Source organism: Ideonella sp. A 288, from assembly GCF_002198735.1.
In the GTDB taxonomy this organism is placed as follows: Bacteria; Pseudomonadota; Gammaproteobacteria; order Burkholderiales; family Burkholderiaceae_C; genus Pseudaquabacterium.
In genome coordinates, this window is sequence record NZ_MWLO01000145.1 from 1 (window position 1) to 56951 (window position 56951).

The window sequence follows — 56951 nt, forward strand, 5'->3', positions numbered from 1 at the left end:
CGTCGCCACCCGAGCCATCGCTGCCCGCCACGCCACCGCCCGCCGCGGCACGGTCCGAGCCGGTGCGGCCGGTCGCCACGCCACCCACAGGCCCCGTGGCCGCCACCGCCTCGGCCGCCGCCCCGCGCCCCATCGTGGCGCGCGAGGCCCTGCCCGACGACGTCCGCCGCCGGCTGCCCGAGCTGCGCATCGGCGGCTCGATGCACTCGCCGGTGCCGGCCAACCGGCTGCTCATCGTCGACGGGCAGGTCGTGCGCGAGGGCGACACCGTGGCGCCGGGCCTGGTGATAGAGCAGATCCGGCCGCGCTCGGCCGTCTTCCGTTTCGGCACGCACCGCTACGAGGTGCCGCTGTGAGGCGGCCCGAATCCATCCCCCGCCCAGGCCCGCCATGACCCATCCGCAGCAGCCCGCCCCGTCGCAAAGCGAGGGCGACGTGAACCACACGCCCCGGCGCACCGCCTGGCAGCGCGAACACCTCGACCCGCCGACGCGCGCGCTGCTGGCCCGCGATGCCGAGGCCTTCCTGCACCAGTCGGTGTCCACGCCGTGCCTGAACGGCATCCGCAAGGCCGAGGGCCTGTGGATCGAGGACATGGCGGGCCGGCGCTACATGGACTTCCACGGCAACAACGTGCACCACCTGGGCTATGCCCATCCGCATGTCATCGCGGCCATCAAGGCCCAGCTCGACGAGCTGAGCTTCGCGCCGCGTCGCTTCGCCTGCGACCGCGCGGTGGAACTGGCCGAGGCGCTGGGCGCGCAGTTCCGGCGCCTCACCGGCGCGGCCGGCCGCGTGCTCTTCACCACCGGCGGCAGCGATGCGGTGGAGGTGGCCATCAAGCTGGCCCGCACCGCCACCGGCCGATTCAAGACGCTGAGCTTCTGGGACGCCTTCCACGGCGCGGGCTTCGGTGCCTCCAGCGTCGGCGGCGAATCGCTGTTCCGATCCGGGCGCGTCGGGCCGCTGCTGCCTGGCACCGAGCACGTGGCGCCGTTCGGCTGCTACCGCTGCGCCTACGGGCACCCGGTCGACGCCCAGGGCCTGCCCCGGCTCGACCAGTGCCGGCTGGCCTGCGCCGGCATGGTGAAGTACGTGCTGGAGCGCGAGGGCGACGTGGCCGCGGTGATCGCCGAGCCGGCACGCGCCGTGCCCTACCTGCCGCCGCCAGGCTACTGGCAGGCGGTGCGCGAGGCCTGCAACGCCCACGGCGCGCTGCTGATCTTCGACGAGATCCCCACCGGCCTGGGCAAGACCGGCCGCTTCTTCGCCGCCGAGCACGACGGCGCCACGCCCGACATCGTGGTGCTGGGCAAGGCACTGGGGGGTGGCGTGCTGCCGATCGCGGCCTGCCTGGCGCGCGAGGACCTCAATCTCGCCGGGGCCTATGCCTACGGCCACTACACCCACGAGAAGAATCCGGTCACTGCACGGGCCGCGCTGGCCACGCTGGAGGTCATCGAACGCGAAGGCCTGGTCGAGCAGGCGGCGCGCGTCGGTGCCCACGCGCTGGACCGCCTGCAGGGCCTGAAGGACCGCCACCCGATCATCGGCGATGTGCGCGGCCGCGGCCTGCTGCTGGGCGTCGAACTGGTCACCGACCGGGCCGCCAAAACCCCGGCCGGCGACGCGGCCGAGCGCGTGCTCTACCGCGCGATGTCGCGTGGCCTGTCGTTCAAGACCACCATGGGCAACGTGCTGACGCTGACCCCACCGCTGATCACGACCGAACGGCAGATGGACGAGGCGCTGGACATCCTCGACGCCTGCCTGCAGGAGGAACGCACCGCGTGAGCGCGGCGGTGCCGGTCACAAGCAAATGTGGCTCCGCCACTTTGCTTGACCCCCACGGGGGGCGGGTTGGGCGCAGCCCGGCGCTGGGGGCGCTCACAAGCAAATGTGGCTCTGCCACTTTGCTTGACCCCCACGGGGGGCGGGCTGGGCGCAGCCCGGCCCTGGGGGCGCTCACACACCCATCAGGTCGGACGGCGCGAAATCGGAATCGCGCACCGCGACGCGATCGCGTTCTTCCAGCCAGTGCTCGTAGCGCGAACGCAGGCGGGTGATGATGCCGGCCTCTTCGGGCAGCGAGAACGCGAAGGGGTAGAGCGAACGCTCGGTGGCCGACAGCTCGGGTTGGCCACCGAACTTGCCGATCTGCGACATGATGTACGAGAACTCGACCGTCAGCAGCACGGCCGGTGCGTCCACCGACCGGTTGATGCGGGGTTCACCGAGCACGCTGCAACCCAGCATGCGCTCGTAGTAGCGCACATGGCGCGGGTTCACCTCGATCAGCAGCGTGTCGTGCCCGCGCATGCGGTGGGCCACGATGTAGGCCACGTGAAACAGCGCCGCCAGCACACGCTTGGTGCCGGTTGTCGGGTCGATGGCCAGCTTGGTGAACTCGCAGAGCTTCAGGCCCTTGTCGCGCAGGGACTGCACCTCGTGCGGAAAGGTCTGGTCGGCGGCGAGTCTGTCGGGGCCGTCGAAGGCCACCGTGATGGTGCCGATGGTCTGCTGGTCCTCGATGGCGGCCAGCGTGAAACGCTGCGTGGGGTGGTCGGACGGCAGGTCACCCACCCGATAGCCGCGCCACAGGTAGCGACCCTTCAAAAGCGACGCCACCAAGCCACGCCGCGACTCGGAATCGGCGGCCTTGATCTTGAAGCGGCGCGGGCCAGGGGCGCCGTCAGGCAGCATGCCGATCGGCGGGTCCAGCACCAGCATGCTGCCAGCCTTGCGGAACCACTCAACCGACGCGGCAAACAGGGTGCTCGATGTCATCGTCGCTACTCCTCGTAGATCTCAACGCTCAATCGGAGGCCTTTCCGACCATCTTATCGATTCCCTATCATCCATCAGATCACAACTGGCGTGGCGTGAGGAATGTGGCTTCGATGTCCACCGTGGTGCGCACCCCCAGATCCGAGCGGTGCGCCTGCAGCCAAGTCTGCATCGCCTGGCGGCCCAGCGCCCGAAGCTGGCGCAGAAATCGACCATCCGTGTTCATCTTGCTTGCCGCACCATACTCGGACAGGAGCGAATCGTCACCAACCATGTGCATGCGCAACGACTTGTATCGTCCGGCATCCAGACGCTGCTCGCGAAGCAGCCGCGTGACAAAGCCGATGGCCCGCATTTCGCCCACCAGGCCGGCATTGAAGGTGATTTCGTTGACCCGATCGAGGATGTCCATCGCCGAGGTCGGGACGCCGGCCCGCGACAGTGGGTTGATGCGCACCAGCAACAGGTCGAGCGCGTCGGTGTGGTAGATCAGTGGCCACAGCGCCGGGTTGCCGCTGTAGCCGCCGTCCCAGTAGGGCACGCCGTCGATCGTCACGGCCTGGAACAGCTGCGGCAGGCAGGCCGAGGCCAGCAGCGCGTCGATGGACAGGTCGTCACCGTTGAACAGGCGCGCCTGCCCGGTGGTGACCGACGTGGCATTGACGAACAACGAGAGCGGCCCGGTGCGCATGGCGGTCTCGTCGACATGGCGACGCAGCACGTCGCGCAGCGGGTTGATGCCCAACGGGTTGAACTGATAGGGGCTCACCGACCGCATCAAGGCGCCGAACCATTCGAAGGCCGGGTGGCTCTCGAGCCCACTCTGGTTGGCCGCCTCGAAGGGATCGAGGCCGAAGCAGGCGTTGGCCGACGACACGTCGCCCCAGAAGGCGTCGAGCGCCGCGCGGGCACCGGCGCGGCCATTGCGCGCCATGCCGGTGGCCATCACCGCGGCGTTGAGCGCGCCGGCACTGGTGCCGCTGACGCCGGAAAGCACGATGCGCTCGTCCTCGAGCAGGGCGTCCAGCACGCCCCAGGTGAAGGCGCCGTGCGAGCCTCCCCCCTGCAGGGCGATGTCGACGGGAACGGTCTTGCTTCGGCGTCGTGCGACGGTCATCGGGTGGAGGGCTCCAGCAGCTCGAGCAGGGTGGGCAACGCATCGGCCTCGTGCAGCGGCTTGTCGGTGCGCACGCGCAGCATACGCGGGAAGCGCACGGCCAACCCGCTCTTGTGGCGGCGGCTTGCCTGGATGCCCTCGAAACCCAGGGTGAACACCAAGGTGGGCCGCACGCTGCGCACGGGGCCGAACTTTTCCAGCGTGGTGGCGCGGATGCGGGCATCCACGTCACGGAACTCTGCGTCGGTGAGGCCGGAGTAGGCCTTGGCGAAGGCCACCAGTTGCAGCGCACCGGGCTGCGCGGGTTCGCGGCGGCCGATGGCCTCGACCACCGCCTGCGCCTCGGCGGCGTCGAGCGGCGGGCGGTTCCACACCGCGAAGGTGTAGTCGGTGTAGACGCCGGACCGGCGGCCATGTCCGGCCTGGGCGTAGATGAGCACGGCATCGACGGCCATCGGGTCGATTTTCCATTTCCACCACACGCCGTCGCTGCGCGTGCGCCCGGTGCCGTAGGCCGACTCGCGGTGCTTGAGCATCAGCCCCTCGACGCGCCGCACGCGGCTGTCCTCGCGCAGCGCGGCCAGCGCCGGCCAGTCGCCGCCCGCCAGCAGCGGCGACACGGCCACGGGGCCCTCGGCCAGCCGGGCCTCGAGCCGGCGTCGGCGCTCGTGCTGCGGCAACGCGCGCAGGTCGGCCCCGCCGTCTTCGAGCAGGTCGTAGGCGACGAAGCGCACCGGCGCGGCGGCCAGCACACGCGGCGTCAGTTGCTTGCGCTGGATGCGCTGTTGCAGCAGCTGGAAGGGCGCGGGCCCGTCGGCCGCCCAGGCCAGCAGTTCGCCATCGAGCACCGTGCCGTCGGGCAGCGCGCCAACCTGGGCGACGACCTCGGGAAAGCGCTCGGTGACCAGTTCCTCGCCACGCGACCAGATCCACACCTGACCTGCGCGGCGCACCACCTGGGCGCGGATGCCGTCGTACTTCCATTCGGCCATCCAGTCGCTGGCCGGGCCGAGCGACGCATCGGGCGCGACCAGCGGGTGCGCCAGGAAGAACGGATAGGGCTGGCCGGACGCCGCCTGCAGCGTGGAGGCGGGCGCCAGCAGCGCGGCCAGGCGGTCGGCGGTGGGCGGCTCGCGCGCGTCGGTCCAGCCCATCATGCGCTGGGCGACGAGCTTGGCATCGAGGCCGGCATGGCGGCCCAGCGCCCGCTGCACCAGCAGCCGGCTCACGCCGACGCGGAAGCCGCCACCGATGAACTTGACGAGCAGGAAGCGCCCGTCCACCGACAGTATGTGCAGCCAACGAGCCACCTGCGCGGCCTGCGCCTCGGCCGGCAGCGTGCGCAATGGCAGCAGGCGATCGTGCATCCACGCGTGCAGCCCCAACGGTGGCGCCTCCTCGGGCGGCGGCAGCAACTGCGCGATGGTCTCGGCCAGGTCACCCACCGCCTGGTAACTGGCTTCGAACAGCCAGTCGGGCAGGCCGGCCTGGGCCTGCGCCTGGGCGCGCAGCACGGCCATGGGCACGGTGCGGCGCGGCCGGCCGCCGGCCAGGAAGTACACGGCCCAGGCGGCGTCGGCCGCCGGCGCCTGGGCCAGGTAGCGCACCAGGGCGTCGACCTTGGCCTCGGTGGAGGTGGTCGCGTCCAGCTCGGCGTACAGGCAGGCGAAGCGCTGCATCGGCAGGGGCTGCGCCGCGTCAGGCGGCGGCCTCCTCGTCACCGTAGGCGGTGCGGAAGGATTCGGCGCGCAGGCCCTGCTCGGCGAGCCAGCGCACCATCACCGCCTCCTGCCCGTGGGTGACGATCACGCGCTCGGCCCCGGTGGCCGCGATGGCGCGCTGCAGCCCGGGCCAGTCGGCATGGTCCGACAAGGCGAAGCCCCGGTCCACACCCTGGCGGCGGCGCGCGCCGCGCAGCTGCATCCAGCCACTGGCGAAGGCGTCGCTGAAGTCACCCAGCCGACGCGCCCAGGCACTGGCGTGCACCGAGGGTGGCGCGATCACCAGCGCGCCGGCCAGCGCCTCGCGATCGGCCCGTTCGCCCAGCACCTGCGTCGGCGGCAAGGTCACGCCACTGGCGCGATAGGCGGCATTGAGCGGCTCCACCGCGCCGTGCACCAGGATCGGCCCGATGCCGGCGTCCACGCCGGCCAGCAGGCGCTGCGCCTTGCCGAAGCTGTAGGCCAGCAGCAGGCTGGGCCGGCCGGCGGCGGCATTGGCGCGCCACCAGTCGTCCACCTCGGCCAGCACCTCGGCCTGCGGGCGCCAGCGGTACACCGGCAGGCCGAAGGTGGATTCGGTGATGAAGCAGTCGCAGCGCACCGGCTCGAACGGCGCGCAGGTGGGGTTGCGCTCGTCGTGCGCGCTGGCGAAGTAGTCGCCCGACGCCACCCACACCTGGCCGCCATGCTCGAGCCGCACCTGCGCCGAGCCCAGCACATGGCCGGCCGGGTGCAGCGACAGGCGCACGCCGTGGTGGGTGACCGCCTCGCCGTAGTCCAGCGCCTGCAGTGGCAGCGCGGCGCCCAGCCGGGCCCGCAGCACGTGCTCGCCGGCGCGGCTGGCCAGCACGTGCCGGTGGCCCGCCCGGGCATGGTCGGCATGCGCATGGGTGATCACCGCCCGGTCCACCGGTCGCCAGGGGTCGATGAAGAAGTCGCCCGGCGGGCAGTACAGGCCCTCGGGGCGGGAGACGACGAGATCGGTCATGGCGCCCTCCGCGGCCGCGCTCCCGGCGGCGGGGCCGCCCTGGGCTTCACGGTTGGCCCGTGCCGGGTGCACCGCATGTGGGGGGCGGCGGTCAGTAGCGACCGCTGATGCCGGCCAGCCGCAGGAACCAGTAGGCTGTCGAGGCCACAAAGCCCCGGCGCAACACGGACCACCAGCCGCGACCCAGCGGCGGCCGCGTGATCGGCGTGGACACGGCCACCGCCGATTCGAAGCGCAGGGCCAGCGCCCCGGTGAAGCCGATGTCGTGCACGACCACGTTGGCCTCCAGGTTGAGCAGCAGCGACAGCGGGTCGATGTTGCTCGACCCGACGGTGGCCCAGTCGTCGTCGACCACCGCCACCTTGGCATGCAGGAAAGCCGGCGTGTACTCGAACACCTGCACGCCCACGGCCAGCAGTTCGTCGTACAGCACCTGCGCGGCCAGCGCCGCGAAACGGTAGTCGGCCTTGCCCTGCAGCAACAGCCGCACCCGCACCCCACGCTGCGCGGCGCTGCGCAGCGCACGTCGGAAGGCACGGCCCGGGTAGAAATAGGGGCAGATGATGCCCACGCGCTGGCGTGCCGACTGGATGGCATCGACGTAGGCACGCTCGATGGCGCGGCGCTGGCGCAGGTTGTCGCGCACGACGAAGGCCGCGCGCACCGGCGGCAGAGGCTCGTGACCTCCGGCGCCGGCGGCCGACGGCAGGATGCGCAGGCGCCCCAGCATGCGGCGAGCGCGGGCCAGCGGCTCGGCGCTGCGGGCCAGCGAGCCGATCTCCTCGCGCCAGTCGGCGCCGAGCGCCGCGCGCGTCCACATCGCCCGCGCGGTCTGCTCCACCGCCTCGACCACCGGACCACGCACTTCGACGGCGAAATCCAGCCGCGGGGCGTCTGACCAGCCGTGGTTGAGGTCGTTGCGGTCGTCGATGATGTTGATGCCGCCCACGAAGCCGACCTCGGCGTCCACGACGCACAGCTTCTGGTGCAGGCGCCGCAACTGGCCCGGGTGCAACAGGCGCCACCAGCGGTCGATCGGCCGGAACACGGCCAGTTGAACACCGGCGGGCTCGACCCAGCCGCGCAGCGTGGCCAACGTGGCCTTGGCGCCGAAGCCATCGACCACCAGGTGCACCGCCACGCCGCGCCGTGCGGCTTCGGCCAGCGCGTCGGCCACGGTGCGCGAAGTCTCGTCGTCGTGGAAGATGTAGGTGGCCATCCACACCTGGTCCCGCGCCGCCGTAATGGCGCGGCACATCGCCGGGAACAACTCGTCCCCACCGGCCAGCAGGCGCACGGTGTTGCCGCCCGACAGTTCGGGGCGCTGCGGGTGCGCGGCGCTGGCGAATGGGAACGGTGACGAGGACATCAGGCGCTGACGCGGTTGAACGCCGGGCTACTCGAGCGCCAGTTCCACCAGCAGCGGCAGATGGTCGGACATGCGCGCCCAGGCGGCCCCGCGCGGCACATGCGCCGACACGCACGACAGGCCCCGGGTGTAGACGCGGTCGAGCGCGAACACCGGCACGCGCGATGGGAAGGTGCGCTGGCCGATCGGCCCGCCGGCGCGGGCACGCGACAGGCCGATGCCGCGCATCGGCGCATCGAGGCGCTCGCCCCAGTCGTTGAAGTCGCCAGCCACCATCAGCGGCGCGCCCCGAGGCACCTCGACCGACAGGAACTCGGCCAGTCGCTCCACCTGTCGCACCCGGCTGGCATGGATGAGCCCGAAGTGCGCCACCACCACGTGCACCTCGATGCCCTGCCACTGCACCGGCACATGCAGCAGGCCGCGCTGCTCGAAGCGGTGGTCGCTGACGTCGTGGTGGCCCACCTCGCCGATGGGCCAGCGCGACAGCAGCGCGTTGCCGTGCTCGCCGTGCTTGGTCACCGCGTTCGTGCGATAGGCCACGGTGTAGCCCTCGGGCGCCAGGAAGTCGGCTTGGCCGCCCTCGGGCCAGCCCAGCAGCGTCTGGTCGAAGTGCAGCGCATCGCGCTTGTGGTACAGGCGCACCTCCTGCAGGCACACCAAGTCGGCGTCCAGCGCCTCGATGCCCAGGCCCAGGTTGTGGATCTCCAGGCGCTTTCCGGGCCCCATGCCGCGCACGCCCTTGTGGATGTTGTAGGTGGCGACGCGCAGGTGCTGGCTGCTGAACTGCGTGCTGGCGTGCTGGCGCGAGGGCGGGGCGAACTCGGAGTGGCGCATGGGTCGCTCGGTGGTCAGGCCGTGAAACGGGGCAGGTGCAGCACGGCTTCGGCGTTGCTGGGCGAGAAGCAGCGGTCGGCCGCCTCGCGCCAGGGCAGCCACAGGTGCTGAAGGTGCTCGCGCGGGTTCAGCGTCACCGGCGTGCCGGGCGGCACCACCAGGCCAAACACGTGCTCGGTGTTGTGGGTCACGCCGGGGGCATAGCGGTGGCGCCAGACGGGGTAGATCTCGTAGACATTGGACATTTGCCAGTCGCGCAGCGCCGTGGCCGGCACCTGCGCCGAGCCGATGGCGATGCCGGTCTCCTCGGCCACCTCGCGCACGCAGGTGTCGCGCAGCGGCTCGTCGGGCAGGTCTTTGGCGCCGGTGACGCTTTGCCAGAAACCAGGCTTGTCGGCGCGCTCGATCAGCAGCACCTCGAGCGCCGGGGTGTGGATGACCACCAGCACGCTCTCCGGGATCTTGAACGGGCGGCTCATCGTCCGGCCCGACGTTGCCGCACCGCACCGGCCAGTTGGCGCAGCAGCGGCGCCGTGTCGTCCCAGCCGATGCAGGCGTCGGTGACCGAGACGCCGGGCTTCAGGGCCTGGCCAGGCACCAGGTCCTGCCGGCCCTCGTGCAGGTGGCTCTCGACCATGACGCCGATGATGCGGCGCTCGCCGGCGGCCAGTTGCGCGGCGACGTCGGCAGCCACCTCGATCTGCCGGCGGTGCTGCTTGGCCGAGTTGGCGTGCGAGCAGTCGATCATCACCTGCTCGCGCAGGCCCCCCTTGCGCAGCACGGCGCAGGCCGCCTCCACGGCGGCGGCATCGTAGTTGGGCTGCCTGCCGCCGCGCAGGATGACGTGCCCGTCGTCGTTGCCACGGGTCTCGAAGATGGCGGCCACGCCCATCTTGGTCATGCCCATGAACGAGTGGGCGGCGGCGGCCGCCTGCAGCGCGTCGGCGGCCACCTGCACGCCGCCGTCGGTGCCGTTCTTGAAGCCCACCGGGCACGACAGGCCCGAGGCGAGCTGGCGGTGGCTCTGGCTCTCGGTGGTGCGGGCCCCGATGGCGCCCCAGGCGATCAGGTCGCTCACGTACTGCGGCGACAGCAGGTCGAGGAACTCGGTGCCGGCCGGCAGGCCCAGCGCGCTGATGTCGAGCAGCAGCTCGCGCGCGCGGCGCAGCCCTTCGTTGATGCGGAAGCTGCCGTCCAGCCGAGGGTCGTTGATGTAGCCCTTCCAGCCGACGGTGGTGCGCGGCTTCTCGAAATACACGCGCATCACGACGATCAGGTCGTCGGCCAGCTCGGTGGACAGGCCCTGCAGCAGGCGCGCGTAGTGCATGGCCTGGTCGTGGTCGTGGATCGAGCAGGGGCCGACGACGGCCACGAGGCGGTCGTCCTGGCCATGCAGCACGCGGCCGATGGCCTGGCGGGTGCGGTCGACCAGCGCCTCGACCTCGGGCGTGACGGGCAGCTCTTCCAGCAGCACCGCGGGCGACACCAGGGCGCGCACGGCGGCGATGCGGGTGTCGTCGATGCGGGTGGTGTCGAGCGTGGCGGCGCCGGCGGGTGGCTGTGCGCCGGCTTCGTGGTCGTGGCGGAGATTGTCTGGAAGGCTCATGGTGGGTTGCTTTGCTTGCTGTCGATCAGCGGCTCAGCGCGTGGCGACGCGATCGCGCAGCCACGCGGCGAAGGTGGGTTCGTCGATTTCGCCAGCGGCGAGGCCGAACACCGCCACGGTGGCCTCGGCCTGCGATGCAGTGAGGCGGTGGCCGTTGAGCCCGAGGAACAAGCCCACCGAGAGGAACGCCGCGCGCTTGTTGCCGTCGACGAACGGGTGGTTCTTGGCCAGTCCGAAGGCGTAGCTGGCGGCCAGCTCGGCCAGGTCCGGTTGGCCGTAGGCCGCCAGGTGCAAGGGGCGCGCCAACGCCGATTCGAGCAGACCCTCGTCGCGCAGGCCGGACGCACCGCCATGCATCGCCAGGCTCTCGTCGTGCAGCAGCGTGAGCAGCCGACGGTCGATCCACTTCCAGCCGGCATTGGCACCGCCGGCCGGCGGGCCCGATGCAGGCGCGCTCACTTGGCGAGCGCCCTGAAGGTGTCGCGGTATTCGCGCATGAACTCGCGTCCGATCTCGAGCTGCGCCTCGAAGCTGGGGTCGAGCGCGGTGAGCGCCACACCATCGGGGGTCTCGGTGACGTACAGCGTGTCACCCTTCTCCAGCTTCAGCTTGGCCAGCACTTCCTTGGGCAGGATGACGCCGACGGAATTGCCGATCTGGGTGAGCTTGAGGGCGTGCATGGCAGGAACTCCAGGTTGTTATAACAGATGTTATACCAACCCGGAGCGCCTTGCGCAATCCGTGGGGGGCAAGAGCCCAGGCGGCGATCCGGCCGCCGCCTGGGACGGCGGGATCAGCCCGCCGGCGTCGGGTTGCGCAGCCGGATGTGCAGTTCGCGCAACTGCTTCTCGTCGACCAGGCTCGGCGCACCGGTGAGCAGGCACTGCGCGCGCTGCGTCTTCGGGAAGGCGATGACGTCGCGGATCGACTCGGCCTTGGTCATCAGCGTGGCGATGCGGTCCAGGCCGAAGGCCAGGCCACCGTGCGGCGGCGCGCCATACTGCAGCGCGTCGAGCAGGAAGCCGAACTTCACCTGCTGCTCTTCCGGCGTGATATTGAGCGCCGAGAACACCTTGGCCTGCACGTCGGCGCGGTGGATCCGCACCGAGCCGCCGCCGATTTCCCAGCCGTTGAGCACCATGTCGTAGGCCTTGGCGATGCAGGCCCCGGGGTCGGTGTTCATCAGGTCTTCGTGGCCGTCCTTCGGCGCGGTGAACGGGTGGTGCACCGCATTCCAGCGGCCGGCCTCCTCGTCCTGCTCGAACATCGGGAAGTCGACCACCCACAGCGGCGCCCACTTGTCCTCGAACAGGCCGTGGTTGCGACCGAACTCGCTGTGGCCGATCTTCACGCGCAGCGCACCCAGCGCGTCGTTGACGACCTTGGCCTTGTCGGCGCCGAAGAAGATCAGGTCACCGTTGCAGGCGCCGGTGCGCGCCAGCACCTCGGCGATGGCCGCGTCGTTGAGGTTCTTGACCACCGGGCTCTGCAGGCCGTCGCGGCCCTTGCCGGCGTCGTTGACCTTGATCCAGGCCAGGCCCTTGGCGCCGTAGATCTTGACGAACTCGGTGTAGGCGTCGATCTCGCCCCGGCTCATCTCGGCCCCGCCCGGCACGCGCAGCGCGGCCACTCGGCCGCCCTTGGCCATCGCCGGCGTCGAGAAGACCTTGAAGTCCACCGTCTTCATCACGTCGGTGAGTTCGGTGAACTGCAGCTTGACGCGCAGGTCGGGCTTGTCCGAGCCGAACTTGTGCATCGCGTCGGCGTAGGTCATCTCGGCATACACCGGCAGTTCCACGCCCATGGTCTTGCGGAACACGGTGCGGATCATGGCCTCGGTGATGGCGCGGATTTCCTGCTCGTCGAGGAACGAGGTCTCGATGTCGATCTGGGTGAACTCGGGCTGCCGGTCGGCTCGCAGGTCTTCGTCGCGGAAGCACTTGGTGATCTGGTAGTAACGGTCGAAGCCCGCCACCATCAGCAACTGCTTGAACAGCTGCGGGCTCTGCGGCAGCGCGAAGAACGCGCCATCGTGCACGCGGCTGGGCACGAGGTAGTCGCGCGCGCCCTCGGGCGTGCTCTTGGTGAGCATCGGCGTCTCGATGTCGATGAAGCCCTGCTCGTCGAGGAACTTGCGCACCTCGATCGCCACGCGGTAGCGCAGCATCAGGTTCTTCTGCATCGCCGGGCGGCGCAGGTCGAGCACGCGGTGCGTCAGGCGCACGGTCTCGGACAGGTTCTCGTCGTCGAGCTGGAACGGCGGCGTGACGCTGGGGTTCAGCACGTCGAGTTCGAGCGCCAGCACCTCGATCTTGCCGCTGACGAGGTTGCTGTTCTCGGTGCCGCTGGGCCGCGCACGCACCTTGCCGACGACCTTCAGGCAGAACTCGTTGCGCACGCCCTCGGCGGTGGCAAACATCTCGGGGCGGTCGGGGTCGCAGACGATCTGCACCAGGCCTTCGCGGTCGCGCAGGTCGATGAAGATCACGCCGCCGTGGTCGCGGCGCCGATGGGCCCAGCCCATCAGGGTGACGGTCTGGCCCATCAGCGCTTCGCTGACCAGGCCGCAGTAGGTGGTTCTCATGGGGGCACTCCAGTACTGGATGTTCGGTGGACGTGCGGCTCGACGCCTGGGGCGGGCCGCGGGTTTCGTGTCGGCGGCTGGGGCCCCGGTCGGGAGCCCTCCGGGCCGAACGCCTGCCTGGCGCTCAGCCCACCGGATTGGGGTCGGCCCCCTCCGGCCGCGCGGAGGCGCTGGCCGGGGGCGCGACGACGCCCATCGAGATGATGTACTTCAGCGCCTCGTCGACGCTCATGGACAGCGGCCGCACCGACGTGCGCGGCATCATCAGGAAGAAACCCGAGGTCGGGTTCGGCGTGGTCGGCACGTACAGGCTCACATGCTCGCTCTGCAGGTGCCGCGCCACCTCGCCGCTGGGCTTTCCGGTGACGAAGGCGATGGTCCACGAGCCGGCATGCGGGTACTGCACCAGCACGGCCTCGCGGAAGGCGTTGCCGTTGCTGGAAAACAGCGTATCGGACACCTGCTTGACCGAGCTGTAGATCGACTTGACGATCGGGATGCGGCCCATCAGCGCGTCCCACTGGCGCACCCACCACTGGCCGAAGATGTTGGTGACGAACACGCCGGTGAGCAGCATCAGCACCAGCATCACCAGCACGCCCAGGCCAGGCACGTGGCGCAGTTGCTCGATCAGGCTGTCCAACCCGGCCGGGAGCACCGCCTGCGAGAGGGTGAGCAACCACATGAACACGCCGTCCATCAGACCGAGCAGCCACAGCAGCACCCAGATGGTGATGGCCAAAGGCATCCAGACCAGCAGGCCTGCGATCGCGTATTTCTTCACCGGGCGGCTTTCGGGCGGTCCGGCGAGCGGTCAGTGGCAGGCACAGGAGCCGCCACACGAGCCGGCCGAGGCGGACGGGCCGTCGGCCGACTTGCTGTCGGTCTTCGCCTCGGTCTTCACGTCGGTCTTGGTGTCGGTCTTCGGGTCGGCCTTGGCCAAACCGGCTTCGGCCGGGGTCGCCGCGCCAGCGGCGGGCGCTGCCGCGCCGCCCTTGAAATCGGTGGCGTACCAGCCCGAGCCCTTGAGCTGGAAGCCGGCGGCCGTCACCTGCTTCGAGAACGTCTCCGCGCCGCAGGCCGGACAGGTGCTGAGCATCGGGTCGGACAGCTTCTGCAGCACATCCTTGGCGTGGCCGCAGGCGGAGCAACGGTAAGCGTAGATCGGCATGACCAAGCCCTCGGGGCAAAACCCGAAATTATAGAGGCGCCCCTGGGCGCCATGCGGTAGCGCCCCGCACGCACGGTGTCGACACACTGCCCGCAAGGGGCCAAGCGATCAGTGGCGCGGGCCGGGCGCGCGGTGATGCGTCGCGTGGCTTCCCGCGTGATGCGGGTGATGCGCGGGGTGTTGGGCATGCCGCAGGGCCATCTCGATCGAGCTGCCCTGGTTGTGCAGCACCTGCGGCGCCAGCGAGCCCAGGAGCATGCCGATGGCCGAGGCGAAGAGGCCCACCAGGTTGGGCGGCACCAGGGCCTCCGGGGCCACCACGCTGGCGCCCAACCAGCAGCCGATGCCGAACACGATCGACAGCAGGGCCCCCTGGGTGGACGCGCGCTTCCAGTAGGCCCCGGCCAGCAACGGCACGAACGCGCCGGCCAGGGTGACGTTGTAGGCGTTCTGCACCATCTCGTACATGGTGCTCTTGCTGTTCAGCGCGAACAGCAGCGCCCCGGCGGTGAAGGTGACCAGGATGATGCGCAGCGTCAGCAGGAACTGCCGGTCGCCCATGTGCGGCACGAAGGGCCGCAACACGTTCTCGGTGAAGATGGCCGTCGGCGCCAGCAGCGCCCCGCTGGCGGTGGACAGGATGGCCGACAGCAGCGCGCCGAAGAACATGATCTGCGCCCACATCGGCATCTTGCCGAGCACCAGATCGGGCAGGATGCGCTGGATGACCCGGGCATCCTCGTCGGCAAACAGCGCCGCCAGTTCGGGGTAGGCCACCAGCGCCGCGTAGGCGATGAAGATTGGCACGAACGCGAAGCAGAAGTAGATCAGGCCGCCGAGGATGGTGCCCCGGACCGCCGTCTGCTCGTTCTTGGCGCTGGTCATGCGCTGGAACACGTCCTGTTGCGGGACGGACCCGAACGCAAAGGCGAAGAACGCGCCGGCCATGACCCACCAGCCCTTGGCATCCTCGGGGAAGAAATTGAACTTGCCTTCGGCGCTGGCCTGGGCGATGACCTTGGCAGGGCCCCCGGCCAGGTCACCCACCAGCACGGCGACGAGTGTCAGGCCGATGACGATGACCACCGTCTGAAACAGGTCGGTGAAGGCCACCGACCACATGCCGCCGAAGATGGTGTAGATCAGCACCACGCCGCCGCCCAAGACGATGGCATGGTTGAGTTCGATCGCGCCCCCCGACAGCACATGGATGACCAGGCCGAGCGCCGTCATCTGCGCCGAGGTCCAGCCCAGGTACGACAGCGTGATGGCCACGCTCGTCATCACCTCCACCAGCTTGCCGTAGCGCTGCTTGTAGAAGTCGCCGATGGTGAGCAGGTTCATGCGGTAGAACAGGCGCGCGAACAGCAGCGCCGCGATCACAAGGCACACCGCGGCGCCAAACGGATCGCCCGGGATGCCGCCAAGCCCGTCCTTGGCGAAGGTGGCCGACACCGACAGCACCGTCTCGGCACCGAACCAGGTGGCAAACACCGTCGCCACGTTCATATACAGCGGCAGGCTGCGGCCGGCGACCAGGAAGTCCTTGGAGTTGTGCACGCGGCGGGCGGCGATCAGGCCGATGCCGATGGTGACGACGAGGTACAAGGCGACAAACGTGATCAGCACGATCGACTCCGCAGGCGACGAGGACGGAAAACCGGGCGGGAGTTTAGTCGGCGATCGCCGCAGATGTGCGAATCACCACCCTCGCCACTGCATCAGCAGGCGGGTGGCGAGCGCCCCGACGATGAAGCCGACGGCGCCGAACAGCACCGCCTGCAGCAGGCGGTTGGTGCGCCGCTGCTCGGCCAGCAGGGCGAGCAGCGCCGGATCGGCCTCCCGACGCTGCTCCAGCGCCTGGTGCACCAGACGGGGCAGTTCGGGCAGCAGTTGCGCATAGCGCGGCGCCTCGTGCTTCAGCCGCTCGACGAAGCCCTTCCAACCCACCTGCCGGTGCATCCACTGCTCGAGGAAGGGCTTGGCGGTGTTCCACAGGTCGAGCTCCGGATCGAGCTGCCGGCCCAGGCCCTCGATGTTGAGCAGGGTCTTCTGCAGCAGCACCAGCTGGGGCTGGATCTCGACGTTGAAGCGGCGCGAGGTCTGGAACAGCCGCATCAGCACCTGGCCCAGCGAGATGTCCTTCAGGGGCCGGTCGAAGTGGGGCTCGCACACCGCGCGGATGGCCCCTTCGAGCGAATCGACCCGGGTGTTGGGTGGCACCCAGCCGCTCTCGACGTGCAGCTCGGCCACGCGCTTGTAGTCGCGCTGGAAGAAGGCCAGGAAGTTCTGCGCCAGGTATTCCTTGTCCCACTCGGTGAGCGTGCCGATGATGCCGAAGTCGAGCGCGATGTAGCGGCCAAAGGTGGCCGGCTCGATGCTCACCTGGATGTTGCCCGGGTGCATGTCGGCGTGGAAGAAGCCGTCGCGGAAGACCTGGGTGAAGAAGATCGTGACGCCATCGCGGGCCAGCTTGGGGATGTCGACGCCGGCCTCGCGCAGGCGGTCGATCTGGCTGATCGGCACGCCCTTCATGCGCTCCATCACCATCACGGTGGGGGTGCACAGCTCCCACACCATCTCGGGCACCATGACCAGCTTCAGGTCCTGCATGTTGCGGCGCAGCTGCGCGGCGTTGGCGGCCTCGCGCACCAGGTCGAGCTCGTCGTGCAGGTAGACGTCGAACTCGGCCACCACCTCGCGCGGCTTCAGCCGCTTGCCGTCGGTCCAGACGCGCTCGACCACGCCGGCCAGCGTGTACAAGAGCTTCAGGTCGTGGTCGATGATGCCCAGCATGCTGGGGCGCAGCACCTTGACGGCCACCTCCCGGCCATCCTTCAGCACGGCGAAGTGCACCTGCGCGATGGACGCGCTGGCCACCGGGTCGGTGTCGAACTGGCTGAACACCTCCTCGATGCGCCGGCCGAAGGCCTTCTCGACCAGCGCCCGCGACTGGTCGCTGGGGAACGGCGGCACCCGGTCCTGCAGCCGGGCGAGTTCGTCGGCCACGTCCAGCGGCAACAGGTCGCGACGCGTCGACAGCACCTGGCCGAACTTGACGAAGATGGGGCCGAGCCGTTCCAGCGCCATGCGCAGGCGCTCGCCACGCGGCGCCTGCAGCTGGCGCCCGAAGGTGGCCACGCGCACCAGCGCGCGCACCCACCGCTGCCGGAAGCCCGACATCGCCACCTCGTCCAGGCCGAAGCGCAGGACGGTGAAGGTGATGGTGAACAGCCGGAAGAAATGACCCATCGGTCAGCGCGGGCGCAGCCGCCCGGCCAGCTCGCCCGCGCCTTGCAGCGCCGAGCGCAGCCCCTTGGCCAGCGCCGAGCCCAGGCCATGCAGCTGGTGCGCGACGACCGGGCCGAAGACCCGTTCGAGGTCGGCTGCGATGTCCCAGCGCACGTTCCCGATCAGCCAGTTGACGTCGGCGGCCAGTTGCGCGTCGCCGTCGATCTCGAGCGGCGGCAGCTCGCCCGACAGTGCGCCCAGCGCCACGCTGGCCGGGTTGTCGGCCGGCAGGCGGACGTTCAGGTCGGGGGCGCCGGGTTCGGCCTGCCACTCCAGCAACCCGGCCGGCGTGATGGCAAAGGCCAGCACTGGCAGGGGCGGCAACAGGAGCGGCCAGCCGGTCACCTCGAGCCGCACCACCCGGCCCTTGTGGACCTGCAGGCGCTGCGTGGCAGCCGGCTCGGAGCCGAGCACGTGGTTGATCATCAGGGTCAACCGCTCCATGAGAGCGGGCGCCAGCAAGGCTCGAAGGTCGGGAAACATCGTCGAATTGTAGGCAGTGCGGGCCGTCCCGGCCGCTGCCCGTGCCGGGACGGCCGACGAAATGCCGGACAATCCGCCCGCCGTTCAGCCCCCGTCGGCGCGTTCGCGGCCCGCCGCGGGGCCATCGCACCACCCGCCCGATGTTCGATCACCAGAACCGCCGCAACTTCTACAGCGCCCCGCAGTCGGTCACCTCCCTGGTCGCCGCGTTCACGGAGCCCGCGCTCGCCATCGCGGCCTACCTGCTGGCACTGCACGTCGCCGACGAGGCTGTGGGGCGCCCCGACCTGACGCTGTGCCTGCTGGTGTTCGCGCTCACCTTCCCGGGTCGCAACCGCTTCTTCGACACGGCCCTGTCGGTCGCGGTCGACGTGATCGGCGCCTGGATGTCGCTGCTGGTCATCCTGGCGCTGTGCGCCTACGCCACGCGAAGCTTCCACCTGTTCGACCGCGAGGTGCTGATGACCTGGGCGGTGGCCACGCCGCTGGCGCACATCGCCGCCGTCTGGGCGGGCCAGCGCGTGCTGCGCTGGAACGCCGCCCAGCCCGGGCAACGCCGTGCGGCGGTGGTGATCGGCGCCGGCGAACTGGGCGTGAAGGTGGCTCAGGCCCTGCGCGAGAACCATGTGCGGGGCATCGACTTCGTCGGCTGGTTCGACGACCGCGCCACCGACCGCGTGCACGCCGACGCCGCGGCGCTGCGCCTGGGCGGCCTGCGCGAAGCCGCACCCTACATCCTGTCGCAGGGCATCAAGGACGTCTTCATCACGCTGCCGCTGGGCTCGCAGCCGCGCATCATCGAGCTGCTCGAGAATCTGCAGGGCACCACCGCCTCGGTGTACTTCGTGCCCGACGTGTTCGGCATCAGCATCATCCAGGGCCGGCTGCAGGACATGAACGGCGTGCCCGTGGTCGGCATCTGCGACACGCCGTTCAAGGGCACCAACGAACTGGTCAAGCGCGTGTCCGACATCGTGTTGTCCACCCTCATCCTGATCCTGGTGTCGCCCGTGCTGCTGGCGCTGGCCATCGGCGTGAAGCTCAGTTCGCCGGGCCCGGTGATCTTCCGGCAGCGCCGCAACGGGCTGGACGGGGAAGAGATCGTCGTCTACAAGTTCCGCTCGATGGTCACCCAGGACAACGGCCATTCGGTGCCGCAGGCGGTCAAGGGGGATGCGCGCCTCACGCCCTTCGGCGCCTTCATCCGGCGCACGTCGCTGGACGAACTGCCGCAGTTCATCAACGTGCTGCAGGGCCGCATGAGCATCGTCGGCCCGCGGCCGCATGCCGTGGCCCACAACGAGCAGTACCGGCAGCTCATCAAGGCCTACATGGTGCGCCACAAGGTGCGGCCCGGCATCACCGGCTGGGCGCAGGTGAACGGCCTGCGCGGCGAGACCGAATCGCTCGACAAGATGCGCGCCCGCGTGGCCTACGACCTCGAGTACCTGCGCAACTGGTCGCTCGGCTTCGACCTGCAGATCATCGCCCGCACCGTGAAACTGGTCTTCTTCGATCGCAACGCCTACTGACCGCCCCGAGCACCGCCGCACCCCGAGCCGCCAGCCCTCCTCCAGAAAGCCCGCCCCATGAACTTCCACCGCACCTCCCACCGCCTGCTGCCCTTGCTCGCGCTGGCCCTGGCCGGCAGCGCCTGGTCGCAATCCAGCCCCTGGTATGTGGGCGCCGCGCTGGGCCTCAGCCACGATTCGAACGTCTACCGGCTGTCCGACGGCTTTGCCCTGCAGGCCGGGCTGGCCCGGGGGGACACCATCACCACCGCCACGCTGCTGGCCGGGCTGGACCAGCCCATCGGTCGCCAGCGCGTGCAGGGCAGCGCCCAGCTGCGCAACAGCCGTTTCAGCCGCAACGAGGGCCTGAACAACAGCGGGTACGGGCTGAACCTGTCGCTCGACTGGGCGACCATCGAACGCCTGTCGGGCAAGGTGCAACTGGCCGCCAACCGCGACCTGGCGGTGTTCGCGCCCGACAGCGACATCCCCACGCTGCAGCGCAAGAACGTGGCGAGCAGCGAACAGATCGATGCCAGCGTCCGGCTTGGGCTGATCTCGCGCTGGGTGGCCGAGGCCACGGTGGGCTGGCGCAACGTGGGCTACTCGGCGTCCGAGTTCCAGTCGCGCGAGTACAACCAGGGCTCGGCGTCGCTGGGCCTGCAGTACCGGCCCAGCGGTGCGCTGGGCCTGGGCACGGCCCTGCGCGCCACGAACGGCCGCTTCCCCCGGGCATTGGCGCTGGGCAACGACCAGTTCCTGGCCGATCGCTTCAAGCGCCACGACATCGACTTCACGGCCGACTGGGTGGCCTCCGGCGCCAGCACGGTGAACGCGCGGATCAGCACCGGCCGGGTGCGCTACCGAGAGGCCACGCAGCGCGACTTCAGCGGGCTGACCGGCCAATTGCGCTGGCAGTGGCGGCCCACCGGCAAACTGACGCTGGGCACCACCCTGCTGCGCGAGACCGGGCTGGATTCGTCGCGCGCCCTGGGGACGGGCTTCTTCGTCACCGGCACCGGCACCGACGTGAGCAAGACCACCGACGCGCTGCGCCTGCGCGCCGACTACGAACTCACCGGCAAGATCAGCCTCAACGCCAGCGTCTCGCGGGCGAGCCGCACGCTGGTCAATACTCAGCAGATCAGCTCGTCCACCGGGCCGACGGAAGGCGGCGATCGCACCCACGGCGCCGGCCTGGGCATGCGCTGGGTGCCCACGCGTGCCCTGCAGTTCAGCTGCGACTGGTCGCGCGAGCAGCGACGAACCGACGGCGGGCTGTCCTCGCCCTACAGTGTCGACGTGGTCGGCTGTGTCGGCCAGATCATCCTGCAATGACCAAGGCCCCCATGCCCAACATCCTGCTCACCGGCGCCACCGGCTACATCGCCTCCCACACCTGGCTGGCGCTGCAGGCGGGCGGTTTCTCGGTGGTGGGCGTGGACAACTTCGCCAACAGCTCGCCGGTGGTGCTCGACCGGCTGAAGGAACTCGGCGGCACCGTGCCGGTGTTCGAGCGTGCCGACGTCACCGATGCGGCGGCCATGGACGCGCTGTTTGCACGCCATCGCATCGACGCGGTGGTGCACTTCGCGGCGCACAAGGCGGTGGGCGAATCCACCGCACAACCGCTGGCCTACTACCGCAACAACCTCGGCGGGCTGATCACCACCTGCGAGGCCATGCAGCGGCACGGCTGCCGGCGCATGGTCTTCAGCTCCAGCGCCACCGTGTACGGCGACCCGGCTCGGCTGCCGATCCGCGAGGATTTCGCCCTGGCCGCCACCAACCCCTACGGCCAGACCAAGCTGATGGGCGAGACCATCCTGCGCGATGTCGGCGCCGCCGATCCGGCCTGGCAGACCGCCTGCCTGCGCTACTTCAACCCGGTGGGTGCCCATGAGAGCGGCCACATCGGAGAAGACCCGCGCGGCACGCCCAACAACCTGATGCCCTACGTGGCCCAGGTGGCCATCGGCCGACGCGCGCACCTGTCGGTGTTCGGCAACGACTGGCCGACACCGGACGGTACCGGCGTGCGCGACTACATCCACGTCGTCGACCTGGCCGAGGGCCACGTCGCCGCGCTGCGACGGCTGTTCGATCACCCGGGCTCGCTCACCGTCAACCTGGGCACCGGCCAGGGCTACAGCGTGCTCGACGTGGTGCGCGCCTTCGCCGCCGCCAGCGGCCGCGAGGTGCCGGTTCAGTTCGCGCCGCGCCGTCCCGGCGACATCGCCGCCTGCTGGGCCGACCCGGCACAGGCACGTTCATTGCTGGGATGGCAGGCCCGACACGGCCTGGCTCGCATGTGCGAGGACAGCTGGCGCTGGCAGACCCTCAACCCACAAGGCTTCGAGGCCGCACCGGCCGAGACGACACGCACATGAGCATCTCCGTTCAACCCGTGGTCATGGCCGGCGGTTCCGGCACCCGGCTGTGGCCGCTGTCGCGCGCCGGCTACCCCAAGCAGTTCCTGGTGCTGTCGGGCCAGACCAGCCTGTTCCAGCAGGCCGTGGGCCGCCTGCAGGGCCTGGCCTCGCCCGACGTGGCCGTGCTGCCGCCCTGCATCGTCGGCAACGAGGAACACCGCTTCCTGGTGCTCGACCAGTTGCGTGAACTCGGCGTCGAGCCCTCGGTCGCGCTGCTCGAACCGATGGGCCGCAACACCGCGCCGGCGCTGACGCTGGCCGCCCTGGCCGCGCTGGAAGGCGGGCAGGACCCGGTGCTGGTCGTCACGCCGGCCGACCAGACCGTCACCGACGAGGCCGCCTTCGCCACGGCACTGCGGCAGGCGGTGCAGTTGGCCGACGGTGGCGCCATCGCCATCCTGGGCATCGCGCCAGACCGCCCCGAAACCGGCTACGGCTACATCCGCAGTGCGCCGGCCGACGGCGCGCCGGTGGTGGCCCGCTTCGTCGAGAAGCCCGACCTGGCCACCGCGCAGGCCTACCTGGCCGAAGGCAGCTACTTCTGGAACGCCGGCATGTTCGTGCTGAAGGCGTCGGTGTGGATGGCCGCGCTCGAGCGCTTCCGCCCCGACATCGCCCACGCCACCCGCGCCGCGTGGGCGGCGCGCAGCACCGACGCCAAGTTCGTGCGGCCCGGCAAGGCCGAGTTCGCCGCCGTGCCCAGCGAATCGGTCGACTACGCGGTGATGGAGAAGTGCCCCGGCAGCGACATCGACATCCGCATGGTCGCGCTCGACGCCGGCTGGAACGACCTCGGTGCCTGGGAGGCGGTGTGGCAGGTGGCGGCCAAGGACGCGCAGGGCAACGCCAGCGTCGGCGACGCCATCGTCAAGGATTCGACCAACACCCTGGTGCACGCCACCAGCCGGCTGGTCAGCGCGGTGGGCCTGGACAACGTGGTCATCGTCGAGACCCCCGACGCCGTGCTGGTGGCCGACCGCGAGCGCAGCCAGGAGGTCAAGCAGATCGTCAGCCAGCTCGGCCGCGAGCAGCGCGGCGAGCACACGCTGCACCGCAAGGTGCACCGGCCCTGGGGCTGGTACGACAGCATCGACCACGGCCCGCGCTTCCAGGTCAAGCGAATCCTGGTCAAGCCCGGCGCCTCGCTCAGCCTGCAGAAGCACCACCACCGCGCCGAGCACTGGATCGTCGTCTCCGGCACGGCCGAGGTGACCAACGGCGACAAGGTGATCCTGCTCACCGAGAACCAGAGCACCTACATCCCGCTCGGCCAGGTGCACCGCCTGGCCAACCCCGGCAAGGTGCCGCTGGAGATCATCGAGGTGCAGTCGGGCAGCTACCTCGGCGAGGACGACATCGTCCGCTACGAAGACACCTACGGCAGGTCATGACCCACCCCCGGAGCGGGGTCGCTGCTGCCGCCTCGAGGGGCTGCCTCCAGCAGCCCGGCAAAGCCGGTTCTGCGGCGGCCACATGCAGAAGCCGCGGAGTCACTTCACTGAAGCACTTGATGGTCGGAGATTGACATGACCCTCCTCGTCACCGGCGGCGCCGGCTTCATCGGCAGCAACTTCGTCCTCGACTGGCTCGCCGCCAGCGACGAGCCGGTCGTCAACCTCGACGCCCTCACCTACGCCGGCAACCTGGCCAACCTGGCCAGCCTGCAGGGCGATGCGCGGCATGTCTTCGTCAAGGGCGACATCTGCGACCGCGCGCTGCTCGACGGCCTGATGGCCACACACCGGCCGCGCGCCCTCGTGCACTTCGCGGCCGAGAGCCACGTCGACCGCAGCATCCACGGCCCTGGCGAGTTCATGCGCACCAACGTCACCGGCACCTTCACGCTGCTCGAGGCCACGCGGGCGCACTGGATGTCGCTGGACGCCAGCGCCAAGGCGGCCTTCCGCTTCCACCATGTCAGCACCGACGAGGTCTACGGCAGCCTGGCCCCCGAGGCGCCCGCCTTCACCGAGACGCATGCCTACGAACCCAACAGCCCGTACTCGGCCAGCAAGGCGGCCAGCGACCACCTGGTGCGCGCCTGGCACCACACCTACGGCCTGCCGGTGCTCACCACCAATTGCAGCAACAACTACGGGCCTTATCACTTCCCAGAGAAGCTGATCCCGCTGATGATCGTCAACGCGCTGGCCGGCAAGCCCCTGCCCATCTACGGCGACGGCATGCAGGTGCGCGACTGGCTGTACGTGCGCGACCACTGCAGCGCCATCCGCGCCGTGCTGGCTGGCGGCCGGCCCGGCGAGGTCTACAACGTCGGCGGCTGGAACGAGAAGCCCAACCGCGACATCGTCCACACGCTGTGCGCGCTGCTCGACGAACTGCGGCCCAGCCCGCAAGGGCCCTACACGCGGCTCATCACCCACGTCACCGATCGTCCCGGCCATGATCGGCGTTATGCCATCGACGCGCGCAAGATCGAGCGCGAGCTCGGCTGGCGCCCCGCCGAGACCTTCGAGTCCGGCATCCGCAAGACGGTGCAGTGGTACCTGGACAATGCGGCCTGGGTGGCCGACGTGCAGAGCGGGGCCTACCGCGACTGGGTCCAGAAACAATACGGCGGCTGAGCCACGGGCCGCCCAGGAGAGCATCGCATGACATCACGCAAGGGCATCATCCTCGCCGGCGGGTCCGGCACCCGGCTGCACCCGGCCACGCTGGCGGTGAGCAAGCAGTTGTTGCCGGTGTATGACAAGCCGATGGTGTACTACCCGCTGTCCACGCTGATGCTCGCCGGCATCCGCGACATCCTGCTCATCAGCACGCCTCAGGACACGCCGCGCTTCGAGGCGCTGCTGGGCGATGGCAGCCGCTGGGGCCTGAACCTGGGCTACTGCGTGCAGCCCAGCCCGGATGGCTTGGCGCAGGCCTTCATCCTGGGGCGCAGCTTCGTCGGCAAGCACCCCAGCGCGCTGGTGCTGGGCGACAACATCTACTACGGCCATGGCTTCCAGACCATCCTCGAGCGTGCCACCACGCGGACCTCCGGTGCCACCGTCTTCGCCTACCACGTGAACGACCCGGAACGCTACGGCGTCGTCGAATTCGACCGGCAGCGCCGCGCGATCAGCATCGAGGAAAAGCCCAAGGCACCGAAGAGCAACTACGCTGTGACCGGCCTGTACTTCTACGACGAGCAGGTCTGCGACATCGCCGCAGACATCAAGCCCTCGGCCCGCGGCGAACTGGAGATCACCGCGGTCAATGCGCGCTACCTCGACCTGGGGCAGCTCAACGTCGAGACCCTGGGCCGCGGCTACGCCTGGCTCGACACCGGCACCCACGACAGCCTGCTCGAGGCCGGGCAGTTCATCGCCACGCTCGAGAAGCGGCAGGGCCTGAAGGTGGCCTGCCCCGAGGAGATCGCCTACCGCGCCGGCTGGATCACCGCCGCGCAACTGGAGGCCCAAGCCCTTCCGATGCTGAAGAACGGCTACGGCCAGTACCTGATGCAGGTACTGCGCGAGCGGGTGCTCTGAACGGCCCTGCCGAGGTTCGCGCCGCCTCGGCCCCGTTCAAGTCGATCGGCAGCCTGCCGAAATAGAACCCGGGGTCTTCATCGCGATCGGCCGGGTGCGTCCCGACCTGGTCCATCGGTGCGGGCCCCGGTCCCGCCTGCACCGAGGCCAGGGCGTGCGTGCACGCCGCCCCGGTCGGGCGGCCCGTTCCAGCACCGTGTGCCGGCACCGCCCCGTGCGCTGCCGGTGCGGTGCGCCACGAGTCGAGCCCCCATGCACACGCCCGTCCGACCTTCCCTTGCCCTGCAGGCCGCCCTGCTGTCCGCCGTCCTGACCGCGGGCTGCGGCGGCGGCGCCGACGACAGGGCGCTGGCCGACGCCTCCGCCTCGACGACCACGGCGGCCGCCCAGACGCGGCGCGCCCTGGCCGCCGGCCCCGAGCGCCGCGTGACCATCGCGCGACCGGCCGACGACCTGGCGGTCAGCCCCCACGACGGCCTGCCCGACCCCACGGTGTCCCACCCCTCCCTGGTGCCGCCGGTGGCCTGGCCACCGACCCCGCCGGCCACCGAGACCGGCGGTTCCGCGTCGCGCGACTGACCCTGCGCCGCAGGCGCCGCCTCGGCCGTCCGGCAGCGGGCCGGCCACGGCGCGCCGTGCACTCGCGATGGAGCGCGCCCGATGCAGCGCGCGCCCAGCAGCGCCCAGCAGCGCCCAGTTCGCCCTCACGACATCCAGCGCCCAGCCAACCGCCGGCGCGCCAGCGGAACAAGGCGATGCGCGCCTTCGGATGACGGATGTCACGGTGTGTCGACCGACATGGCGCCCGTCCACCTGCGCCCCGGCGCCGGTTTGCCGAAAGCCATGGGGAGTGCCACGACGCAGCCCACCCCGAGCGATATCATGCCGACCGTCCGCCGATCGCGTCCCGAAGCGATGATCTCTCTCCTGCTGGCCTGTTCTGCCTTGTTGTCGGCCTGCGGTGGTGGTGGCGAGGACGACGTGTTCGCGGCCGATGCCGCGGTGGCGCCGGCCACGATGCCGATGGATCCGGCCGCCCTGCCGCTCGACCTGGCCGCCAAGTCTGCGCGGCCCCTGCCGGTGCCGGCCTGGACGTCGACGGTGGCCGCCGTCACCCCGCCGCCGACGGCCGCGCGGCCGGACTCTGCCCAGAAGGTGGGTACCCGCACGGCCGGCACGCCCTACGTCGAGATCTTCGAGCCCCTGGCCACCGATGCCAGCGGCTCGGCCACGGCCGGCGTGCTGCCCAACCATTGGGGCGGGCACCAGACCCGCGTCACGGTGCACCGCGACGGCACCGTGCGGGCGCTGATCCTGTTCAAGGACGGCGCCGGCAACCTGGCCTGGCGCCTGATGAAGCGCGCGGCGGCCGAGAACTCGGCCTGGGTCGCCGAAGGCAGTGCCAAGACCCAGGACGACGCGGTGCTGCTGCGCGACCCGGTCAGCGATGCCGCTCTGGTGGTGGCCTGGCCGGCCTCGGTGCCCACCGTGTACGCGACGCCAGCGCTCACGCCTCGCGCGCTGCCCGGCACCTGGCAGGTGATGGGCAAGGACTCGCGCCACTACAGCGGCGCCGGCATCGCCCCCGATGGCACGCTGTGCCTGAAGGCCTCGGTGGAACTGCCCACCGCCGTGCCCACCTCCAACACCGACACCAGCTACCTTTGCGGCAAGCCCGGCCTGCAGGGCGGCGCCGGGCAGTGGTTTGCGCAGCAGACCCGGCACATCGGTGACCGCCACGCCTACGACTACCTGTTCCCCACAGTGGTCGACGGCAGCCTGTCGCTGGTGGCCACGGCCACCCGCGACCTGTACAAGACCGCCGCCGGGCTGCCCGACCTGGCGGGCTTCCCCTATGTCTTCAATGGCACGCGGCAGTACGTGGCCGGGGCTTCGAGCAGCGCGCGCTGGAGCCAGGCCGACATCGTCGAGCCGCTGCCCACGCCGGCGAACGCCACCGCCTCGCCGCTGATGTGGCAGGTCGACGGCCTGCTCGACAGCCGCCAGCGCCTGCTGGTGGTGACCTACGCCGACTCACCAACCGACGCCAGCATGCGCGGCTTCCACTTCAAGGCCACCAACCTGGCCGGGGCCACGCTGGCCTCGATGAAGCTGGGCACCCTGCCCCCCTACGGCAAGGTGCGCCTGTTCGAGGACGCGCGCCAGCGCCTGTGGCTGCTGCACAGCAATGCGGGGACGACGCAGTCCGAGCTGACGCTGTACCGGGTGGACGAGACCACCGACGGCAGCGGACGCACAGTCTTCAGCCTGAGCGGCAAGACCGACCTCAGCGACGCCGCCTACCCCTACGCCATCGAAGGCAGCCCGATGCTCGCGGTGGCGCGCGGCGGCAACGACGGCAGCCTGGCCATCGACGGCCTGTTCGCCGCCTGTGCCACGCCGTATGTGCGCGGCACCGCCTTCTCCAGCGCCAGTTGCTACGGCGCCGATGGCCGCGGCACCCAGCGGGTGTTCCACTTCCGCATCCGGCTGCCCGACTGACGGGCCAGGCACACCGCCGTCAGATCACCTGCAAGCGCGTCAGCACCCGCTGCCCCGGCCGCAGCCGGCTGCTCACCACCAGCACCGGCGCCGGCGCGCGGTGGTAGAAGCGGTCGGACACCCAGCCCTGCGGCGGCGACGACGCGCCCTGCACCACCGACGCCGACAGGTCGTCGCCCAGCGCCTCGATCAGCAGCGCGTGCACGCGGCCGGCCACGCGCCATCCGCCGCCGGGCACCTGCTCGACCCTGGCATGCGCCGGCGCATGCCAGTGCCAGGCCACGTCGTGCGGCTCGGCGCAGCCCAGCCAGTCCTCGACCTCCAAGCGCCGCGCGGCGCGGTCGAGCCGCACGCGGCGATGGTGCACCACCGGGTCGCGCAGGTGGCCATAGCCCGTGTGATGGGCGACCACCTCGAGGCTGTCGCCGTCGTCGCGCAGGCTGTCCACCGTGCAGGCCACGTCGCGCAGCCACAGGAACGAGCCGCCGTAGATCGACTGATCGCAGCCGTCGACCTCCAGCGTGTTGTGCGCACGGGTGCTGCGGAAGAAGTGCCGCCACGCCGGCTCGGTGTTGTAGCAGTAGGTGCCCGGGTCGACCAGCAGCGGCTCGCCACCGACCGACAGTTGCAGCGACAGCGCATCCGCATGGCCATGACCGGCGATGCCGTGGTAGCCCAGTGGGCCCACGTCGAACTGCGCGCGCAGTTCGTGCGGCGTGTGCAGGGCATCGCCGAGCAGCACGATGCCGGCGTCGGAAAACACCGTCGGCAGCGCGGCCGGAACCTCGTCCGCCGGGTCTTGCGGCGGCGCAGGCGTCGGCGGCAGCAGCCAGGCCACCTGCGCCCCGGCGGCATGCCGCACCAAGGCCGCTTTGGCGGCCACGTCCGACCGGGCGGTGAGGGCCGCGCCCATCGCCACCAGCGCCGCATACTGGCTGAAGTGGGGCGACGGATCGAGGCGGAACACCTCGCCGTCGTCGGCGTCGCCGTACATGGGCACGTTGCCGTCACAGTCCATCAGCGCCGCCACGGCGGCCAGCGCCAGGCCGATGCGATCCCACGCCGCCGGCGAGAGGTCGTCGCCGCTGGCCGTGCCGCACAGCGCCGCCGCCAGCACGAACTGCAGCGCGAACTTGTGATAACACATCGCCTGCTCGGCATTCAGGCCGTCGGCGCCAAACTGCAGCTGCAGCTCGCGCTCCAGCTCGCGCCGGGCCTGCTCGCGCAGTGGCCGGGTCTCGGCCCAAAGGTCCCAGGTGTGGGCCGCGACGAAGACCCCCGCCACCTCGCCGAGCAGGTGGTTGTTGGCCGACGAGTGGCGCGAGTAGTTGTCGCTGGCGAAGCGGATGTGCTGGTAGACGCTGCCCATCCATCGATCCAGCAGCGCGGCCCCCGCGGCGCCATCGAACATCGGGCTGGCGCGTCCGCCCACCAGATGCCACACCAGGCTCCAGACGATCAGGCGCACGCCGTGCTCGACCGGCGACGACCAGTTCGGCCCCAGCGGATAGGGGCACTCGGCGAGCCAGCCGTCGAGCAGCGTGCGCAGGCGGTCCAGGTAGGCCCGCCGTCCCGTCATCGCCCAGGCCTGCGCCAGCGGCAGCCACCAGACGTGGCGGTTCATCTCCCACAGGAACTTCACGTCCACGCCGTCGGGCAGGTGGCGGAAATCGATGAACAGGCCGAATCGATGGGGCGGCGTCCAGCCGCTGCGCGGGTCGGCGTTCCAGTGCACGTCGGCCGCGGTGGCATGGCCGAACAGCGTCGGCCCCGCGGTCAGCAACTGGTCGGCAGCGGCCAGCAGGTCGGCACGCGAACCGGCATCGATCTCGCCGGCCTCGGGCACGCGGCACCAGGCCGGGCCGAAACGGGCATCACCGGCGCGCGGCGGCACGCACCGCGCATCCCCGATGCCGGCGCGCTGCATCAACATGCGCAGCGCCTCGGTCAGCCGGTGCGGCAGTTCGCCCGGGGCCATGCGCTGCAGTCGGCGGCGCAGCCACACCAGCCGCTGCAGGCGCGGACGGCGGTGGGTCATCGAGGCAGCCCCGCCACCAGTGCCGCGCCCAGGTAGCGCTCGATCGGCAGGTGCTGGATCAGCAGCCGCTGCTTGCCCCGCGCGGTGCGCTCGATCGACGCCACCTCCTCGACCTGCACGCGGCAGCCGCCCTGGGTCTTGTCGAACACCGCCTGCGCCAGGTCGCGGCGCTGGTCGGGCGTCAGCGGCCGCAGCGGCACCACGCGCAGGATCAGCAGGCCGGGCTCGTGCTGCTCGAACTGCAGCCGCAGGCAGTGGTCGAGCTGGTCGAAGTGCGCCGCGCCCAAGGTGGTGATCGAGACCAGCCGCTGGTCGTGGCAGACGACGAACTCCTGCACCCGGCCCTCGATGCGCTCGCACACCGGGTGGCCCGGCCACTGCGGATTCGGCCCCGAGCCCAGCACCGCGTAGTCGCCGGTGCGATAGCGAATGAAAGGCATGACCGCATTGTCGAAGCTGGTGCCCACCAGTTCGCCCACCGCGCCGGGCGTGGTGACGGGCCGGCCCGCCTCGTCGATCAGTTCCAGGTGGCCGTAGTGCGGCCAGAAGTGGTAGCGCGGGTCGTCGGCCAGCGTGTGCGCGAACAGCACGCGCTCGGAATGGCCGTACTGCACGATCACCGGGCATTCGAAGAAGGCCTTGAAGGCGGCCAGATGGTGCTCGAACACCGACTCGGACGTGAGCAGCACGCCGCGCACCTCACCCAGCAGGTCGGACAGGCCCTCGCTCTTCAGCCACGCCAGCAGCGGATAGAGCGCCGACGGGTAGGCATGCACCCAGCGCGGCTGCCACTGGCGCAGGGCTTCGGCATAGCGCGGCATGTGCTGGGGCTCGAGGTGGTCGGAACTGAGGATCAGGTGGCGCTTGATCGGCTCGTACATCCACAGCCGGCCGTCGGCCTGGGCCGCGCCCGCCACGGTGCGGCCGCGCAGCGCCAGCACCACGCCGTCGCCATCGGTGCCGCAGCGCTCGGCCAGGGTGTTGACGGCCGCCCACTCGCGCGCGCGGGTCACTCCTTTTTCGAGGTAGAAGCTCATCGGCACGGCCGTGGAGCCGCCGGTGAACATCTTCAGCCGCTGCGCCGGCCGGGCGGCCTCGCTGAGGTACTGGCCGAGATTGGCCTTGAGCTGGGCCTTGTCGAGCAGCGGCAGTTGCGACAGCACGCCGAAGGGATCGTCGCGCACGCGGCCCAGCAGGCCGGCGTGGGCGCGGTAGGCCGGCACGCTGGCCAGGGCCACCTGCAAGGTGTCGGCCAGTTGCGCGGCGATGGCCTCGGGATCGGGCCACGCGGCCTCGAACCGCGCCTTGAACCGCGCGTAGCCCGCCCCGAAGCGCACCGACTCGGGGATGTGCGCATAGGCGCCGCCGACCACCGACTTCACCCACTGCGGCGACGCGGTGTAGTGGCCCAGCAGGCGGTGGAGGTGGTCGTCGATGGGCATGGTCGCGCGCCTCAGGGCCGGCTGGCCTGGGCTTGGCGATCGGCCGCGCGCGGCGCGATGCCCAGGCGCTCGTAGATCGCCCCCACGCGCTGCAGCACCTGCTCGGCACCGTAGCGCTGCGTGGCCCGCTCACGCGCCGCCCGGCCCAGCCGCTGGCGCAAGGCGTCGTCGCCCAGCAGTCGGTCGAGCGCCTGCGCCAGCGCCTCGACATCGCCCGGGGGCACCAGCAGGCCGTGCACGCCGTCGTCCACTGCCTCGGGGATGCCGCCCACCGGGGTGACCACCACCGCCTTGCCCTGCGCCATGGCCTCGAGCATGGCCATCGGCAGGCCCTCGTCGTGCGAGGGCAGCGCGAAGATCTGCGCCCGCTCGAACTGCTCGGTGCGCTGCGCCGGACCGACCCAGCCGAGCACCTCGACGCAGTCCTGCAGGCCGTGCTGCGCGATGTGCGCACGCAGCGCCTCGAGCTCGCCGTCGCCACCGATGGCCAGGCGCAGCGCCGGGTGCCGCTCGCGCAGCCGCGCCACGGCGTCGACCAGCGCGAAGGTGCCCTTGCGCTGGCCGATGCGGCCGAGGAACAGGATGCGCTGGCCTTCTTCGGCCCGCGCCGCCACCCCGCTCGGCAGGCGCACCGGGTTGGCCACGACCTCGATGCGCGCGCCAGGCGCCAGGCCCTGCATGAAATCGGCCCAGGATTGCGACAGCGCCACCACCTGCGAGCTGCGCTCGAGCGTGCGGACGACCCAGCGGCGCATCCAGCCGTAGCGCAGGCCGCCGACGAAGCGGTGGAACTCGGCCCCGTGCAGGTGGAACACCGTGGGCACGCCGAAGCCGCGCGCCAGCGCCAGATAGATCGACTTGCGCACGAAGCTCACGTCGGACGCCGACTGCGCGTGCAGCAGCGCCACCTGGCCGCGCAGCAGCAGGCCCAGCAGATTCAGGCCGCCGCGCGCCGCCCACCACAGCTTGGCCAGCCTGCCGTCGTTGACATGCGACACCACGTACTTCACAGGGTAGCGGTCCGCCAGGCCGTCGGCCAGGTAGATCGAAACCACCGAGGCGATGCCGCCCTGCCCTGCGGGGTCCGGTCCGATGATCACGACGTGTCTGGTCATGGCGTGTCCGCCCGCGCCTACAGCGACAGCCCGCGGGCGCGGACCCACAGCTCGAGGTTCAGCAGCATCCACAGCAGCTTCTGCCGGTTGACCTGGCCCGACATGTGCTCGTCCACATGGCGCGCCAGCACCTCGCGCCGCAGCAGGCCGGCCACGGTGGAACCGGTCCCCAGCAGCAGGTCGCCGACCATGTCGCGCATCGACGTGCGCAGCCACACCTCGGTGGGCATGCTGAAGCCCACCTTGGGCCGGTCGATGATGGTGGCCGGCAGCAGCGGCCGCACCGCCTGCTTCAGGATGTGCTTGCCGCGCCGGCCGTGCAGGCGCCAGCCGTCGGGGAAGCTGGAGGCCAGCGCGATCACCTCGTGGTCCATGAAGGGCATGCGCGCCTCCAGGCCGGCCGCCATGGTCATGCGGTCGCCGCGCTCGAGCAGGTTGTCGGGCAGCCAGCTGGTCTGGTCGAAGTACAGCACGCGGCGCAGCGCCGAGGTGCCGGCCTGCACGTCGAACGGGTAGGCGGCGCTGCCGGACAGGTCGGACGGCCACGCACCGCACAAGGCCTGCACCTCCTGCGGCGACAGCGCGCCGAACCAGCGCGGCATGCGCTCCTCGGCACGCGCCAGGCCCATCGAATCGACCACCGTGCGGATGCGCCCGGCCAGGGCCGGCAGCCGGGTCGCCCAGCGCTCCAGCAAGTGGTGGCGCAGCAGCGTCGGCAGGCGCTGGTAGCGCCCGGCGTGCGGCTCGAACACGTACTTCGGGTAGCCGGCGAAGACCTCGTCGCTGCCCTCGCCGCTGAGCACCATCTTGACGTGCCGGCGGGCCTCGCGCGAGAGCAGGTAGATCGGCACGTCGGCCGGCTCGGCGATCGGCGCATCGCGGTGGAAGGCCGCCAGCGGCAGCGCGTCCTGCATGTCCTTCGGGCTGATCAGCAGTTCGTGGTGCTGGGTGCCGAAGCGCTCGGCCACCAGGCGGCAGTACGACAGTTCGCTGTAGGCCGCCTCGGCGAAGCCGACCGAGAAGGTGCGCACCGGCGTGGCACTGCACTGCGCCATCAGCGCGACGATGGCCGACGAGTCGATGCCGCCGGACAGGAACGCACCGAACGGCACGTCCGACTGCATCTGCAGCCGCACCGTCTCGGCCAGCCGCTCGCGCAGGGCCTCGGCCGCCGAGGCCGGGGTGTGCCTCGCCGCTGGCGGCGAGGCCACCCAGGGCCGCGCATCGGGCGGCTGGAACCAGCGCCGCTCGGTGCAGCCCTGCGCCGTCCACACCAGCAGGCAGCCGGGCGGCAGCTTGCGCACGCCGCGCACCCAGGTGGCCGGACCCGGCACGTAGCGGTACTGCAGGAAGTGCGCGAGCACGTCGCGGTTGAGCCGCGCGTCCAGGCCCGGGAAGCCCAGCAGCGCACCCAGTTCGGAGGCGAAGGCCAGCGTGCCGTTCACCTCGGCCAGGTACAGCGGCTTCTCGCCATACCGGTCGCGCGCGATCAGCAAGCGCTGCCGCGGCCCGTCCCAGAGGGCGAACGCGAACATGCCGCGCAGGTGCTGCACGCAGTCGTCGCCCCAGGCCTGGTAGGCGTGCAGCAGCACCTCGGTGTCGGACGTGGTGTGGAAGGTGTGGCCCAGCGCCTGCAGTTCGGCGCGCAGTGCACCGTGGTTGTAGATCTCGCCGTTGAAGACCAGTTGCAGCGCGCCGTCTGCTCCGGCCATCGGCTGGTCGCCGGTGACCAGGTCGATGATGGCCAGCCGGCGATGCCCAAGGCCAACCTCGCGCCGGCCATCGGCCAGCGCACAGCGCACCATGCCCGCGCCGTCGGGGCCGCGGTGGGCCACGGCGTCGGTCAGCGCGGCCAGCACGCGCGCGCCGTCCGCCACCACGCCGGCGTAGCCGGCTATGCCGCACATGGCGAGTCCTTCGGGCTGGCGCAGCCGCGGAAGTGATGGAAGATGAAGTGCATGGCCAGTGTCTAACGCGTGATGCGGTCGAGCCAGGCGACCCGGGAGAAGATCAGGCGCTGCGCCACGATGGGCAGCACCAGGCCGGCCACCAGCAGCACCGGCAGGGCCACGGCGAAGCGCCAGCCATCCCAGCCGGTGGTCATCAGGATCATGGCCCTCACCAGGCCCAGCGCGAGCGAGTTCATCAGGTAGATCGTCAGCGAGGCCGTGCCCAGCACCACCAGCACTTGCGCGGCGCGCCCGGCCCCCAGCCGAAGCGCCACCGCGTGCGCCGCCGGCACCGCCGCCAGGCCCAGCACCGTGGGCTGCACCGCCGCCGGGCTGAGCGCGATGGCCCCCACGAACGCGCCCAGGGCCACCCACCAATGCCGGCGCAGCCAGGGGACCCAGGCGTCGCGGTGTGCCACGGCCCACTGGCCCAGCAGAAAGAACACAAGGTAGCGCGCGGTCTGGTGCAGGGCAAGGAGATTGGTCACGCCCACGTAGACCGACAGCAGGTGCAGCCCCGCCGCCACGAGCAGGGCCGACACCGGCGCCCCGGGCAGCCAGGCCAGCAGCGCGATGGCCAGCAGTTCCACCTGCAGCAGCGCGACGATGAACCACAGGTACGACGCAAAGCCACTGGTCGGGTAGAGCACCAGGTTGGCCAGATCCGTCCACAGGTGCTGCACCGGCCGGTCGACCGGCAGAATGCCCGCGGCCAGCGACTTGGCCACCAGCACGATGGCGGCGAACAGCAGGTAGGCGGGCAGCAGCCGCGCGGCGGTCTTCTTCCAGCGCGCCAGGCGGGTGTCGGCCGGCCCGATGAAGAACACGTAGCCGCTGAAGAAGAAGAACAGCCCCATGTGGAAGCTGTAGAGGCAGGCGTTCATGGTGGCGTACCACCCGTTGCCGGCCGGATGGATGTCGCGCGCGACCACGTGGCCCAGCACCACCAGCACGATGGCCAGGCCCTTGGCGACGTCGACGTCGATCAGGCGCTCGGCAGCGCGCGGCGCCACGCCGACCGTGGGGGACGGCCGTGGCTCAGCCATGGGCCCGCTCCGCGGCGATGACGAGGGGCGCTGTCATCGGCCGCCCCCGCGCGCATCGCGCCTCGACGTGCGCCACTCGGTCCACAGCAGGCCGATGAAGGCCATGTCCTCGATGAAGTAGCGGCGGAACATGCGCCGCGGCTCCTGCAGGAAGCGGTAGAACCACTCGAGGCCGCTGCGCTGCATCCACACCGGCGCCCGCTGGACGGCGCCCGTGACCACGTCGAAGGTGCCACCCACGCCCATCGCGAAGGGCACCTGCATGTGCTGCTGCCAGCGGCTGAGGAACTCTTCCTTGCGTGGCGAACTGATGGCCACGAAGAGCAGCTGCGCGCCCGATCGGCGGATCGCCTCGGCCACGGCCTCGTCCTCGCCGGCCGGCCAGTAGCCGTTGCGGTGGCCGACGACATCGACCGCCGGGTTGCGCTGGCTGTACAGCGCGCGCACCTGCGCGACCACCGGTTCGCGCGCGCCCAGCAGGTACACCTTCCAGCCCCGCTGCGCGGCCCGCTGCATCAGCGCCTCGAACAGGTCCACCCCGGTGACCCGCTCCTTCAGCGGCCGGCCCAGCAGGCGCGACGCCCACACCACCGGCATGCCGTCGGCATTGACCAGCGCGCAGGCGTTGATGATCTCGCGCAGCTGCGGGTCACGCGCCGCCTTCACCAGCTTGTCGACGTTGACGACCACGTGCTGGTGCGGCCGGCCGCTGGCGATGAAGCCTTCGACGCGGTCGACCGTCTCCCGCATGTCGAGGTTGTCGATGCGGCAGCCCATCAGCGCGATGTGCGGGCTCGGCGGTGGGGAGGCGGCGCTCATCGGTTCATTCGTCCCGCGGGGGCGGCGGCGTCGACGGCGCGGGGGCCGGGCCCCACCCGTCCTGGATGCGGACCACCCGGGCTGGCACGCCCACCATCACCGCGCCGCGGGGCACGTTGTGCAGCACCACGGCGTTGGCGCCGATCACCGCGCCGGCGCCCACGCGGATGGGACCCAGTACCTTCGCGCCGGAGCCGATCTCGACATCGGATTCGATCACCGGCACGGCGTGGTGGCCGCTGCGCCCGCCCACCGTCACGCAGGTGCCGATGGTGACCCGGTCGCCGATCACCGCGCGCGCGTGGATGACCGTGCCGAGGCCGGAGTAGCCCAGCACCACGTCGCGCCCCAGCTGGACCGACGGCGGCAGGGCCACCGAGTACACCAGCCGATTCACCGCGTACAGCAGGCGCGGCAGCACCGGCACGCCGGCGCGGTGGGCCCGGTGGGCGAGGCGGTGGATCCAGAGGGGTGTCATGCGCCAGGGGTGGTCTGGTGGACCGGTGCGGCGGGCGCGCGCCCGTAGGCGGCATACAGGCGCAGCAGCGCGTCGACCGTGGTGCCGATGGTGGCATGGGACTCGACCCATTGCCGCTGTTCGGCGGCCACGGCGTCGCGGCAGGCGTGCACTTTCAGCACGGCCTGCGCCAATGACAGCGGGTCGCGGTCGCCGACCACCTGCCAGGGCTGCGGCAGCAGCCGGGCGATGTCGGAGAAGTCGGTGGCCACCACCGGCGTGCCGGCGGCCATGGCCTCGAGCACGACATTGGGCGACCCCTCGCGCCGCGAGGTGGACAGCAGCACGTCGGCCGCGCCGATGAGCTCCAGCGCATCGGGGCGCTGGCCTGCCAGGCGCACGTGCTCGCCCAGGCCGGCCGCGGCAATGCGGTCGCGCACCGCCGCCTCGTAGCGGGTGGAGGCATCGGCCACGGTGTTGGCGTACTCCAGCCGGTCGCCGAAAGAGGCCCCCACCAGCAGCAGGCGCCAGCGCGGATCGAGGCCAACGAGGTGGCGGATCACCTCGATGGCCAGCAGCTGGTCCTTGGCTTCGTTGAAGGACCCGACCAGCACGGCCAGGCGGATGTCGCTGCGCCCGAAGAAACCGGTGCGAGGATCCGGCCGGGTGGCCGCCAGGCGCCGGTCGATGCCGACCAGGTCGAGTCCGTTCCACACCACGTGGGCGTGCCGATCGGGCAGGCCGAACAGGGCCCGCGCCTGCACCCGGCCGCGCTCCGAGTTGGCGATCACGCCCGACACGAAGGGCCGCACCGGCCAGTGCGCCAGCCACTGCGCCCTGCTCAGGCGGTAGTCGCTGCTGCGCTCGGCGCACAGCACCGGCACGCCCAGGCCCAGGGCCGCCACGGTGGCGTACCAGTTGCCGTCGAAGAGGTAGCCGTGCACGACGTCCGGCCGCCGGCTGCGCAGGAAGGCCCGCAGGCGCCGCACCACGGCCAGGTCCAGCCGCGAGCGCTTGCGGTCGACGACCACCTCGACACCGGCGGCCTGCAGGGCGGCGATGCGCGGCGCGTGGTCGGTGAGCAGGTACACCACCGCCTCGTGGCCCCGCCGGCTCAGCTCGGCGGCGATGAGCATCAGCTGGGATTCGGCCCCGCCATAGCCCAGGCCGCTGATCACCGACAGGATCTTCATCGGGTGCCGTTCCTCGCCGCGCACTCAGGTGGGCCGGCGGCCCGTGGCCCGGTCCAGCGGCGCCGGGCGCATGCCGAAGCCTCGCCGACGGGGCTGGCCGGCCCCCGCCGCCTGTGCGCGGGGCACCAGGTGCAGGTGCGCAAACAGCAGGCCGAGCGAGAACCAGACGAAGGTCTGTTCGGGGAAGGGCATGAAGTGACCATTGGTCATGCCCATCACCAGCACGCCGGCGAAGGATGCGCCCGCACCGGCGAAGAAGCGCTGCATCAGCGGGCTCACCTCGGCATGGTGCGACAGCTGCCAGAAGCCGCGCAGGTGTCGGTAGTAGACGTAGAGGATGGCCATCAATCCGAGCAGGCCGAGGTCGAGCAGGATCTCCAGGTAAAGGTTGTGCGGATGGTTGGCCACGTAAATCCCGGAGCCCACGGCGTCGCTCCACGACGTGGAGCCCAGGCCACGGCCCCACAGCGGGCTCTTCGCCACCTCGGGCAGCAGCAGTTGCCACACGGCCACGCGGCCCGCGGTGAGCGGGTCGTCCAGGCGCTCGGCGGCCTGGGCCACTGCGCCGGACTGCATGCCCGTGGTCACCCGTTCGCGCACCGCTTCGGGCGCGACGATCAGGCCGATCACCGCCAGCACCACGGCCACCAGCATCACCGCGACACGGCGGGTGCGCAGCAGGTACAGCAGCACGACGACCAGCAAGGCCAGGAAAGCGCCGCGCGAAAAGCTCAGCACGACGGCGGTGGCCACCACGGCCAGCGACACGGCGCACAGCGCCCGCACCAGCACGTTGCGGATGCCGCCGACGATGAACAGCATCGGCCCCGCGGCCGACATCAGCATCAGCCCCATCTCGTTGGCGTGGTAGCCCAGCGGGCCCATGAAGCTGCGCTGCGCCTGCAGGTTCGACAGCGTGAGGCCATAGACGCCGATCAGCACGAAGACCGCGATCGACGGCAGCACCGCCCCCGCCACCATCAGCGCCAGCCAGCGCTCCGGCTTCTTGCTGGTCTTCACTGCATTGGCCAACAGCCAGGCGAAGATGACGAAGCCCAGCGGCTTGAGGTAACGGGACTTGAGGAAGCTGAACGGCTCGTAGAACGGTGCGTCGACCAGCCCGACGTTGCGCGCGCCCTGTGCCAGGTAGGGCCAGGCGATCAGGATGCCGAAGGTGATGGGCACCAGGTACAGCGCCACGAAGTAGGTGGGCGGCTTGACCAGCTCGCGGCGCCGCATCATGGTCTGGAAGACGAAGGCCACCAGCGTGGCGGCGATCAGGTAGTTGTTGACGTTGAAGCCACTGGTCTGCGGCAGCAGCGGCGATGCCGACCAGGGCAGCAGCACGATCAGGCAGGCCACGCCGACGCGGTAGTCGCGCACGATGAACAGCATCGGCAGCACCGGCGCGAACAGCACCAGGGCCGTCGGCCCGCCGAACAGCGCCGCCGCCACGCCGGTGAGCACGCCCACGAACGCCAGGCCGAGCAACAGAAGCCACTTCATCGCGAATCCTCGTCCGGCGCGCGGGCCGGGACAGTCCAGAGCAGCCCGCGCAGGGCCACCGCGGCCAGCAGCAGGTGGCAGGCGCTGGCCAGCGCATAGGCCACGCTGACACCCTGCACGCCGAGCCGTGGCATCAGCAGCACGACACCCCCGTAGAACAGCGCCGGCACCAGCACCTCCAGCAGAACATACCACCCGGTGCGCACCTGCGACACGAGCACGAAGCCCAGCGTCCAGGCGCCCATCTTCAGCACGTCGCCGGCCAGTTGCCAGGGCATGATCTCGGCCACCGGCGCGAACGACGGCGCGAACACCCAGCGCACGACCGTGACGCGCAGCAGGCCGATCACCAGGGCCAGCACCGCCGTCACCGCCACCGCAACGGCCAGCGTGCGCAGCACCTCGGCGCGCAGGCGCGGCGCATCGCCGGCCAACTGGCCCAGCCGCGGCATGAAGTACAGCGACACCGAGGTGGTGATGATCTGCGTGTACACCTCCGACAGTCGCCACGCGGCCTGCCAGTGGCCGGCGGCATCGAGCGTCAACCCCGTGGCCGCCGCGTCGCGCACCAGCAGCATGGACAGCGGCGTCAGCACCGCATGGGCCAGCAGCATCGGGTAGAAGCCGGCGATGCGCCGCGCCTCGGTGGCGTCGAAGGCGCCCTTGAACAAAGGCCACGACAGGCGCGTCGAGCCCGCCAGGCACCAAGCCGTGACCGGCAGCGCCACCAGGTAGGTGACGATCGAGCCGACCAACCCGCCGTGCAGGCCCCACAGCCAGCAGGCCGGCGCGAAGATGGCCAGGCTGAGCACGGTGACGATGACGTTCGAGCCGACGACGCGGCCCATGTCGCCGACGCCGTTGAGCGCCGACACCAGCAGGCCATTGACCATCACCGCGGCCACGGCGGCACCGGCCAGCACCATCACCCAGGCCAGCGAGGCATCGTGCAGCAGCCAGTCGGCCACCCAGGGCGCCAACACGGCCAGCAGCAGCGCCAGCCCCACGGCCAGCACCAGCGTCAGGCGGGCCGCGGTGCCCAGCAGGCGCGTCAACCGCGCGCGGTCGTCGCGGACCTCGGCGCCCACCCGCACCACGGCCGTGTTCAGGCCGCTGCCCAGCAAGCCCTGGCACAGGGTGACGAAGGTGTTCAGCTGGGCCACCAGCGCCAGGCCCGACGGGCCCAGGTACACCGCGCTGACCTTGATGCTGACGAAGCCGCACACCAGGCGCACCAGCGCCTGGCTGCCACCGAGCCCGAAGGCGCGGGCCAGGCCGGCACCGAGGACGGGCCGCAGCGTCATGGCCCGGCCTCCACGCCGAAGACGCGTCGATAGCGTGGCAGCACGGCCTGCGGTGCATGGTGGCGGGCCAGCGCGGCGCGGCAGGCCTCGCCCTGCCGCTGCCAGGCCTCGGGGTCGGACAGCAGGCCGTCGATGCGCGCCGCCATGTCCGCCAGGTCGGTGCAGGCCACCGTCGACGACCCGCCCTCGCCCACCTCCGGCTGCACGAACGACAGGCTGGGCACGCCGCGCACCCAGGCCTGCAGGAAGGTGTTGGGAAAGCCCTCGGCCGACGAGGTGTTGACGAGCAGGGCGGCGCCGTCGAACCAGCGGCCGATCTCGGCCGGCGGCACGAAGCCGATGAAGCGCAGGTTGGGCAGCGCCGCCGCGGCCTGGGCGATGCGGTCGTGGAAGGCCTGCGCATCGGGTGCCGAGCCCAGCCCGCCGATCATCACGAAGCGCCGCTGCGGCAGCCGGGCGGCCAGGTCGATCAGCGCCTCGGGCCGCTTGATGGCGGCGATGCTGCCGACCCACAGGATCGGGCCGTCGAGGGCCCCCTGCCCGGCCCCGGGCTCGACGTGCAGGTTCGGGATGACCACGCCCTCGCGGCCCTGCGTGCCGCGCAGCCATTCGGCCTGCGCCCGGTTCTGCAGCACGAAGGTGTCCACCCAGCGCAGGCTCAGCCGGAACAGCGCATCGTCGCGCCGGGTGAGCAGGGGGTTGCGGCCCGGGCGGAAGTCGAGGTCGCTGGCCGCGGCGTACACCAGCCGGCAACCGCGGCGCCGCGCGTACCAGGCCGCCGGCAGCAGGTAGCCGGTGGCGGTGCGCACGTAAACGCTGTCCGGCTTCAGGGCGTTCAGCCGCGCCACCACGTCGGTCAGGCGCGGCACCAGCCAGCGCAGGCCCTTGACCCAGCGGCCGCGGTGCTCGGGCAAGCGGTACACCTCCACGCCCTGCGCGACGCAGCGCTCGGGCTGGCCAAAGTCCTGCGACAGCAGCGAGACGCGGAAGCCATCGGCCACCAGCAGGCGCATCAGCATGGCCTGCTGGATCTCGGCGCCGCCGGCGATGCCTGCGCCGGTGCCCGGCACCAGCGACGGGTAGGAGCCCGGCGCCACGAAGCAGACGTGGGGCCGGGTCATGCGCCTGCCCGCCCGTGCGGCACCGGCCCGCACACCAGGCCGTCGAAGAGCTGCTCGTAGGCGTCCACCGCCGAGGCCACCGAATGCTGCTGCTCGGCGCAGCGGCGCGAGCGCTCGGACAGGCGCTGCCAGTGCGCGGCATCGGTCTTCAGGCGGCGCAGGCGCTGCACCATGTCGTCGAGCGAGGCGGCCACCTCGCTCACCGGCGCGCCGTCGACCTGCACCTCCGGGTCGAAGAAGGCCAGCGAGGGCACGCCGCGCGACCAGGCCTGCAGGAAGGTGTTCGGAAAACCCTCGGCCACCGAGGTGTTGACCAGCACCGACGCGCCGTCGAACTGCGCACCGACGTCGGCATGCGGCACGAACCCGGTGCGCTGGAGGTTGGGCAGGCCGCTGTCGGCGGCCAGCGCCTGCACATCGGCCGCCGAACCGCCGCCCACCAGGCGGAAGCGGAACTCGGGCAGGCGCCGCGCCAGTTCCACCAGCAGCTCGGGCCGCTTCAGCGGCTTGACGGTGCCCACCCAGAGGATGTCGCCCGACGGGCGGCCGGTGGCCGCTTCCTTCGGGTGGCAGCTGGGGATGCGCGAGGACTGCCTGGCGAACATCGCGCGGCAAGCCTGGTGCTGCCGCGCGGTCTGCACCACCACGGCGTCGGCCTGGCGCACCGCCCAACGGTACAGCGCACGGTCGCGACCGTAGCGGATCCAGGGCAGTTCGGGCGCGAAGTCGGGGTCGGCTGCGCTGGCGAACACGCTGCGGCGCCGGTGCCAGCGCGCAAAGGCCACCACGAAGGCGGTCATCGCGCCCGCCGAGCGCTGGTAGTAGACCTCGGCGTCGGCGCGGCGCATGGCGCGCCACACCGAACTGAGCCCCGGGTGCAGGAAGCGCAGCACCGGCCAGCCGGCCCCCGGCGCGTGCATGCGCCACACGCGCACGCCGTCGACCACCACGCCATCGGGCTGGCCGTGGTCCAGGCACACCATCGACACCGCGTGGCCGCGACGGGCCAGTTCGCGCGCCAGCAGCACCTGCTGCACCTCGGCCCCGCCGACCACCGGCACCGTGCGGTCGCGGGCCAGCACCGGCCAGGCCATGGGTGCGACGAAGCAGACGCGTCGGTGGGCGCTGGCCATGGCCGCTCACGCGCGCGGCGTGCGCGGCACGGCAGCGGCCAGGGGCGACTCCATCCAGCGCTCGTGCCACATCTGGAAGGCCAGCATCAGCCACACCGGCTGGGTCGACAGCGCATCGCCTGCGTCGAAGCGCCGGCGCAGCGCCTGCACCGTGGGCGGGTCGAACAGACCCTGGCCGGCGATGCGCGTCGGCGACAGGTAGCACTCGATCAGCGAATGCAGGCCGCCGCGCAGCCAGCGCTCCAGCGGGATGGCAAAGCCCTGCTTGGGCCGGTCGATCAGTTCGCGCGGCACGTGCCGGTACAGCACCTTGCGCAGCAGGTGCTTCGGGCCCAGCGGGCCCTGCCGCAGGGCGTAGGGCAGCGCGAAGGCGAACTCGATGAGGCGGTGGTCGAGCAGCGGCTCGCGGCCCTCGATGCTGGCGCGCATGGTGGCGCGGTCGACCTTGGTCAGGATGTCGCCGGGCAGGTAGTTGTGCAGGTCCCACAGGCACATCTGCCCGCCGCCGTTGCCATGGAAGGCGTCGGCCGTGGCGCGCGTGTCGGGGGCCGCGCCCAGCAGCGGCCGCAGCAGGCGGTCGGGCCAGTTGGCCTCGCGCAGGGCCTGGTCGAAGATGCCGCCGACGCTGCCCACGCCGATGCGGTCGCTGATCTTCGCGAAGCGCACGGTGGTGGCGTAGCGCAGGCGGCGCAGGGCCTCGCCACCCGCGGCCTGGGCCGCCAGGGCGTCGTCCATGGCCTGCCAGGGCACGGTGCGCAGGGCCGCCCCCACCGAGCGGCGCAGCCAGGCCGGCTTGCTCAGCAGGCGTTGCGCCTGGGCGGTGATGCCGGTGTAGGTGGTGTAGCCGCTGAACAGTTCGTCGCCGCCATCGGCCGACAGCACCACCTTGACCTGCTCGCCCGCAACGCGCGACACCAGCAGCGTGGGAATGCCCGACGAATCGCCGAAGGGCTCGTCGTACAGGTCGCCCCACGAGGGCAGCGTGCGCATGGCCTCGTCCACCGACAGCACGCGCGTGTGGTGCTCGGTGCCCAGGTGGCGGGCCACCGCCTCGGCATAGGGCGCCTCGTTGCGTTCGGCCTCGTCGAAGCCGATGGTGAAGGTCTTGATGCGCTGGCCGCCGTGCTTCTGCAGGATGGCCGCCAGCATCGACGAATCGATGCCGCCCGACAGGAACACGCCCACCGGCACGTCGGCGATCATGCGGTAGCCGAAGGCGCTGGTCATCAGCGCCTCCAGCCGGTCGGCCAGCGACTCCTCGCTCTCGCCCGGTGGATGGGCGGGCGCGTCGAGGACGCTCCAGTAAGCTGTTTCCTGAAGGTGGCCAGCGTCGTCCAGCTCGAGCCAGTGGCCGGGCCGCAGCTTGAACACATTGCGGTAGATCGAGCGCGGGTCGACGATGTAGCCGTAGCGGAAGTAGTCGACCATCGCGTCGCGGTCGAGCGCCACCGGCCAGCCGCCGAAGGCCCGCAGCGCCTTCAGCTCGGAGCCGAAGTACAGGTCGCGGCCGTCCCAGGCGTAGTACAGCGGCTTGACGCCGACGCGGTCTCGGATCAGGTAGAGCTTGCGCTGCGGCCGGTGCCACAGTGCAATCGCGAACATCCCGATGAAGCGGCGCAGCGCCTCGCGCACACCCCACTGGCCGAAGGCGGCCAGGATGACCTCGGAATCGCCGGTGCCGGCGAAGCGGTGGCCCAGCGGCTCGAGCTCGGCGCGGATCTCGCGGAAGTTGTAGATCTCGCCGTTGAAGACCATGGCCCACTGGCCGTCGGCCGAGAACATGGGCTGGTGGCCATGCGCCGACAGGTCGAGGATGGACAGGCGGCGATGGCCGAGGCCGACGCGGCCGTCGTCGGACAGCCACTGGCCGCCATCGTCGGGACCGCGGTGGTACAGCGAGGCCACGGCGGCGGGCAGGTCGGCGGCCGCGCCGGCCGTCGCGCCGGCGCCCACGAAGAAGCCCGCGATGCCGCACATGCCCGGTCCTCAGACGCCGCCGACGAGGCGGCGGCGCAGTTCGGGCACCAGGCTGGCCAGCAGCTCGTTGGCGAAGGCCAGGTGCTGGGCGAATGCGCCGGCGGCGTCGGCATCGAGGCTGGACACGCGCACCAGGTAGCCGTCGGGGATCAACCCCGACATCGCATAGCGCAACTGGGCCAGCTCGCGTTCCAGGTAGGTCAGCACCACCTGGTCACCCATCGTGAACCAGTAGGTGACCGGCTCGATGCGCTGGCCCTGCGTGGCCACCATGCGGGTGCCCTGGATGGCACGGCCGCCCAGCACCAGCGGCAGACGCTCGAGCCGGCTGATGCGGAAGCCCTGTGCCGAGTAGCACACCTCCTGCCGGTGCGCGCGCAATTGCTGGTTCTGCTTGGAGCCGTAGGTGATGGACAGCATCACCCGCTGACCGGCCGGGTTGACGTAGGTGCGGCTGAGGATCTGGTCGTAGATCTGGTTCAGCACCGCCTGCTGGTCGGGCGACGGCGGCAGGGGCACGATGGACGTGTCCAGGCTCCAGCGGCCCACGGTGCGCGGCACGGCCTGCTCGAGGTCGAAGACCTCGCGGCTGTCGGCCAGCTTGCGGCGCGGCACGGCCACCACGCTGGCCACCTGGGCACCCGCCAGCAGGCCGGCCACGATGAACGAGCGGCGCAGCGCGGTCTTGCTCATCGGTGCCTGCTCATCGCTTCTTGCGCGTGCCGAACACGATGTCGAGCACCGAATCGACCAGCATCATCAGCGTGAGCGCGACGATGAACAGCACCATGCCGGCGAAGTCGTGCACGAAGCCCTGGCCGGCCTCGTCGCCGAAGTAGTAGGTGACCAGCACCAGGATCATCACGCGGACGATGTTCGAGCAGAACGAGACCGGGATGATCAGGATGGCCAGCGCGATGTTGCGCCAGCGCGAGGTGTGGCCCACGATGTTCATGTACAGCAGCCCCAGCGCCTCGAGCGAGAACATCGAGTTCAGGCCGGCGCAGGCGTCGGCCACCAGCAGCTGGTAGGGCCCGACGCTGAGGATCACGCCGCTGCGCGCGACCGGGTAGCCGGCCGAGTACAGCAGGTGCTCGGCCACCCAGGACACGCCCTGCTTGAGCGGCTGGGTGAGCATGTCCACCACCGGACCGGGCAGCGGCACCGCGAACAGGATGAAGAAGATCGGAAAGGCCAGCAGCCGCGCGGTCTTCCAGCCGAAGGTGACGGCGATGCCGCCGGACAGCAGCGGGATCAGCGCGAAGACCTGGAACATCAGGATGTTCTGCAGCCGCCCGACCAGGTAGATGAGCAGCCCTGCCACCAGCACCAGCCAGCCGTCCCAAGAGGCCGGCTGCGCCTCGCGCGCCGAGGCGGCCAGGCTGTCGCGGCGGCGCCAGGCCAGCCACAGCACCACCCCGAAGATGATCGGGCCGTGGCCCTGCTCGTCGGTGTTCCAGACCTGCCGGGCCAGCTGCCCGACGACCGGCACGAAGGCCACCAGTAAGCCGACGGCCAGCACCAGCAGCGCGGGCAATGCGGAATCACCCGATCGCCAGGCGGACAGCTCGAACTTCATGGGGGCCGACCGCGCGCGGGATCAGAACTCGTTCAGGATGACGCCGGCCAGCTTCGAGGGACCGTCGGCCAGCGTGCCGACCAGGTCCTGCAGGGCGCGCACCCGCGAGCGGTTCTTGCGCGCCACCACCAGCGCCGAGCCGCAGCGCGACGCGATCACCGTGGCATCGGCGCCGTACTGGGCGGCGGGCGTGTCGACCACCACGTGGTCGAACTTGCCGCACAGCTCGCGGATCAGCAGGCCGAAGGCGGGCCGCTCGATGAGCTCGAGCGGATTCGGCGGCGTGATGCCGACCGGCAGGACGAACAACGACGGCACGTCGGCCACCGGCTGGATGACCTTGGATTCCTGCCGGCCCGACAGGATGCCCGACAGGCCCGCCTTGTTCGACAGATGGAACAGCTGGTGCTGCCGCGGCCCGCGCATGTCGGCGTCGATCAGCAGCGTGCGTCCACCCAGTTGCGCCAGGCCGATGGCCAGGTTGGCGGACAGATAGGTCTTGCCGTCGCCGGACTCGGGGCTGACCACCGCCAGGGCGCGGCGGGCCTCGCCCTCCAGGCCCATGCGCATGATGATCTGGCTGCGCATGGCCCGCAGCGCTTCGGCCTGCACCGAGAACGGCTGGCTCAAGGCCACCAGTTCGGCGCTGAGCTTGCGGCGCGCCTCGGGCTCGTAGGGGTAGTGGAACTGCTGAGCCAGCGCGTACAGCACGTCGTCGTTGCTGGCCAGGCCCAGCGAGACAGCGGCCTCGCCGAAGCGGATGCCACGCTCGCGCTGGTGCGCCAGGATGCGCTCGACATCGGCGGCGCTGAGATTGCGCAGCTCGCCGATGATGTCGCCGATGGAGCGGTCGCGCACCTCGTGCGGCAGCTCGGCGTCGGAGAACTGCGTGTCTGCTGTCGACAGGTTGGTGGTTTCGCGGAGGGAGGCCATCAGGTGCTCCTGCCCGGCAACTGGCCGACGATGCGCTGCTGCATCAGGGCGGGCTTGTTGCGCGTCAGGCTCAGGCGCGAACTGCCCGGCCGCGGCATCACGCCGAGCACCGGCAGGCCCAGGGCCTCGGGCAGGTCGTCGGGTGTGCGGATGCGGCGGTCGACGAACTCCATCGCCATGATCGCGCCCAGCGCCAGCAGCAGGCCGACCAGCGCCGACAGCGTGGTGTTCAGCACCACCTTGGGCGACGACGGCTGCAGCGGCGGCGAGGCCTGCGACAGCACGTAGGCGTTGCCCTGCGTGGTGAGGCTTTCGTTGCTGGTCTGGTTCAGGCGCGTGAGCATGGTGTCGTAGGTGCGCTGCGCGTTCTCGACCTCGCGCATCAGCACCGCGCCTTCGTCCCGCACCGCCTTCAGCTTGAGCAGCTTGGCCCGCTGGGCGTCGACGGCCGAGCGGATCTCGCCTTCGCGCTGCTTGTTGATGGAGTTGCTGACCGTGACGCCGCCGGTGACACGCCGGGTTTCGCTTTCGAGGCGCGCGCGCAGTTCGTTGATGTTGGCCCGCGTCTCGATGACCTGCGGGTGGTTGTCGCCGTAGCGCGAGAGCAGCTCCTGCAGCTTGGCCTCGAGGCGCGACAGATCGACCTTGTACGAGGACAGCACGGTGTTGCCCAGCACCTCCTGCATGCGGTCGGACGCGCCGGCCTGCGCCTGCGTCTGCCGGCTGCGCGAATCGGCCGAGGCCGACTGCATGGTGACCAGTTGCGCCGACAGCTCGTTCATGCGCGAGGTTTCAACGTCGAGCCGTTCGTCGGTGGCCAGCAGGCCGTTCTCGCGCTGGAAGGCCGACAGCTTGGCCTGCGACGCCTCGAGCGCCTCGCGCGCCGACTTGGACCGCGCGTCGAAGAAATTGGCCACCTGCTTGGCCGGGTCGACCCGCATCTCGACGGCGGTGTCGAGGTAAGCCTGCACGAAGGCATTGGCCAGCGCGGCGGCGAACTTCGGATCCTGGCCACGGAAGGCCACGGTGATCAGGTTGGACTCGCGCGAGGGCTTGGCGTCCAGCGCCTTCTGGAACGACGACGACAGCCACTGGTCGATCGTGCCTTCGCCACCCGACTCGAGCCACTGCTGGCGCACCTGGGGGTTGTCGGCCAGCTTGAGGTTGCGCACCACGCGCTGGGCGACCCGGTCACTCTGCAGGATGTCGACCTGGGTCTGCAGGTAGGCCGGCGCCAGCTGGCCCGGGTACATCACGCCGGCGATCGGATCGGGCTTGACGTCGATGACCAGCGAGGCCGTGGCCGAGTACTGCTTGGGCAGCATCAGGCTGACGCCGAGCGTGGCGCCGACGGTCAGCAGGAAGATCAGCAGGCCGATCCACTTGCGGGCTGCCAGGATCGACAGGAACTGGGAGAAGGTCATGCGGATGCGTCCGGTGGGTCGGGGCTCAGAAGAGGCTCTCGCGCACGTAGACGACGTCGCCGTCCTGCACCTTGTCGTCCATCGTCGGCTGCAGCACCTGCACCTTGCCGCCGTCGGCTGCCTTGCGGTGCACCCGGATGCCCTTTTCGGTGCCGCGCTGGGTGAGGCCGCCGCCGGTGGCCAGGGCCTGCATCACGGTCATGTCGCGCTCGAGCCGCATCGGCCCGGGGCGCTGCACCTCGCCGTAGATGTAGACGATGGCCTGGCGATCGACCCACACGGTGTCGCCGTTGAGCACGAGCACGTCGTTGGCGCGACCGGCCGCCGTGAACAGGGTCGGCAGATCGACCACCAGCCGATAGGGCTGGCCCTGGCGCACGCCGGTGAGCACCACGGTGTCGGCACCGCCCTGGGCGATGCCGCCGGCGGTGGCCAGCAGATCGGACAAGCGCATGTCGGCCACCTCGATCGGGTAGCGGCCGGGGCGGTTGACCTGGCCGAGCACGCTGACCTGGTTGCCGCGCACCTGCACCACGACGATGGTGACCTGGGGCTGCTTGACGAAGTTGCCGTTGCGCAGGCCGTCGGCGATGAGCTTCTCGGCGGCGGTGACGGTCTGGCCGCCCAGGCGCACCGAACCCAGCAGCGGGTAGCTCACCACGCCGGCCTCGGTGATGCGGGTTTCCAGCGTCAGATCGGGATTCTGGTAGACGACCACGCGCACCACGTCGCCGGCGCCGAGCCGGTACTCGGCCGGGGCCGAGGCGACGGCGGATTGCCCCCGGGCGGGCGCGGCGGCCAGGGCGAGCACCACGCAGGCCAGCGTCAGGACCGCGCGCAGCAGTGGGTGGGCAAATCCACTCATTTCTTGAGACCCATGCCCTTGGTGATGTCGTCGCCGCTCAGGGCGGTGCTGGCGGCCGGGGCGGGCTCGGCCGCAGGCATGGGTTCGGCAGGGCTCGAGGCGGACGGCGCTGCGGCGGCCGGTGCCGAGGCACTTCCGCCGGCGCCGGGGACGAACTTGCCGACGTATTCGATCTTGGCCGCGCCGCGCAGGGACTTGACGTCCTCGTCGATCAGCTTGCGCTTGCGCTCATTGAGCAGGAACTGCTCGATCGCCGGCCTGGCCTGCTCCTCGGTGACGGGCTGGCTGCGCGAGCTGGCCAGCACCACCACCTGGATGCCGTTGGTGGCGGGCACGATGGCGGCCTGGCCGTCCTTCATGCGGGCGAAGTTCTCCAGGCTCTGCAGCGGCAGTTGCTCGGCCGCGCGCACGGCCTGGTTGCCGGCGAAGCGGAAGTCGTTGGCCTTGAGGTACTCGATGAACTCGGCGATGTTCTTGGACGCGGTGAGCTTGTCGCGCAGTGCTGGCACCTGGTCGGCCTTGGCCTCGATGCTGATTTCCTGGATGGTGTAGACGCGGCGTTCCTTGAACAGGGCCGGCTTCTCGTCGTAGTACTTCTTGATCTCTTCGGCCGTGGGCTTGGGTGCGCCCTCCCCCACCTTCTCGAAGTAGGACCGGGCCAGGATCTCGCGCTTGGCGTACTCGATCTGCTGCACCACGCGGGGGTCGCGGTCGAGCTTCATGTCGTCGGCCTTCTGCAGCGCGAGCTGCTGGTCGATGAGCCGCTCCAGGATCTGGCGGCTGGCGGGCTCGGTCTGGTCGGGCCGGAGGTTGCGCTGCTGCTGCAGCACGAAGTTGATCTGGTGGACGGTGATCTCTTCCTTGTTCACCTTGGCCGCCGTCTGGGTCGCGGCCTTGTCCTTCTTGTCGCCGCAGCCTGCGAGCAGGACGACGGCGGCCGACACGGCAACGACGGCCGTGCGCAGGGACAGGGAACGGAGGTGTGCTGCGATCATGGTGGGTTCGGGCTCCAAACCAGCGGCCGGACGGCCGGATGTGCGGTGGCGGCGCGGCGAGGCTCTGCCGCCGAAAACGCGCCCGCGAAGTGTAAAGGTGAAGATCGGCGCAAAAGGCGCTTCAGGCCCGGCCCGAGGGCCGTCCGGGCTGCGTGCGGCGCGGCGCCGTGCAATGCGCACGCGCCGGAACCGGGGGTCTGCGGCCGATCCGCGCTGCGCCGGCGACCGGCTGCAGGCTCAGCACTTGATGCCGACGTGCAGGGCGACGACGCCGGCCGTGAGGTTGTGCACGTCGACGTGACCGAATCCGGCGCGCTTCATCATGGCCTTGAGTTCGGCCTGGTCGGGGTGCATGCGGATCGACTCGGCCAGGTAGCGGTAACTGTCCTCGTCCTTGGCCACCCACTTGCCGATCTTGGGCAGCAGGTTGAACGAATACCAGTCGTAAGGCTTGCGCAGCGGTTCGGCCACCTTGCTGAACTCGAGCACCAGCAGCCGGCCGCCGGGACGCAGCACGCGGCACATCTCGGCCAGGGCCTGGTCCTTGCGGGTCATGTTGCGCAGGCCGAACGACACACAGGCCACGTCGAACAGATCGGCCCGGAACGGCAGGCGTTCGGCGTCGCAGGTGACGGTGGGCAGGCTCAGGCCTTCATCGAGCATGCGGTCGCGCCCGGTGCGCAGCATGGTTTCGTTGATGTCGGTGTGCACCACGGTGCCGTCGGCGCCGGCCTTGCGCGCGAAGGCCCGCGCCATGTCGCCGGTGCCCCCGGCGATGTCGAGCACCTTGTCGCCGGGGCGGATGCCGGCCAGCGCCACCGCATAGGCCTTCCAGGCGCGGTGCATGCCGAGCGACATCAGGTCGTTCATCAGGTCGTAGCGCTTGGCGACGGAGTCGAACACGCCGCGCACCTTGCGGGCCTTCTCGGCCTCGTCGACGGTCTCGTAGCCGAAGTGGGTCTGGGCCATGGGGAGTCTCCGCAGATCAGTGGCCGTGGTGGCCGCACGAGCCGCCACCGCCGGCACCACCGCCGGCACCACCGCCAGCACCACCCGCCGGCTTCATCGGGGCGTCGCGGTCGGCGCCGGCCTCGGTCAGGCGCTCGAGGTAGCGCTGCCAGCGCTCGTCCTGCTCGCGGCCGAGGCGGTAGAGGTAGTCCCAGCTGAAGATGCCGGTGTCGTGGCCGTCGCTGAACGTGGGCTGCACGGCGTAGTGGCCGACCGCCTGCAACGCGTCGATGCCGACCTCGCGCTTGCCGGTCTGCAGCACCTCCTGGCCCGGGCCGTGGCCCTGCACCTCGGCCGAGGGCGAGTACACCCGCAGGAATTCGAAAGGCAGCCGGAAGACCTCGCCGGTGTCGAAGCCGATCTCGAGCACGCGGGTGGTCTGGTGCAGCGTCAGCGCGGTGGGATTGGGTGTGGTGGTCTGGGCCATGGCGGGCGTTGCGTGACGGGAGGTGGCGAAGGTTGGTTCGGCAAGTGTAGGCCGCTACACCAGCACCCTTTCGATGCCACCGGCATTGGCACGCGCCACGTACTCGGGCAGCCACTGCTCGCCGAGGAGGTGGCGGGCCATTTCGACGACGATGTAGTCGGCCTCCAGCAGGCCGGTGGCCATGTCGCCCTGGTAGCGCGACAGCCCCTGCAGGCAGCTCGGGCAGGACGTGAGGATCTTCACGTTCTGCTGCGGCGCCACCAGGCCCTGCTGGCGCAGCGAGGCCTCGCCCTTGCGCAGCTCTTCTTCCTTGCGGAAGCGGATCTGGGTGGAGATGTCGGGCCGCGACACGCCCAGCGTGCCGCTCTCGCCGCAGCAGCGGTCGCTCTTCTCGACGCTGTTGCCGACCAGGGCCTTGACGGTCTTCATCGGCTCCTGCTGCTTCATCGGGCTGTGGCAGGGGTCGTGGTACAGGTAGGCCGAGGTATTGCCCTGCAGCGTGATGCCTTTTTCGAGCAGGTACTCGTGGATGTCGACGATGCGGCAGCCCGGGAAGATCTCCTCGAACTTGTAGCCCTGCAGCTGGTCGAAGCAGGTGCCGCAGCTGACCACCACGGTCTTGATGTCCAGGTAGTTCAGCGTGTTGGCCACGCGGTGGAACAGCACCCGGTTGTCGGTGATCAGCTTCTCGGCCTTGTCGAACTGGCCGCTGCCCCGCTGCGGGTAGCCGCAGCACAGGTAGCCGGGCGGCAGCACGGTCTGCACGCCGGCATGCCACAGCATGGCCTGGGTGGCCAGGCCGACCTGGCTGAACAGCCGCTCGGAGCCGCAGCCCGGGAAGTAGAACACCGCCTCGGTGTCGGGCGTGGTGGCCTGGGGGTCGCGGATGATCGGGACATAGTTCTTGTCCTCGATGTCGAGCAGCGCGCGCGCCGTGCGCGTGGGCAGCCCGCCGGGCAGCTTCTTGTTGATGAAGTGGATCACCTGCTCCTTCAGCGGGGCCGTGCCCACGCTGGCCGGCGGCGCGCTGGTCTGTCGGCGCGCGGCCAGCTTCAGCACGTCGTGCGCGAAGCGCTGGGCCTTGAAGCCCACGCCCACCATCGCCGAGCGCACCAGCTTGATGGTGTTCGGGCTGGTGGCGTTGAGCATCAGCATGGCTGCGGCATTGCCGGGCCGGAAGCTCTTCTGGCCCATCTTGCGCAGCAGGTTGCGCATGGCCATCGAGACATCGCCGAAGTCGATCTTCACCGGGCACGGCGACAGGCACTTGTGGCAAACCGTGCAGTGGTCGGCCACGTCCTCGAACTCTTCCCAGTGCGCCAGGCTGATGCCGCGGCGGGTTTGCTCCTCGTACAGGAAGGCCTCGATCAGCAGCGAGGTGGCCAGGATCTTGTTGCGCGGGCTGTACAGCAGGTTGGCGCGCGGCACGTGGGTGGCGCACACCGGCTTGCACTTGCCGCAGCGCAGGCAGTCCTTGATGCTGTCGCTGATGGCGCCGATGTCGCTCTGCTGCATGATGAGCGACTCATGGCCCATCAGCCCGAAGCTGGGCGTGTAGGCATGGCTCAGGTCGGCGGCGTGCACGTCGGCGCCCAGGCGCTGCAGCGCGTCGCCACGCAGCAGCTTGCCCTTGTTGAAGCGGCCCTCGGGGTCGATGCGGGCCTTGTAGTCGGCGAAGTTGCCGATCTCGGCGTCGGTGAGGAACTCGAGCTTGGTGATGCCGATGCCGTGCTCGCCGCTGATCACGCCGCCCAGGCTGCGGGCCAGCGCCATGATGCGGCCCACCGCCTCGTGGGCGGTCTGCAGCATCTCGTAGTTGTCGGAGTTGACCGGGATGTTGGTGTGCACGTTGCCGTCGCCGGCATGCATGTGCAGGGCCACCCAGGTGCGGCCGTGCAGCACCTCGCCGTGCAGCGCCTGGCAGGCCGCCAGCACCGGCGCGAAGGCGTTGCCGGCGAACAGGCCGCGCAGTTCGGCCAGCACCTGCGTCTTCCAGGAGGCGCGCAGCGAATGGTCCTGCAACTGCTCGAAGAAGCTGCGCCGCGTCGTGAAGCTCGCGCCGCCCGGCGCCGGCACGGTGTCCAGGTGGGTGAGCCAGTGCTGCCACTGGCCGCGCACCTCGCGCACCACGCCCAGGGCCTGCTGCACGCGGTCCTCGAACATCTCGGCGCTGGGGATCTCGCTGGCATCGTCCGAGGTGCCCAGCGGCAGCGGGCCGTGCACGAACAAGGCCTCCAGCCGGTCGAGCAGCTCGAGCTTGTTGCGCAGCGACAGCTCGATGTTGATGCGCTCGATGCCCAGCGTGTACTCGCCCATGCGGTCGAGCGGGATGACCACGTCCTCGTTCACCTTGAAGGCGTTGGTGTGGCGCGCGATGGCCGCCGTGCGCTTGCGATCGAGCCAGAACTTCTTGCGCGCGTCGGCGCTGACGGCGATGAAGCCCTCGCCCGACCGGGCATTCGCGATGCGCACCACCTCGCTGGTGGCACGGGCCACCACCGCCTCGTCGTCGCCGACGATGTCGCCGAACAGCACCATCTTCGGCAGGCCGCCGCGCTTGCTCTTGGTGGCGTAGCCCACCGCGCGCAGGTAGCGGTCGTCCAGGTGCTCGAGGCCGGCCAGGATGGCGCCGCCCTTCTTCTGGTCTTCGAACAGGAAGTCCTTGATCTCGACGATCGCCGGCACGGCCTCGCGCGGGTTGCCGAAGAACTCGAGGCACACCGTGCGCACGTGCTTGGGCATGCGGTGGACAATCCAGCGCGCGCTGGTGATCAGGCCGTCGCAGCCCTCCTTCTGCACGCCGGGCAGGCCGGCGAGGAACTTGTCGGTCACGTCCTTGCCCAGGCCGGCCTTGCGGAAGACGCTGCCGGGGATGTCGAGCCGCTCGGTGCGCTCGAGCTTGCGGCCGCTGGCGTCGAACCAGCGCAACTCGAAGCTGGCGGTGGCCACGTCGTGGATCTTGCCCAGGTTGTGGTTCAGTCGCACCACCTCCAGCCACTTGGCGTCGGGGGTGACCATGCGCCAACTGGCCAGGTTGTCCAGCGCGGTGCCCCACAGCACGGCCTTCTTGCCGCCGGCGTTCATCGCGATGTTGCCGCCGATGCACGAGGCCTCGGCCGAGGTGGGGTCGACGGCGAAGACATAGCCCGCACGCTCGGCCGCGTCGGCCACGCGCTGGGTGACGACGCCGGCGCCGGTCCAGATGGTGGCCACCGGCTGGTCGAGGCCGGGCAGGTCGACCTTCTCGACCTCGGTCATCTGCTCGAGCTTTTCGGTGTTGATGACCGCGCTCTTCCACGTCAGCGGCACGGCGCCGCCGGTGTAGCCGGTGCCGCCGCCGCGCGGGATGATCGTCAGCCCCAGTTCGACGCAGGCGCCCACCAGGCCGGCCATCTCGGCCTCGGTGTCGGGCGTGAGCACGACGAAGGGCACCTCGACGCGCCAGTCGGTGGCGTCGGTGACGTGCGACACGCGCGACAGGCCGTCGAACTTGATGTTGTCCTTGGCGGTGTGCCGGCCCAGCGTCTTGCGGGCGCGCTGGCGCAGTTCGGCCACGGTGGCGAAGCGGGCGGCAAAGCGTTGCACGGCGCCGCGGGCGAGCTCGAGCAGCTCGCCGACATGGACGTCGCGCGCGGCATCGGCATCGGGCGTGCGGCGGCGTTCGACCTCGCCCAGGCGGTGGTCCAGCGCCTCGATCAGCAGCTGGCGGCGCTTGGGGTTGTCGAGCAGGTCGTCTTCGAGGTAGGGGTTGCGTTGCACCACCCAGATGTCGCCCAGCACCTCGTACAGCATGCGCGCGGAGCGGCCGGTGCGACGTTCGCTGCGCAGCCGCAGCAGCACCTCCCAGGCGCGCTCGCCCAGCAGGCGACGCACGATCTCGCGATCGGAGAACGAGGTGTAGTTGTACGGGATCTCGCGCAGGCGCGGCGGCGGCGCGTCGGCCGCGTCGGGCGATTCGGTGAGTGCCGTCTGGGAAAGGGGATGCGGTGCGTTCATTCGGGCCGTTCGGGCGTGGGGCGCCGGGTCTGGGGGTGTCCGCCGGGTTGCCCCTGGCCGGGCGCGGCCCCGTCGGGAGGGTCAGACCGCCCGGGGCGGCCAGTGGCACTCGGTGGTGGCTCGGAGTGGCCTGTCTCGGCACGTGAACCGCGATTTTATCGCAGCGCAGCATCTCCCTCAGGGTGCGCCCTGTGCCGCTGGCGGGGTTAATCCCGTTGCCCCTGGTCAACCCCGTGTGACAGAAACGGTGATGTCATGAAACCGCCGCACACTGGCGGACCCCAAGGAGATTCCATGAAGATTCGCTCGACCGCCCTGGCCGCCCTGGCCGCGCTCACCCTCACCCTGCCGGCGCATGCCCAGACCGAGATCCAGTGGTGGCACGCGATGAGCGGGCAGCTCGGCGAGTGGGTCAACGGCCTGGCCGCCGGGTTCAACGCCAGCCAGAAGGATTACAAGGTGGTGCCGGTGTTCAAGGGCACCTACCCCGAGACGCTGACCGCCGGCGTGGCCGCCTTCCGCGCCGGCAACGCGCCGCACATCATTCAGGTGTTCGAGGTCGGCACCGCCAACATGATGGCCAGCAAGGGCGCCATCGTGCCGGTGACCGAGGTGATGAAGATCGGCGGCGTCAAGTTCGACCCCAGCGTGTACGTGCCGGCGGTGTCTGGCTACTACACGGCGCCCAACGGCCAGTTGCTGAGCCTGCCGTTCAACAGCTCGACCAC

The 56951-nt window shown here is 70.7% G+C and carries 49 protein-coding genes (1 of these 49 running past the window's edge); 11 read left to right on the forward strand and 38 right to left on the reverse strand.

The features are described from left to right. Together EOINJALH_RS23740 and EOINJALH_RS23745 are read left to right on the forward strand one after the other, a co-directional pair. Positions 1–356: general secretion pathway protein GspB (locus EOINJALH_RS23740; protein WP_234414006.1), on the forward strand; the 356-nt coding region annotated here is incomplete at its 5' end. 34 nt (positions 357–390) lie between these two features. After that, complete coding sequence (locus tag EOINJALH_RS23745) at positions 391–1794, forward strand: aspartate aminotransferase family protein (protein WP_088284813.1); 1404 nt, start codon at positions 391–393, stop codon at positions 1792–1794. A 171-nt stretch (positions 1795–1965) separates the two neighbouring features. Here EOINJALH_RS23745 and EOINJALH_RS23750 read toward each other — a convergent pair whose 3' ends face one another. The 16 genes from EOINJALH_RS23750 to EOINJALH_RS23825 form a co-directional block, all read right to left on the reverse strand. Then, positions 1966–2787: an N-acyl amino acid synthase FeeM domain-containing protein gene (locus EOINJALH_RS23750; RefSeq protein WP_088284815.1), complete on the reverse strand. Its 822-nt coding sequence runs from the start codon at positions 2785–2787 to the stop codon at positions 1966–1968. Positions 2788–2866: 79 nt separating this feature from the next. After that, positions 2867–3904: a patatin-like phospholipase family protein gene (locus tag EOINJALH_RS23755; RefSeq protein WP_088284817.1), complete on the reverse strand. Its 1038-nt coding sequence runs from the start codon at positions 3902–3904 to the stop codon at positions 2867–2869. Beyond that, positions 3901–5583, reverse strand: coding sequence for an ATP-dependent DNA ligase (locus EOINJALH_RS23760; RefSeq protein WP_088284819.1), 1683 nt, complete (start codon positions 5581–5583; stop codon positions 3901–3903). Before EOINJALH_RS23760 ends, EOINJALH_RS23755 begins: the two co-directional genes overlap by 4 nt. Before the next feature lie 19 nt (positions 5584–5602). After that, positions 5603–6613: a ligase-associated DNA damage response exonuclease gene (locus EOINJALH_RS23765; protein ID WP_088284820.1), complete on the reverse strand. Its 1011-nt coding sequence runs from the start codon at positions 6611–6613 to the stop codon at positions 5603–5605. Between the two features lie 91 nt (positions 6614–6704). Then, positions 6705–7982 carry a cardiolipin synthase ClsB gene (gene clsB / locus EOINJALH_RS23770; protein WP_088284822.1) on the reverse strand — a complete coding sequence of 426 codons (1278 nt, stop codon included), beginning with the start codon at positions 7980–7982 and terminating at the stop codon, positions 6705–6707. Positions 7983–8009: 27 nt separating this feature from the next. Further along, positions 8010–8819: an endonuclease/exonuclease/phosphatase family protein gene (locus EOINJALH_RS23775; protein ID WP_088284824.1), complete on the reverse strand. Its 810-nt coding sequence runs from the start codon at positions 8817–8819 to the stop codon at positions 8010–8012. A gap of 14 nt (positions 8820–8833) precedes the next feature. After that, positions 8834–9298 (reverse strand): dihydroneopterin triphosphate diphosphatase, encoded by a 465-nt coding sequence (gene nudB, locus EOINJALH_RS23780; protein WP_088284826.1) that lies wholly within the window; start codon positions 9296–9298, stop codon positions 8834–8836. Then, positions 9295–10425, reverse strand: a complete 1131-nt coding sequence (locus EOINJALH_RS23785; protein ID WP_088284828.1) for a 3-deoxy-7-phosphoheptulonate synthase — start codon at positions 10423–10425, stop codon at positions 9295–9297. The genes nudB and EOINJALH_RS23785 overlap by 4 nt, the downstream gene beginning before the upstream one ends. A 33-nt stretch (positions 10426–10458) precedes the next feature. Continuing rightward, positions 10459–10884 (reverse strand): type II toxin-antitoxin system death-on-curing family toxin, encoded by a 426-nt coding sequence (locus EOINJALH_RS23790; RefSeq protein WP_088284830.1) that lies wholly within the window; start codon positions 10882–10884, stop codon positions 10459–10461. Beyond that, positions 10881–11105: an AbrB/MazE/SpoVT family DNA-binding domain-containing protein gene (locus tag EOINJALH_RS23795; protein ID WP_088284831.1), complete on the reverse strand. Its 225-nt coding sequence runs from the start codon at positions 11103–11105 to the stop codon at positions 10881–10883. Before EOINJALH_RS23795 ends, EOINJALH_RS23790 begins: the two co-directional genes overlap by 4 nt. 113 nt (positions 11106–11218) lie before the next feature. Continuing rightward, on the reverse strand, positions 11219–13009 hold the full coding sequence (aspS, locus tag EOINJALH_RS23800; protein ID WP_088284833.1) for an aspartate--tRNA ligase: 1791 nt from the start codon (positions 13007–13009) through the stop codon (positions 11219–11221). Between the two features lie 124 nt (positions 13010–13133). Next, positions 13134–13793: a DUF502 domain-containing protein gene (locus tag EOINJALH_RS23805; RefSeq protein ID WP_088284835.1), complete on the reverse strand. Its 660-nt coding sequence runs from the start codon at positions 13791–13793 to the stop codon at positions 13134–13136. Positions 13794–13823: 30 nt separating this feature from the next. Further along, the gene (locus EOINJALH_RS23810) at positions 13824–14180 is read right to left on the reverse strand and encodes an FmdB family zinc ribbon protein (RefSeq protein ID WP_088284837.1); all 357 of its coding nucleotides are present in this window, start codon (positions 14178–14180) and stop codon (positions 13824–13826) included. Positions 14181–14288: 108 nt separating this feature from the next. Continuing rightward, on the reverse strand, positions 14289–15809 hold the full coding sequence (locus tag EOINJALH_RS23815) for a sodium:solute symporter family protein (protein WP_088284838.1): 1521 nt from the start codon (positions 15807–15809) through the stop codon (positions 14289–14291). Positions 15810–15881: 72 nt separating this feature from the next. After that, entirely contained in the window at positions 15882–17432 is a 1551-nt protein-coding gene (gene ubiB, locus EOINJALH_RS23820) for a ubiquinone biosynthesis regulatory protein kinase UbiB (RefSeq protein WP_088284840.1), read from the reverse strand. A 3-nt stretch (positions 17433–17435) separates the two neighbouring features. Further along, positions 17436–17954 carry a hypothetical protein gene (locus tag EOINJALH_RS23825; RefSeq protein ID WP_088284842.1) on the reverse strand — a complete coding sequence of 173 codons (519 nt, stop codon included), beginning with the start codon at positions 17952–17954 and terminating at the stop codon, positions 17436–17438. A 140-nt stretch (positions 17955–18094) separates the two neighbouring features. Here EOINJALH_RS23825 and EOINJALH_RS23830 point away from each other — a divergent pair, with 140 nt between their 5' ends. The 8 genes from EOINJALH_RS23830 (at position 18095) to EOINJALH_RS23865 (ending at position 27896) form a co-directional block, all read left to right on the forward strand. Continuing rightward, positions 18095–19486 (forward strand): undecaprenyl-phosphate glucose phosphotransferase, encoded by a 1392-nt coding sequence (locus tag EOINJALH_RS23830; protein WP_088284844.1) that lies wholly within the window; start codon positions 18095–18097, stop codon positions 19484–19486. Between the two features lie 57 nt (positions 19487–19543). After that, positions 19544–20803 carry a hypothetical protein gene (locus EOINJALH_RS23835; protein ID WP_088284846.1) on the forward strand — a complete coding sequence of 420 codons (1260 nt, stop codon included), beginning with the start codon at positions 19544–19546 and terminating at the stop codon, positions 20801–20803. A gap of 11 nt (positions 20804–20814) precedes the next feature. Beyond that, positions 20815–21855: a UDP-glucose 4-epimerase GalE gene (gene galE, locus EOINJALH_RS23840; protein WP_088285126.1), complete on the forward strand. Its 1041-nt coding sequence runs from the start codon at positions 20815–20817 to the stop codon at positions 21853–21855. Continuing rightward, complete coding sequence (locus EOINJALH_RS23845; RefSeq protein ID WP_088284848.1) at positions 21852–23288, forward strand: mannose-1-phosphate guanylyltransferase/mannose-6-phosphate isomerase; 1437 nt, start codon at positions 21852–21854, stop codon at positions 23286–23288. The genes galE and EOINJALH_RS23845 overlap by 4 nt, the downstream gene beginning before the upstream one ends. Positions 23289–23423: 135 nt before the next feature. Next, complete coding sequence (gene rfbB, locus EOINJALH_RS23850) at positions 23424–24482, forward strand: dTDP-glucose 4,6-dehydratase (RefSeq protein ID WP_088284850.1); 1059 nt, start codon at positions 23424–23426, stop codon at positions 24480–24482. A 27-nt stretch (positions 24483–24509) separates the two neighbouring features. Continuing rightward, positions 24510–25394 (forward strand): glucose-1-phosphate thymidylyltransferase RfbA, encoded by an 885-nt coding sequence (gene rfbA / locus EOINJALH_RS23855; RefSeq protein WP_088284852.1) that lies wholly within the window; start codon positions 24510–24512, stop codon positions 25392–25394. 252 nt (positions 25395–25646) lie between these two features. Then, complete coding sequence (locus tag EOINJALH_RS23860) at positions 25647–25973, forward strand: hypothetical protein (protein WP_088284854.1); 327 nt, start codon at positions 25647–25649, stop codon at positions 25971–25973. A gap of 336 nt (positions 25974–26309) precedes the next feature. Beyond that, the gene (locus EOINJALH_RS23865; RefSeq protein ID WP_088284856.1) at positions 26310–27896 is read left to right on the forward strand and encodes a hypothetical protein; all 1587 of its coding nucleotides are present in this window, start codon (positions 26310–26312) and stop codon (positions 27894–27896) included. A 19-nt stretch (positions 27897–27915) separates the two neighbouring features. Here EOINJALH_RS23865 and EOINJALH_RS23870 read toward each other — a convergent pair whose 3' ends face one another. From EOINJALH_RS23870 to EOINJALH_RS23970, 22 genes are all read right to left on the reverse strand, one after another. Further along, on the reverse strand, positions 27916–29934 hold the full coding sequence (locus EOINJALH_RS23870) for an alginate lyase family protein (RefSeq protein WP_158219876.1): 2019 nt from the start codon (positions 29932–29934) through the stop codon (positions 27916–27918). Continuing rightward, on the reverse strand, positions 29931–31376 hold the full coding sequence (locus tag EOINJALH_RS31945; protein WP_158219877.1) for a hypothetical protein: 1446 nt from the start codon (positions 31374–31376) through the stop codon (positions 29931–29933). The genes EOINJALH_RS23870 and EOINJALH_RS31945 overlap by 4 nt, the downstream gene beginning before the upstream one ends. 11 nt (positions 31377–31387) lie before the next feature. Beyond that, a complete protein-coding gene (locus EOINJALH_RS23875; protein ID WP_088284860.1) occupies positions 31388–32491 on the reverse strand; it encodes a glycosyltransferase family 4 protein in 1104 nt (367 codons plus the stop codon). Positions 32492–32508: 17 nt separating this feature from the next. After that, a complete protein-coding gene (asnB, locus tag EOINJALH_RS23880; protein WP_088284862.1) occupies positions 32509–34398 on the reverse strand; it encodes an asparagine synthase (glutamine-hydrolyzing) in 1890 nt (629 codons plus the stop codon). Positions 34399–34460: 62 nt separating this feature from the next. Further along, positions 34461–35486 (reverse strand): acyltransferase, encoded by a 1026-nt coding sequence (locus tag EOINJALH_RS23885; protein WP_088284864.1) that lies wholly within the window; start codon positions 35484–35486, stop codon positions 34461–34463. Between the two features lie 33 nt (positions 35487–35519). Next, positions 35520–36305: a WecB/TagA/CpsF family glycosyltransferase gene (locus EOINJALH_RS23890; RefSeq protein WP_234414007.1), complete on the reverse strand. Its 786-nt coding sequence runs from the start codon at positions 36303–36305 to the stop codon at positions 35520–35522. A gap of 4 nt (positions 36306–36309) precedes the next feature. Beyond that, entirely contained in the window at positions 36310–36783 is a 474-nt protein-coding gene (locus tag EOINJALH_RS23895; RefSeq protein ID WP_088284866.1) for a serine O-acetyltransferase, read from the reverse strand. Beyond that, positions 36780–37955: a glycosyltransferase gene (locus EOINJALH_RS23900; protein WP_088284868.1), complete on the reverse strand. Its 1176-nt coding sequence runs from the start codon at positions 37953–37955 to the stop codon at positions 36780–36782. The genes EOINJALH_RS23895 and EOINJALH_RS23900 overlap by 4 nt, the downstream gene beginning before the upstream one ends. Positions 37956–37979: 24 nt before the next feature. Then, a complete protein-coding gene (locus EOINJALH_RS23905) occupies positions 37980–39461 on the reverse strand; it encodes an O-antigen ligase (protein ID WP_088284870.1) in 1482 nt (493 codons plus the stop codon). Further along, on the reverse strand, positions 39458–40765 hold the full coding sequence (locus tag EOINJALH_RS23910; RefSeq protein WP_088284872.1) for an O-antigen translocase: 1308 nt from the start codon (positions 40763–40765) through the stop codon (positions 39458–39460). The genes EOINJALH_RS23905 and EOINJALH_RS23910 overlap by 4 nt, the downstream gene beginning before the upstream one ends. Continuing rightward, positions 40762–41886, reverse strand: coding sequence for a glycosyltransferase family 4 protein (locus EOINJALH_RS23915; RefSeq protein WP_144290145.1), 1125 nt, complete (start codon positions 41884–41886; stop codon positions 40762–40764). The genes EOINJALH_RS23910 and EOINJALH_RS23915 overlap by 4 nt, the downstream gene beginning before the upstream one ends. Further along, a complete protein-coding gene (locus tag EOINJALH_RS23920; RefSeq protein ID WP_088284876.1) occupies positions 41883–43019 on the reverse strand; it encodes a glycosyltransferase family 4 protein in 1137 nt (378 codons plus the stop codon). The genes EOINJALH_RS23915 and EOINJALH_RS23920 overlap by 4 nt, the downstream gene beginning before the upstream one ends. A gap of 6 nt (positions 43020–43025) precedes the next feature. Then, the gene (gene asnB / locus EOINJALH_RS23925) at positions 43026–44996 is read right to left on the reverse strand and encodes an asparagine synthase (glutamine-hydrolyzing) (RefSeq protein ID WP_088284878.1); all 1971 of its coding nucleotides are present in this window, start codon (positions 44994–44996) and stop codon (positions 43026–43028) included. A gap of 9 nt (positions 44997–45005) precedes the next feature. Next, a complete protein-coding gene (epsI, locus tag EOINJALH_RS23930; RefSeq protein ID WP_088284880.1) occupies positions 45006–45689 on the reverse strand; it encodes an exosortase-associated protein EpsI, B-type in 684 nt (227 codons plus the stop codon). A 10-nt stretch (positions 45690–45699) separates the two neighbouring features. Then, complete coding sequence (xrtB, locus tag EOINJALH_RS23935) at positions 45700–46575, reverse strand: exosortase B (RefSeq protein ID WP_088284882.1); 876 nt, start codon at positions 46573–46575, stop codon at positions 45700–45702. 21 nt (positions 46576–46596) lie between these two features. Continuing rightward, complete coding sequence (locus EOINJALH_RS23940; RefSeq protein WP_088284884.1) at positions 46597–47508, reverse strand: polysaccharide biosynthesis tyrosine autokinase; 912 nt, start codon at positions 47506–47508, stop codon at positions 46597–46599. After that, positions 47508–48932 (reverse strand): chain length determinant protein EpsF, encoded by a 1425-nt coding sequence (epsF, locus tag EOINJALH_RS23945; protein WP_088284886.1) that lies wholly within the window; start codon positions 48930–48932, stop codon positions 47508–47510. Before epsF ends, EOINJALH_RS23940 begins: the two co-directional genes overlap by 1 nt. A gap of 25 nt (positions 48933–48957) precedes the next feature. After that, the gene (epsE, locus tag EOINJALH_RS23950; protein ID WP_088284888.1) at positions 48958–49797 is read right to left on the reverse strand and encodes a polysaccharide export protein EpsE; all 840 of its coding nucleotides are present in this window, start codon (positions 49795–49797) and stop codon (positions 48958–48960) included. Further along, positions 49794–50792, reverse strand: a complete 999-nt coding sequence (locus EOINJALH_RS23955) for an EpsD family peptidyl-prolyl cis-trans isomerase (RefSeq protein ID WP_088284890.1) — start codon at positions 50790–50792, stop codon at positions 49794–49796. The genes epsE and EOINJALH_RS23955 overlap by 4 nt, the downstream gene beginning before the upstream one ends. A 237-nt stretch (positions 50793–51029) precedes the next feature. Continuing rightward, entirely contained in the window at positions 51030–51761 is a 732-nt protein-coding gene (ubiE, locus tag EOINJALH_RS23960; protein ID WP_088285130.1) for a bifunctional demethylmenaquinone methyltransferase/2-methoxy-6-polyprenyl-1,4-benzoquinol methylase UbiE, read from the reverse strand. Positions 51762–51777: 16 nt separating this feature from the next. After that, the gene (locus EOINJALH_RS23965) at positions 51778–52227 is read right to left on the reverse strand and encodes a gamma-butyrobetaine hydroxylase-like domain-containing protein (protein WP_088284892.1); all 450 of its coding nucleotides are present in this window, start codon (positions 52225–52227) and stop codon (positions 51778–51780) included. A gap of 54 nt (positions 52228–52281) precedes the next feature. Then, on the reverse strand, positions 52282–56223 hold the full coding sequence (locus EOINJALH_RS23970; RefSeq protein WP_088284894.1) for a DUF3683 domain-containing protein: 3942 nt from the start codon (positions 56221–56223) through the stop codon (positions 52282–52284). A gap of 294 nt (positions 56224–56517) precedes the next feature. Here EOINJALH_RS23970 and ugpB point away from each other — a divergent pair, with 294 nt between their 5' ends. Beyond that, positions 56518–56951: the 5' end (the start) of a sn-glycerol-3-phosphate ABC transporter substrate-binding protein UgpB gene (gene ugpB, locus EOINJALH_RS23975; RefSeq protein ID WP_088284896.1), read on the forward strand. 877 nt of this gene lie beyond the right edge of the window; the window shows 434 of its 1311 coding nt (coding positions 1–434); its start codon is at positions 56518–56520; its stop codon lies off the right edge, out of view.

Excerpts from the sequence above, each read along its gene's own strand:
- EOINJALH_RS23745 (WP_088284813.1), top strand. The coding sequence starts at position 391 with ATGACCCATCCGCAGCAGCCCGCCCCGTCGCAAAGCGAGGGCGACGTG.
- EOINJALH_RS23750 (WP_088284815.1), bottom strand. The coding sequence starts at position 2,787 with ATGACATCGAGCACCCTGTTTGCCGCGTCGGTTGAGTGGTTCCGCAAG.
- EOINJALH_RS23755 (WP_088284817.1), bottom strand. The coding sequence starts at position 3,904 with ATGACCGTCGCACGACGCCGAAGCAAGACCGTTCCCGTCGACATCGCC.
- EOINJALH_RS23760 (WP_088284819.1), bottom strand. The coding sequence starts at position 5,583 with ATGCAGCGCTTCGCCTGCCTGTACGCCGAGCTGGACGCGACCACCTCC.
- EOINJALH_RS23765 (WP_088284820.1), bottom strand. The coding sequence starts at position 6,613 with ATGACCGATCTCGTCGTCTCCCGCCCCGAGGGCCTGTACTGCCCGCCG.
- clsB (WP_088284822.1), bottom strand. The coding sequence starts at position 7,982 with ATGTCCTCGTCACCGTTCCCATTCGCCAGCGCCGCGCACCCGCAGCGC.
- EOINJALH_RS23775 (WP_088284824.1), bottom strand. The coding sequence starts at position 8,819 with ATGCGCCACTCCGAGTTCGCCCCGCCCTCGCGCCAGCACGCCAGCACG.
- nudB (WP_088284826.1), bottom strand. The coding sequence starts at position 9,298 with ATGAGCCGCCCGTTCAAGATCCCGGAGAGCGTGCTGGTGGTCATCCAC.
- EOINJALH_RS23785 (WP_088284828.1), bottom strand. The coding sequence starts at position 10,425 with ATGAGCCTTCCAGACAATCTCCGCCACGACCACGAAGCCGGCGCACAG.
- EOINJALH_RS23795 (WP_088284831.1), bottom strand. The coding sequence starts at position 11,105 with ATGCACGCCCTCAAGCTCACCCAGATCGGCAATTCCGTCGGCGTCATC.
- aspS (WP_088284833.1), bottom strand. The coding sequence starts at position 13,009 with ATGAGAACCACCTACTGCGGCCTGGTCAGCGAAGCGCTGATGGGCCAG.
- EOINJALH_RS23810 (WP_088284837.1), bottom strand. The coding sequence starts at position 14,180 with ATGCCGATCTACGCTTACCGTTGCTCCGCCTGCGGCCACGCCAAGGAT.
- ubiB (WP_088284840.1), bottom strand. The coding sequence starts at position 17,432 with ATGGGTCATTTCTTCCGGCTGTTCACCATCACCTTCACCGTCCTGCGC.
- EOINJALH_RS23825 (WP_088284842.1), bottom strand. The coding sequence starts at position 17,954 with ATGTTTCCCGACCTTCGAGCCTTGCTGGCGCCCGCTCTCATGGAGCGG.
- EOINJALH_RS23830 (WP_088284844.1), top strand. The coding sequence starts at position 18,095 with ATGTTCGATCACCAGAACCGCCGCAACTTCTACAGCGCCCCGCAGTCG.
- EOINJALH_RS23835 (WP_088284846.1), top strand. The coding sequence starts at position 19,544 with ATGAACTTCCACCGCACCTCCCACCGCCTGCTGCCCTTGCTCGCGCTG.
- galE (WP_088285126.1), top strand. The coding sequence starts at position 20,815 with ATGCCCAACATCCTGCTCACCGGCGCCACCGGCTACATCGCCTCCCAC.
- EOINJALH_RS23845 (WP_088284848.1), top strand. The coding sequence starts at position 21,852 with ATGAGCATCTCCGTTCAACCCGTGGTCATGGCCGGCGGTTCCGGCACC.
- rfbB (WP_088284850.1), top strand. The coding sequence starts at position 23,424 with ATGACCCTCCTCGTCACCGGCGGCGCCGGCTTCATCGGCAGCAACTTC.
- rfbA (WP_088284852.1), top strand. The coding sequence starts at position 24,510 with ATGACATCACGCAAGGGCATCATCCTCGCCGGCGGGTCCGGCACCCGG.
- EOINJALH_RS23860 (WP_088284854.1), top strand. The coding sequence starts at position 25,647 with ATGCACACGCCCGTCCGACCTTCCCTTGCCCTGCAGGCCGCCCTGCTG.
- EOINJALH_RS23865 (WP_088284856.1), top strand. The coding sequence starts at position 26,310 with ATGATCTCTCTCCTGCTGGCCTGTTCTGCCTTGTTGTCGGCCTGCGGT.
- EOINJALH_RS23870 (WP_158219876.1), bottom strand. The coding sequence starts at position 29,934 with ATGACCCACCGCCGTCCGCGCCTGCAGCGGCTGGTGTGGCTGCGCCGC.
- EOINJALH_RS31945 (WP_158219877.1), bottom strand. The coding sequence starts at position 31,376 with ATGCCCATCGACGACCACCTCCACCGCCTGCTGGGCCACTACACCGCG.
- EOINJALH_RS23875 (WP_088284860.1), bottom strand. The coding sequence starts at position 32,491 with ATGACCAGACACGTCGTGATCATCGGACCGGACCCCGCAGGGCAGGGC.
- asnB (WP_088284862.1), bottom strand. The coding sequence starts at position 34,398 with ATGTGCGGCATAGCCGGCTACGCCGGCGTGGTGGCGGACGGCGCGCGC.
- EOINJALH_RS23885 (WP_088284864.1), bottom strand. The coding sequence starts at position 35,486 with ATGGCTGAGCCACGGCCGTCCCCCACGGTCGGCGTGGCGCCGCGCGCT.
- EOINJALH_RS23890 (WP_234414007.1), bottom strand. The coding sequence starts at position 36,305 with ATGAGCGCCGCCTCCCCACCGCCGAGCCCGCACATCGCGCTGATGGGC.
- EOINJALH_RS23895 (WP_088284866.1), bottom strand. The coding sequence starts at position 36,783 with ATGACACCCCTCTGGATCCACCGCCTCGCCCACCGGGCCCACCGCGCC.
- EOINJALH_RS23900 (WP_088284868.1), bottom strand. The coding sequence starts at position 37,955 with ATGAAGATCCTGTCGGTGATCAGCGGCCTGGGCTATGGCGGGGCCGAA.
- EOINJALH_RS23905 (WP_088284870.1), bottom strand. The coding sequence starts at position 39,461 with ATGAAGTGGCTTCTGTTGCTCGGCCTGGCGTTCGTGGGCGTGCTCACC.
- EOINJALH_RS23910 (WP_088284872.1), bottom strand. The coding sequence starts at position 40,765 with ATGACGCTGCGGCCCGTCCTCGGTGCCGGCCTGGCCCGCGCCTTCGGG.
- EOINJALH_RS23915 (WP_144290145.1), bottom strand. The coding sequence starts at position 41,886 with ATGACCCGGCCCCACGTCTGCTTCGTGGCGCCGGGCTCCTACCCGTCG.
- EOINJALH_RS23920 (WP_088284876.1), bottom strand. The coding sequence starts at position 43,019 with ATGGCCAGCGCCCACCGACGCGTCTGCTTCGTCGCACCCATGGCCTGG.
- asnB (WP_088284878.1), bottom strand. The coding sequence starts at position 44,996 with ATGTGCGGCATCGCGGGCTTCTTCGTGGGCGCCGGCGCGACGGCCGGC.
- epsI (WP_088284880.1), bottom strand. The coding sequence starts at position 45,689 with ATGAGCAAGACCGCGCTGCGCCGCTCGTTCATCGTGGCCGGCCTGCTG.
- xrtB (WP_088284882.1), bottom strand. The coding sequence starts at position 46,575 with ATGAAGTTCGAGCTGTCCGCCTGGCGATCGGGTGATTCCGCATTGCCC.
- EOINJALH_RS23940 (WP_088284884.1), bottom strand. The coding sequence starts at position 47,508 with ATGGCCTCCCTCCGCGAAACCACCAACCTGTCGACAGCAGACACGCAG.
- epsF (WP_088284886.1), bottom strand. The coding sequence starts at position 48,932 with ATGACCTTCTCCCAGTTCCTGTCGATCCTGGCAGCCCGCAAGTGGATC.
- epsE (WP_088284888.1), bottom strand. The coding sequence starts at position 49,797 with ATGAGTGGATTTGCCCACCCACTGCTGCGCGCGGTCCTGACGCTGGCC.
- EOINJALH_RS23955 (WP_088284890.1), bottom strand. The coding sequence starts at position 50,792 with ATGATCGCAGCACACCTCCGTTCCCTGTCCCTGCGCACGGCCGTCGTT.
- ubiE (WP_088285130.1), bottom strand. The coding sequence starts at position 51,761 with ATGGCCCAGACCCACTTCGGCTACGAGACCGTCGACGAGGCCGAGAAG.
- EOINJALH_RS23965 (WP_088284892.1), bottom strand. The coding sequence starts at position 52,227 with ATGGCCCAGACCACCACACCCAATCCCACCGCGCTGACGCTGCACCAG.
- EOINJALH_RS23970 (WP_088284894.1), bottom strand. The coding sequence starts at position 56,223 with ATGAACGCACCGCATCCCCTTTCCCAGACGGCACTCACCGAATCGCCC.